Below are 57290 nucleotides of genomic sequence, written 5' to 3'. Positions count from 1 at the left end.
CGATATCTTCCATATCGGCGCCCATCTCGAGCGCCAGAACGGCCTCGCTGATAAGCTCCCCCGCATTAGGCCCGACGATCCCTGCCCCCAGAATCCGCTTAGTCTCTTTATCGCACAAAATCTTGGTTACGCCCTCTTTGCGATCGATGCCTAGAGCCCGCCCGCTCGCCGCCCAGGGAAATGCGGCTTTGTCGTAGGCAATCCCTTGAGCTTTTGCCTGATTTTCCGTAAGTCCCATCCAGGCCACCTCTGGATCGGTGTAAGCTACCGAGGGAATAGTTAACGCCTGAAACGCCGAGCGCTCTCCGGAAATGACTTCCGCCGCCACTTTCGCCTCGTGAGTCGCTTTGTGTGCCAGCATCGGATTGCCCACGATATCGCCGATGGCGTAAATATGAGGCACATTGGTTCGCTGACAGGTGTCTACCGGAATGAAGCCTTTGTCGTCGACTTTGACGCCGGCATTCTCCGCACCGATCAGATTTCCGTTTGGCTTCCGGCCTACGGCGACCAGGATGCGGTCGAACAAGTCTGATTCGGGGGCGCCTTCACCGCCTTCGAAATAAACCTGCAATCCTTCCGACTTCGCTTCGATGCGCGTTACCTTCGTCTTAAGGAAAATATTCTCGTACTGTTTCTTGATGCGCTGATACAACGGCTTAACCAGATCCGCATCGCAGCCCGGAATGATCTGGTCCATCAGTTCGACAACCGTGATCTTCGAACCAAGCGCATGATAAACAGTGGCCATTTCCAAGCCGATGATGCCGCCGCCGATGATCAGAAGACGCTTGGGCACTTCGGCGAGCTCCAAGGCGTCCGTGGAATCCATCATGCGCGGATCGTCGTGAGGGAAACCCGGAATCTGTACCGGCTGCGAGCCGGCTGCGATGATGGCGTGATCGAAACTGACCGTCTTTGTGCCATCTGCCGTTTCAACCTGTAGCGTTCGGTCCGAAGAGAATTTGCCCACGCCGTTGACGATGGAAACTTTGCGCTGCTTGGCCAAGCCTGCAAGCCCCGTCGTAAGTGTCTTCACGACTTTGTTCTTCCAGTCGCGCAGCTTGTCCAAATCAACGTTCGGCGAACCGAAATTCAGTCCAAAACTTGAAGATTCCTGCGCCTCCTGAATGACCTTGGCGGCATGCAGCAATGCTTTCGAAGGAATACATCCGACATTTAGACAAACGCCCCCCAACACCGGATAACGCTCGACCAAAACCACCTGTCTGCCCAAGTCGGCGGCTCGAAAAGCGGCGGTATAACCACCCGGACCGCCGCCCAAAACGACAACTTCGGCATGTAGACTAGATGTATCGGACATCGAACGTATACCTTCTATTAAGAAAAAATTGCAGATTAGCGTTCCATCGCAAGTTGTATCGAACCGGTTTGCCGGCAAGCCTCAAAGCATCCCGGCTTCTATAAAAGGACTCGCCGCAGTTCGGCCAGCAATCCAGCCAAATAAACCGTGAATCGTGCCGCCTCGGCTCCATCGATGACGCGATGATCGTACGACAGGGACAATGGCAACATCAGGCGCGGAACGAACTGTCCGTCCAGGTAAACGGGCTTGGTTTGCGCTCGGGACAAACCAAGTATTGCCACTTGAGGCGGATTGATGATGGGCGTAAAAGCCGTACCGCCGATTCCGCCGAGGCTCGAGATAGTAAACGACGCCCCTTCGAGATCGTTGTTGCGCAGTTTCTTGCCACGGGCTTTCGCGCCGAGTTCTGCCAATTCCCTAGCCAAGTCGAAAATGCCTTTTTGATCGACATCCCGAACTACGGGCACCACTAGGCCTTCCGGAGTATCCACCGCCACGCCCAAGTGATAGTACTTTTTAAGGATCAGCTCTTCGCCGTTGGCTGCGAGGGATGAATTAAACGTCGGAAACTCTTTGAGCGCTGCCGCTACGGCCTTGATGACGAATGGCAGAAAGGTCAGCTTCACATTCTGCTTTTCCGCCTCGCTCTTGAGCGACTGGCGAAAGGCTTCGAGATCGGTGATGTCGGCTTCATCGTGTTGCGTCACATGGGGAATGCTCATCCAACTCCGAAGCAGATTCGGGCCGGAAAGCTTCTTGATGCGGGACAACGGCTGTCTATCGACGGTGCCGAACTGAGCGAAATCAATTTCCGGCTGAGGCGGAATGGCGAAAACACCACCAGCCATCGCTTGCTCGACCCGCTTCAGGCTCGCTTTTACGAATGCCTGAACATCCTCCTTCAAAATACGGCCTTTTGGCCCGGTGCCTTGAATTTTCTGAAGCTCAGCCCCCAATTCACGGGCGAACTTCCGAATCGATGGGCTCGCATGAGGAGGATGCGCATGCTCTTCAACAACTTTTAAAGCTCGTTCGGCGATGGCCGGCGCGGGCTTCGGCTTCGCTTCCGGCTCTGCTACTGAGGAAGGCGCAGGCTGCTCGGCAACGGGCTTGGGCGCCGCTTCGCCGGAGACGATCTTTCCAGCTTCCGCTTCCGCCTCAGGCGGAGCTTTCTCTTCCCGTTCCGGCTGGGCCCGATCAGCAAGCTCCAACTGCAATATCGGCGACCCCATGCTCACCCGATCACCGACATTGACCTGCATTTCTTTCACCACGCCGGAAAACGGCGAAGGCACCTCCATCGCCGCTTTATCGCTTTCCAGCGTAATCAAGGAATCGTCGGCCTTGATTACATCCCCCGGCTTAACCAGCACTTCGATGATCTCGACGTTCTTGAAATCCCCGATATCGGGAACTACGACTTCTTTTAGCACTGCCATAGCGATTCCTTTACACCTTCACTGGATTGGGCTTTTCCGGATCGATGCCGTATTTGGCCATAGCTTCCGTCAGTGTAGAAGTCGCCACGCCGCCCTCATCGACTAAGGCTTTTAGTGTCGTAAATGCGATGTAATGCCGATCCACCTCAAAAAATCTCCGCAATTCGGAACGTTGATCGCTGCGACCAAAGCCGTCGGTACCCAGCACCGTATAGGATCTCGGAACAAAGGGCCGGATTTGATCGGCGAGCATTTTAATATAGTCGGATGCCGCGATGATCGGCCCCTGGGTTCCGGCCAGGCAATCCTCCACGTAGCTGATGCGGGGCGGCTGATCCGGATGCAGGAGATTCCAACGCTGTTTGTCGAGTCCGTCACGGCGCAGTTCGGTAAAGCTGGTGACGCTCCAAACGTTCGCTTTTACGCCGAAGTCCTGCTCCAGCAATTCCGCCGCGACGATGGCCTCGCGGAGTATCGTACCGCTGGCCAAAATTTGGGCTTGAGCCGATTCGCCGGCGTCCTTGAGCTTATACATGCCCTTGACGATCCCTTCGCGCGCGCCGGCCGGCATGTCAGGATGAGTATAATTTTCATTCATGACGGTGACGTAGTAGAAGATGCTCTCGCCCTCCTGATACATCCGCCTGAGGCCGTCTTGAATAATCACGGCCAGTTCGTAGGAAAAGCAAGGATCGTAAGCTACGCAATTTGGGATCGCCGACATGCTGACGTGACTATGCCCGTCCTGATGCTGCAAACCCTCGCCCGCCAGCGTTGTACGTCCGGCAGTTCCTCCCATCAAAAAGCCGCGCGCCTGCATATCGCCCGCGGCCCACATCAGATCCCCCACCCGTTGATATCCGAACATCGAGTAGTAGATGTAGAACGGGATCATCTGGATGTTGTGGTTGGTATAAGCCGTACCGGCCGCGAGCCAGGAGCACATGGAGCCCGCCTCCGAAATGCCCTCTTCCAGGATCTGCCCTGATTTGTCCTCCTTGTAGTACATCACTCCGCCGGCATCCGCAGGAACGTACAATTGCCCGACGGAAGAGTAAATACCGTATTGGCGGAAAAGTCCCTCCATACCGAAAGTTCGGGCCTCGTCCGGTACGATGGGTACGACGTACTTACCCAATTTTTTATCCCGCAACAGCAGCGTCAGGATGCGCACGAACGCCATCGTAGTCGACATTTCCCGATCTTCGGTGCCCTTCAGCAGAGGTTCGAAGACATCCAGCTCCGGCACCTGCAAAAGCGGCGCGTCGCGTCGCCGTTGCGGCACGTATCCGCCCAGGCTCTTTCGACGCTCGTGCATGTAGCGCTGCTCCGCACTGTCTTCCGGCGGCTTGTAGTACGGCAACTCCATCAGCTGGTCATCGGGAATGGGAATATTGAAACGATCCCGGAAGTGGCGGATCGCCTGTTCGTCCATTTTCTTTTGCTGGTGCGTGGTCATGAGCCCTTCGCCCGCGCTGCCCATGCCATAACCCTTGACCGTCTTGGCCAGGATCACCGTCGGCTGTCCGGTATGGTTTACCGCCGCATGATAAGCGGCGTAGACCTTGTGCGGGTCGTGCCCGCCACGATTCAGGCGCCAGATGTCCTCGTCGGACATATTGGCCACCATCTCCTTCAGCTCCGGATACTTGCCGAAGAAGTGCTCGCGGGTGTAGGCACCGCCTTTCGCTTTGTAGGCTTGATACTCGCCATCCACGGCCTCTTCCATGCGCTTCTTCAAGAGGCCGTCTTTGTCTTTGGCCAGCAGAGGATCCCAATAGGAACCCCAGATGACTTTGATGACATTCCAGCCGGCACCGCGGAACTCCGCCTCAAGTTCCTGGATGATCTTGCCGTCGCCCCGCACTGGCCCGTCGAGCCGCTGCAGATTGCAATTGATGACAAAGATGAGATTGTCCAATTTCTCCCTGCCGGCAAGCCCGATGGCTCCCATGGATTCCGGCTCATCCATTTCGCCGTCGCCGCAGAAACACCAGACTTTGCGGCCCGAGGTCGCCAGAATCCCCCGATCCTCCAAATATTTCATGAAGCGCGCTTGATAAATCGCCATCAGCGGACCAAGCCCCATGGATACCGTCGGAAACTGCCAAAAATCTGGCATCAACCAGGGATGTGGATAGGAGGAAAGACCGTTGCCGCCGATTTCGGCGCGAAAACTGTCCAGCTGTTCTTCGTTCAGGCGTCCTTCCAGAAACGCACGGGCGTAGATGCCGGGAGCGGCGTGCCCCTGAAAGTAAATCAGATCCCCGCCGTGGTTCCCATTGGCGGCATGGAAAAAATGGTTGAAACCCACGTCGTAAAGCGTCGCAGCTGAAGCGAAGGTGGCAATATGTCCACCGTATTCGCTGGTTTTACGGTTGGCTCGGACAACCATCGCCATCGCGTTCCAGCGGATATAAGAGCGGATGCGCTGCTCCAAACCGGCATCGCCCGGCAAGCGGGGTTCCATGTGGGGCGGAATGGTATTGATGTACGCCGTATTCGCCTTATAAGGCAGGTTCGCCCCCGCGCGGCGTGCCTGATCGACCAAGCTTTCGATCAGGAAATGCGCACGCTCGATACCTTCAGTCTCGATAACGGCCTCCAGGGCCTCCAACCATTCTCGGGTTTCTTCGGGATCGATATCGTTGACGCTCTTAAGGTTTTGCGATGGGTGAGACGGACTCACGGCGGACATAGGAAAGGTTCCTCCACTGATTAAGGGCTTCCAGCTAATTTTTTCGAATGCAGACAAGCAAGCGACAAGTCATCTATTGAATTCCGACCTTTAGATTGCTTGAAACGAAAGAATTTCTGGCATGTTTGTTGAACCGTTGATCCAGTGATTACAGAACTGTGCAACTCTGACTTTGCCTTCTGAACGAGGTCAACGTTGTATTGTTAGAAAAAAAAGTCCAATCGGAAAATGTTACAGACTACGAGCCGATTACGCCAGAAAAGCTAATCTGAAAAACTGCTCGGCTAGCGATTTTATGAGCTTTGATCACCTGGTATTATCGTCCGGTAGCCAGATCCGAGGCACAAAAACATCGCCCGCTCATCAATTGCCGTGATAGTGCAGCGTTTGTGAGCGACTCTACTTTTAAGACAACCGGTCGCCCCATATGTTAGGAAGCAAAACAAATTCGGAAAAGGAACGTCGGCGTGCCCCGCGGTTGGATTCGCGAATTTCCGCCTATCTAATCATGCCATCGAGCGCCCCATTGCGTGGCGTCGCGAAGAACATAAGCCGTTCAGGCGTCTTCATTGAGACTACCAAACCGCTGAAACGGCTCATCGGTGAACCGGCTCGGCTGGTCTTTACGCTCGAACATGGAAACTTGGTGAGGTTGGCTCGCTATTCGGTGGTTATCGTGCGGGAGTCACAGCACGGAATCGGCCTCGGCTTTTGGCATTCGAGCAAGGCGGTGGATTCGCGTAAAGCCTAGCCGTAGGTTTATAGTCACTCCCGAGCCAAACACGCCTGCCCGCTTGGACCCAACGGCCCGAAACATTGAGAAACTCTCGCAACCTACATCAAGCAGGCAAACGGTAAAACATCGACCATTTCACCGGGCTCCACAGAAGCGCGATCGTGCGCCAGAATAATCATGGCGTTTGCCAGGCTCATGGAGCGAAGAATGCCGGAACCCTGTTTGCCGCTCGTACGCACTTCCCAGTCACCGGTTTCGGTTCTTTCGAGAATGCCCCGCTGGTACTCCGTGCGGCCCGGCTTTTTAGCAAGCCGCTCGAGACACTTGGCTTTCAGTGTGGGAATAACCGGCCGCTCCAGAATTCCCATTTTCTTTTCCAGTAATGGAAGGACAAATTGGTAAAAGTTTACCATCACGGCGACCGGGTTACCCGGCAACCCGATGAATGTCGACGCGCCGATACTACCAAAAGCCACGGGGCGTCCCGGCTTCATGGCAACCTTCCAAAAACCGATATTGCCTATCGAAGACAGAACCTCCTTGACGAAATCGGCTTCACCTACCGATACGCCACCCGAGGAAATGATCACATCCGCAGCGGATGCAGCCCTTATCAAAGCTTCGCTTAGTAGCTCGGGATCATCGGGCACGATGCCCTGGTCCATCACCTTGACACTTAACCGTCTTAGTGCCGAGTGGAGCGTATAGCGATTGCTGTCGTATATGCCGCCGGCCTCTAAGGATCTTCCTAGCTGATGCACTTCGTTTCCGGTCGATAAGAGCGCTACCCGAGGTCGCCGCTTGACCTTGATTTCACTTATGCCTAACGAGGCGATCAGCCCGATATCCGGTGGGGTCAGATAGCGTCCTCCGTTCAGAACCGTTTCGCCCCGCTTGACGTCCTCACCAGCCATGCGGACATTATCCGCCATGCGATGCCGCCCACCGGTTATGCAGATCCGATCCCCGTCGACATCGACATGCTCCTGCATCAGCACGGTATCCGCACCGGCCGGCATGGGCGCACCGGTCATAATGCGTACCGATTGTCCTGGAAGCACGGCGCCGACAAACGGCGTTCCCGCCAGAGCCACGCCTACCACCTCCATTTTCACGATGCTTCCAGCGCCCGGCAAATCCGTTCCTCGTATGGCGTAGCCGTCGACAGCCGCATTGGTATGGGATGGAACATCTAAAGGCGAGACCACAGGGTCATGCAAAACTCTCGTTACGCCCTCGAGGATGCTGACTTGTTCGTAACCCCTGACCGAGGAAACGGCATTCAGTATGCGCTCTAAGGCATCATCGACATGAAGTGCGTCGTGCTCATCATTGTCGCTACAACTGGGTCGGTTAGTCGTAGTCATGGCGAGACCAATCTGGAAATATTCGGTGCCAGTGAGAATGGTACTATTGGAGGCGAGTATGAGCGACAATGAATGCCAAAAAATCCGGGTTCCGAATTCGCCGACAAAAGGCCGAGGGGCCGTAAGCAATCGGGAATCCCGCTATTCCGAGACCGTCCGAGAAAAAATCGACGACGACTGGTGGGCAGAGGATGTGCCCCCGGCAGCAACCACCGTAACACACGATAGCGCTCGGAGCATTATCACCCATAACCGGTCGCCCGACATCCCTTTCGATCAGTCGATCAATGCCTACCGGGGCTGCGAGCATGGTTGCATTTACTGCTATGCGCGGCCTAGTCATGCTTACTTGGGACTGTCGCCGGGACTGGACTTCGAAACCCGGCTGTTCGTCAAATCCGATGCGGCGAGTCTCCTGCGCAAGGAGCTAGCGAAAAAATCCCATCGTCCATCTCCAATCGCTTTAGGCGCCAACACCGATCCTTACCAACCTATCGAGCGGGAATGGCGCATTACTCGGGAAGTTCTCGAGGTACTCTACGAATGCCGCCATCCGGTTAATATCACGACCAAATCGGCACTCATCGAACGCGATCTCGACATTCTCTCGGCAATGGCGCGCGAGCATCTGGCCCAAGTTCAGATTTCGATTACCACGCTTGACAAGGGGTTGGCCCGAATCATGGAACCGCGGGCTACGAGCCCGCAACGCCGACTCCAAACAATTCGCATTCTAGCGGACGCTGGCGTGCCAGTGACCGCACTGGTGGCCCCGGTGGTTCCGATTCTGACGGACGCGGAGCTCGAAGCCATCCTTGCTCAGGCAGCCGCACATGGCGCCATCAGCGCCGATTACATCGTGCTGCGCCTTCCTCTCGAACTGAAAGAATTATTCCGCGAATGGCTGGAAACCCATGTCCCGCTAAAAGCCAAGCACGTTCTGGCGCGACTGCGCGATATCCATGGCGGTAAACCGTATGAATCTAGTTTTGGCCTTCGCCACTCCGGGTCAGGGATTTACGCCGAACTCATCCGGAATCGGTTCCTGGTGGCTCTCAAGAAAAACGGGCTTAACGCCACCGAAATCCATTTAAACCCGGAGTTATTCAAGCGTCCTAGTGATGCGCCTGTGCAAACCAGCTTATTTTGATACTTTTGATACCTGCTCGAATCAAAAATGGCGATCCAAAACTTATGCTAGGCTTTTATGCTGAAAATAAGCGTCATCGCACCGACTAAGGATCCTAAGTTTGGACGAGCTTTACACCGAATTATGCGTCCTACAAAGCCACCTGGGTAACCTCGTCGATCGCATTCGGCAGAACCAGATTAAATTGCATCGCTTCCAAACGCTGGAAATGACCTTGCTCACGCTGAACTCTCTGCGTGAACTGGTCGATCAGGTGTTGGAAGACACTCGCGTTCTATTCGAGCTTGACGCCGTTAGCTTCGTATTGGTCGACGAAAAAGGCGAACTCGAGCGCTTCCTCAGAGAGGATGGTCTAAACGTCGACAAGCAGCCAAATCTTATATTGCTGCCCAGCGGCGAAATCCTGGACCGTACGTTCCGCAAGACCTTAAGACCTTACCTAGGGTGCTACAAACCCGAAAAATGTGCCGCATTCTTCCCACGCCTTCCGGATACTTCGTCCAGCGTTGCACTCTTGCCTCTCTATCGTCGAGGCAAACTCATGGGGAGTTTAAATCTCGCCAGTACCGACACCATGCGCTTTTCCGAGCAGATGGCAACGGATTTTCTGGATCGGCTGGCCTGCGTGCTCAGCGTATGCCTGGAAAATACCTTGAACTTCGAACTGCTGCGACGAACCAGCCTTATCGACACGCTCACCGGCGTCAACAACCGGCGATATTTCGAACAACGCGTCAGTGAAGAAATCGACCGGGCACTACGCAGCGGCGAATGTCTGTCATGTTTATTTCTGGATATCGATCACTTCAAGACGATCAATGATACTTATGGGCATCAAAGCGGTGATCGGGTGCTGGTCGACGTGGCACAGACCATCCGCTCCATGCTGCGCAACAACGACGTGTTAGCGCGCTATGGCGGCGAGGAGTTCGTTGCGCTTCTTTCGACAGGAACGGGCAACCGGGCTGCCACCGATGTAGCAGAACGAATCCGCCAACGCATTGCCGATCGCGAGTTCTACGATAAGGATGGCGAGGCGCTGAAGATAAGTTTGTCTATCGGCGTAGCCACTTTGGACCCAACCAGGGTCAGCGGGATCGATGCCACCGAGGCCCGCCTTATCGAAGCAGCTGATATAGCTTTGTATCGAGCCAAAAACAATGGTCGAAATTGCGTAGTCAGCAACGGCTTTGTCGAACCGAGCTTTCAAGAAACATCGCAACAGTGCGTTGCCGGCTTCTAGCCAGCATTTCCCATACTTCTCCAATCGCAAACGGTATCTTCGGGAACGTCGGAGCCGATCTTTCAATCGCGAACCGACGCTTAATCGCCACCTTCCGCGCGCGGTAGCGTACCGTTTTTGCGCTGCGCCACGCACCGCTGCGACGAAGGGAAGAAATGTGGGTTAGAGCCGGAAAACACCTCCGGCTCTAACGGATAGCGCGAGTTTATTCGGCCGGCTCTTGCGATTCAGCGGGGTCTTCCTGAGGACCACCTTCCGGCTGCTGTTGCGAAGGATCCGCAGCAGGACTTTCCGACGGTTTTTCCGGCGCCGTGCCAGCACCGGGCTGCTGCGGCGAATCGATCGCAGGTTTCTCAGCCGGTTTCGGCTTCTCGAACTGCTCTATCTTCGCCTTGTTTTTCAGCTCTCCAATGTGTTGTTGCAGCCGTTGTGTCTGCATCATGGATCGCAGCTGGTCTTTGACGGCATCAAAGGGCGGTGGCGGCTGGTCGCGCGAATCTTCACGCAGGATCACGTGCCAACCGAACTGAGTTTGAACGGGCGTTTGGGTCAATTCGCCATTCTTTAAAGCAACTACCGCGTTTGCGAAAGGCGGCACCATCTGCTGCGGGTTAAACCAGCCCAAGTCGCCACCACTTCCCTTGGAGCCAGGATCCTTGGAAACTTTCTTCGCGATATCCGCGAACTTTTCCCCTTTTTGTAGTCGCTTAATGACGTCCTTCGCCGCCTGCTCGGTATCCACCAGAATGTGCCTGGCTTTGTACTCCGTCAACTTCATCGAACCAACGCGCTGGTCATATTCTTTCTTCAAATCTTCGTCGGAAATCGCAGCGCTGTTGATGAAATGTTCCGCGGCAATTTGCGACAAAACCATTCGATCGGCATTTTCCACGCGCGCGGCGTATTTCGGATCATTGGTCAGCTGCTGGGCCTCGGCCTCTTGGCGCAATAGTTCTCGTTTAATCAGTTCATCGATGATTTTTTCTTCCGATATCCCGTTGTCCCCGCGGCGCTGAGCCAGTTCCGCCGATAAGATATCGACTGCGGCTCTACTGATCGGTCTGCCGTTGACTACGGCGACTGAGTTTTCAGCCGTCGGGGCCTCAGTCGTGCTTGTCGCACCCTTTTGGCCATCAGTGCCAACGTTATTGCATCCCGCGATAACCAATACGCTGGCGATAGCGGCGACAAGTGAATATGTCTTCATTTACGCATTTCCTTTTTGTTGAAATTCAAGTGGAGTAAAAGCCTTCATACTGAAAGCGTGTATCTCTTTCTGCATCAAGTCGCCCAGCGCACGATAGACCAACTGGTGCCGCTGAACCGAACTCTTTCCTTCAAACATCTCAGACACGATAGTGGCGTAAAAATGCCCACCGCCGGTTTCCATGGCACCTGCATGGCCGGCGTGCGCCATACTATCGTCGGTAACTTCCAAATGTACCGGCGAGAGCACCTCTTCCAGTCGGCTCCTGATTTTTTCGACTCGACTTATCATTATGGAAGCACCTTCTTGAACGGTTTGATCGTCACCCGAGCATACACGCCCGCCAGACGATAAGGGTCCTCATCTGCCCATGCTTGAGCAGCTGCCAGACTGGAGAATTCGGCAACGATCAAGCTGCCGGTGAACCCGGCTTCGCCCGGATCTTCGCAATCGACAGCCGGATGGGGACCTGCCAAAATCAACCGCCCCTCGGCTTGCAGCGCTTTCAACCGATCGAGATGCGCAGGACGCGCTTCGAGACGATTTGGCAGACTTCCCTCAGCATCCTCACAAATAATGGCGTAGAGCAAAAAACTACTCCTCCGGATTGGGTTCGGGCAAAAAACGAGATAGATAGATGGACTGGGCAATGACAAACACGAACGTTAGCCCCAAAAGGCCGAAGAGCTTGAAGTTGACCCAAGTCTCTGTACTGAAATTGTAAATAACAAAAAGATTGACACCACCGAGCGCGACGAAGAACGCGGCCCAACTCAGATTCAATCGGCGCCAAACCAAATCCGGCAGTTCAATTTGATTACCGAGCATGCGCTCGATCAGTGTTCGCTTGCCGAATAGTTGACTACCGAGAAAGGCCATGCCGAACAGCCAATTGAGTACAGTCGGTTTCCACTTGATGAAAAGTTCATCTTTCAAGAATAAGGTTGCACCACCGAAGATAACGATGATTGCCAGCGAGACCAAATGCATAGGCTCGACTTTGCGCGTCTTTAACCACGTGACCGCCACTTGTACCGCAGTCGCTACGATAGCGGCGAGAGTTGCAGCGTAAATATCGGAAATCTTAAAAACGATAAAAAAGAGAAAAATCGGGAAAAAATCGAACAGCAATTTCATAGTTCGGGCATAGGTAAAAAAGAGATTAGGAGTCAGGCGTAGACGTCCACACCCAACATCTGGCTGAGAGCGCTTTTTGCCTCATATTGCGGCAAATCGAATTGTGCGCGATAGGCATTTAGCGCGTGCTTCGTTCTCGCGCTCAGTATCGTTTGGTATTGGGCAGTTCGTTGTTCCTCAGCTTCCTTCCTGAGTTGAGTCGGCTGGTTGAGGCGATCCAGGACGGCTTTCAATTCATCTGAAGACACGACGCCGCCTGCGCTATTGTCCCCCACATTAATACTGGCATTTTCTACGCCAGCCATTATCCTTGGATCAGCCGAAGTGACTCCTCGGACGGCTATAAGTTCCCGCTGCCGTTTGATTTCAGCGAGCGCGTAAGCAGAAATAGAGGCGGCTTTTTGAATATCCATGGTCGGACGGCGCCTGCGGCTTTACCTATTCATTCCCTTATAATAAATACTATTTCACAGAACATTATATCCGACAATACTTTGCAAGCCGGCAAACCGAAGCTTAACACATCGAAAGCGTATGCATGGCCAAGCACCATTCCGGAAGCGAGAAGCGTTCCCCAAGTTACCAGGGGCACTCCGGACGGAAGCTATTCCGAGGTTCCTCGGTCCAATCTTCAAACACATCCAAGCACTCAGAGCTATGAACGAACAAACCCGAATCGAACTGGAAGCGGCAGCTTTCCGACGGCTGCTGCAACATCTGCGCGATCGTTCCGACGTGCAAAACATCGATCTGATGATTTTGGCGGGCTTTTGCCGTAACTGCCTGGCCAAATGGTATAGCGCCGAGGCGAAGGAGCGCGGTATCGACATCGATTATCCGGCGGCGCAAGAAATCATTTACGGCATGCCGTATGCCGAATGGAAGGCCAAGTATCAAAAAGAGGCCACACCGGAGCAACTCAAGGCCATGGAGGAAATCCAACGCCGCAATGAAGCCGCCGGACATTAGCGGCAACGGCCCAAAGGTTTAGAACGTCCCGCCGTTCCAGCCCCATTGACTGCCTTTGATATCGGTAAATTCGATGTAGACCCGCGCTGGAGGAATGTCGAGCCGTTGTTCCAGCAAACTGCAAATTGAACGGGATAGCGATTTGATCTGGCCGGCGGGCAATCCGATGCTCTTGAGTTCCGCATAGGCTGCCGGCTCGCCGGTGCCGGCGAACAGCATAGGAACATCGCTGTTCAAACTCACCATGACGTAGGACTCTGGTTTTCCGAGCTCTTTGGCCAACAGGCGCGAAGCCGCCGTCAGCAGCGGCTCGCGCTGGTCGGGAGAAACTTCCCGATTAGTCTGTATCGTCAGATAAGGCATAGAAGAACTCCACTACTGGATAAGAAAATCGGTAAAAAAGAGATCCTTTAGTCCTTCGCCTGCGCCATATTTTTCCAGGGTTTTGGTGACATCCTGTAACGCCGCTTGACGAAGCTTCTCCCGCTCGTCCACAGCAGAAAGCTGCTCGGGATTGCGATTCGAAAAGAGCATAATCAACGCATGACGAATAGGCGGCATGTGCATTTTGATTTTTTCCGCATGCTCCTTGCTATCGATCAACAGTTGAATGTCGGCTCTAAGATAATGGCGTTTGCCCTCAAGATTTACCAGCACCGATTCTAAAGGCAAATATTCGACTCCACCGTCTCCTTCGCCGCTCATGCCATAACCTAACGGACTAAATAAAAAAAGAAACAAAGCCAGAATTTTCGATCTTCCCACGAGGTTCTCCAGTGGCTTTCGGTTAGCGTCTCGTCGCGTTCGCTCGATTATAGTTTAAAATCGTGGACCTTCAGTATTTCCGGCGGACGCCCATGAAATCATCTAAGCCGCTAGGGCCTGTGATGCTCGATCTACAGGGCCTAACCGTAAGCCCCGATGAAAAGGACAAATTGACCCACCCCGCCGCAGGCGGGCTCATTTTGTTCAGTCGGAACTACGAGTCGCCGAGGCAACTCATGAATCTCGTGGGGGAGATTCGCGCGTTACGCCCCGAAATTCTGATCGCAGTGGATCACGAGGGTGGTCGCGTACAACGCTTCCGCGAAGGATTTACACGATTGCCGCCCGCCGCCCGTTATCACGAGATAGCAAATGGGCAACCGGACCACTCCGAAGCAGCGGCCGAAACGGCCGGTTGGCTTATGGCGGCGGAACTTCGGGCCGTCGATATCGATTTCAGTTTCGCGCCCGTTTTGGATGTCGACTCGGGCGTCAGCGACATCATCGGCAATCGCGCGTTTTCCCGCGATCCTTTCGAAACCGCACAACTCGCCCGGGCTTTTGCGAGAGGTATGAGACGAGCCGGAATGCCATCCGTGGGCAAGCACTTTCCCGGTCATGGTGGCGTGGCGGAAGACTCCCATCTGGCACTGCCGATCGACCACCGCAGCATGGACGAAATCGAAAACCGCGATTTACTGCCATTCCGCGCCCTCATCGAATTCGGATTGGAGGGAATCATGCCGGCCCACGTGATTTACGCGGAAATCGATGAGCGGCCGGCCGGTTTTTCATCTTTTTGGATTCAAGAAGTTCTTCGCCGCCGGCTCGGATTCGACGGAACCGTGTTCAGCGACGACTTATCCATGGCCGGCGCAGCATTTGCCGGAAATCATGTTGACCGCGCCAGGCTAGCGCTCGAAGCGGGCTGCGACATGGTACTGGTCTGCAACATGCCCGACGCCGCCGGCGAAGTCCTCGAATCCTTGACGAATCATTCCAGCACAGAACGCGAGCCCCGCCTCCAGCGCATGCGGGGACGTTTTTCCATGGATCGTAATGCCTTATTGGCGAGCACTGACTGGCAGCGCGCCACAGAACTGATCGCATCTATCAACGAACAACCGGGACTCGCATGAACAAATCGGAAGAAATCGAACGAGTAATAGCCGAAGCCGACTGCCTTTTTTCGGAAAACGAGGTCAACTCGGCCCTCGACCGCATGGCGGCCGAGATCACTACACTCATCGGCGATAAGACCCCTTTGTTGCTCTCGGTTCTCAACGGCGGCATCATTCCCACCGCAGAGATTGCCCTGCGCCTGCGCTTCCCCTTGGAAATCGACTCCATCAAGGCCGGCCGCTACCAGGGAGAAACCCGCGGCAGCGAAATTCGCTGGCTCTTGAAGCCTAGCATCCCCCTCCGTGATCGGACAGTACTGATCATCGACGACATCCTGGATGAGGGCATCACCCTGGCTGAGATTCGGAAATACTGCCTCGAAGAAGGCGCCGAAGCCGTGTACACGGCTGTTGTCGTAGACAAGAAATTGAATAAGGAGAAACCTTGCCGAGCCGATTTCATCGGATTGGAAGCCGAAGATCGCTATTTGTTCGGATTCGGCATGGATTATAAAAGCTATCTTCGCAATTGGCCGGGCATCTTCGCCTGCAAGCACGTTTATCGATAAAGGGAGCTGTCATGACTTTAATGGCCATCATCGGGGGAACCGGTCTCACACGGCTCCCTGATCTCACGATTGTCCGGCGTGAGCGAATCGCCACGCCGTATGGAGATCCTTCTTCAGAACTGGTTTTTGGCCATTTTCATCAGCAAGAACTGGTGTTTCTGGCGCGCCATGGCAACCCGCACATCATTCCGCCACACAAGATCAATTACCGCGCAAACATCTGGGCGCTGAAAGAAGCCGGTGCGGCCAGCATTCTGGCGATAGCCGCGGTAGGAGGAATCCGCGCCGATATGGTGCCGGGAAAAATCGCCGTTCCAAACCAAATCATCGATTACACGTACGGACGGCCACACACGTTTTTCGAGACTGATCTCGAACTGGTAACCCACGTCGATTTCACTCACCCCTACAGTCCATGGTTGCGGGAAAAGATATTGACCGCAGCTCAAGTGGCGGGCGTCAGTATTATCGATGACGGCGTATACGGCTGTACCCAGGGGCCGCGGCTGGAAACCGCGGCGGAAATCAACCGCATGGAACGCGACGGCTGCGATCTCGTCGGAATGACCGGTATGCCGGAGGCCGCCCTGGCACGCGAACTCGGCATCGATTACGCCTGCTGCGCCGTGATTGCCAATTGGGCGGCGGGAAAAACGGCAGCCGAAATTACAATGATGGAAATCGAAGCGAACTTAGTGGCGGGAATGGCCGATTTAACATCCATCCTGAGGCATTTCGTTCAGGCATAAGACATCGGCAGATTAACCGCAGCCGCCAACCATGACCCTTACCGTCTTTTGCGTTCCGAAAAATTTCCCCTCGGACTCGGCGATGACCAATATGGCGCTTGTTTCGTTCATCTTTACGCGCAAGGAAGCAAATCCGTCGGTTCCGGGCTCGAAGCGAATCTGAGCCGCCAGCGGCGTGGGATTTTTCTCTACGAAAATGAGCATGCGCGAGGTGTTCGGCAGCCGGCTATCGACTGAAATCGGCACGATCGCGCCGTTCTCGGCCAGTTCCGGCACTTCGAAGGCAATTCGGTTGGTTTCAGCCCACGACGCTCCCGCCAACATATCCGAAAGCAGTCGGCTGAAACCGTTCTCCATCCGTTGAGGTGCTCTGGATTTCGCCACCCCAAAAACGACTTCCCAAGGTAATGTTAATGCCGCTACTAGCATTCGAACGAAGTTGCGTCTGGATTGCGTCATTTCGTATCCCTGCTTGAATCCAAGCGATCTAATGATTACCTTAACTTTGGCCCCGTTCGACCTGAGTCACTAAAATGTCCAGCATCAAGATACGCACCAAGCAGGAAGAAGGCCTAACCACCGTCCGCATGCTTATCACCCATCCGATGGAAACCGGACGCCGCTGGGATGAGCTGACGGAAAGAACCATTCCGGCTCACTTCATTCGAGAAGTCAGAATAGAGCACAATCAACGCTTGGTCGCAAGCTGTGAGCTAAGCACAGCCGTATCCAGAGATCCCTACATCTCAGTGAGATTCCGTGGCGGAAAAACGGGCGACAAGATTCGTGTCACCTGGGCGGACAATTTGGGAAACACCGACAGCGCCGAAAGCACCATCGGTTAAGGTTACGCAGCACCTTACAGTTCACGGGTTGCGCTGAAGCGAATATCCGGCCAGCGCTCCTGGGTAAGCTGCAGATTGACTCGGCTGCTGGCCAAATAAACCAAATAACCGCTGCCGTCTTCGGCCAGATTGTCGAAAACCTTGCGCTTGAATTCCTCCAGCTTCTTCGGATCATCACACCCGACCCAGCGTGCCGTGGTGACCGGTACGTTGTCGTAAACGCATTCGACGTTGTACTCCGATTTCAACCGGAAGGCCGTCACATCGAACTGTAGGACACCCACGGCGCCCAGAATAAGATCGTTATTCTTAAGCGGCCGAAAGAGCTGGGTCGCGCCCTCCTCGGTCAATTGCTGCAAGCCCTTTTGCAGGGCCTTCGCGCGGAGCGGATCTTTCAGCACCACCCGGCGGAACAACTCCGGCGCGAAATAAGGCACCCCTTCGTATTTGAGCGTCTCCCCCTGGCTGAACGTATCGCCCACCTGGATCGTGCCATGGTTATGCAAGCCGATGATGTCGCCCGGATACGCCTCTTCGACATTGGTTCGGGTATCGGCCTGGAACGTGATGGCATTGGCGATCTGGACCGTTTTGCCGATGCGGACGTGGTGCATTCGCATGCCCTTCACGTACTTGCCCGAGCAGATTCGCATAAAAGCGATGCGGTCGCGGTGCGCCGGGTCCATATTCGCCTGAATCTTGAAGACGAAGCCGGTGAACTTTTCTTCCTCGGGCCCCACGACGCGCTCGCGGGCTTGCCGCGCTTGAGGCGGTGGCGCATAGTCTGCAAACGCGTTCAATAGCTCCAGAACGCCGAAATTATTGATCGCCGAGCCGAAAAATACCGGAGTTTGCTTTCCGGCCAAGTAGGACTGGATGTCAAACTCGTGACTGGCGCCGCGCACCAGCTCGATCTCCATCCGCAACTCGTCTGCCTGATCTCCGAGTATCTCTTCCAACCGAGGGTTATCCAATCCCTGGATGACCTCCCCTTCGACGATGCGATCACCGTGAGACGGGCTGAACAACTGAATTGCGTCGTCATACAACTGATACACGCCTTTAAAGCGCTTGCCCATGCCGATGGGCCAAGTCATGGGCGCGCATTGAATCTTTAAAATGCGTTCGATCTCGTCCAACAATTCGATGGGCTCCCGCCCTTCGCGGTCGAGCTTGTTAATGAAGGTGAGGATCGGAGTATCCCGCAACCGGCAGACCTCCATGAGCTTAATGGTCCTTTCCTCGACACCCTTGGCGCTATCGATCACCATCAGGGCGGAGTCCACCGCCGTGAGCGTCCTATAAGTATCCTCGGAAAAATCCTCGTGTCCGGGAGTATCCAACAGATTGAAAATCTTATCCTTGTGCTCGAACTGCATGACCGAGGTCGTAACCGAGATTCCTCTCTGCTTTTCCATCTCCATCCAATCCGAGGTGGCGTGACGAGCCGCCTTGCGTCCTTTGACCGAGCCGGCCAACTGGATCGCGCCTCCGAACAGGAGGAGCTTTTCGGTCAATGTGGTTTTACCGGCGTCCGGGTGAGAGATGATGGCGAAAGTGCGGCGGCGGCTTAATTCCGAAAGAAATTCAGACATCGAAAATTGCAGCGAAAAATACAAATTATACCGCGCTCGCCACGACTAACGGCAGCAGAACACGACTTTGAAAGGGATTATGTTCTTGTCGGGCCGGCCAGTTTTGGGAGTTTGGACGAGCTATCGGTTACGCCGGTCGGCAGCCTCTTCCATTTTCCTGCCGAGCTTTTGGACGTCCTTGCCGAAGCCCGATACGGTATTGCACCCGACGAGCATTGCGATCATCAGCCACATCAGGACGCGAAAAGCGAATTTCCTCACAAGTATCCCCCGCAAAAAATTGATCCAATCACTATAGGGGCTAGTTGCGGCCCATTTCAATACCTTGTCACTTAGCTCGATACGGTACTTTCGAATCCCAGATTTTTCACCGTAATCAAGCGCGATTCCATGCCATGTTCGACGCAGTAGCGCGACTCTAGAAATTTCTAGTTTGGCACAGCGATATTTTCGCTTTCTTACAACAGTGTCGCGCAATAGCGACTAGCCTCATAGACCTCCCTCGGTGAACCTCCACAGACCATTCTTTACTGACTTCTTGGAAGCGGTTGAACGATTTTGCCCGTTTCTTAAGAGCGACATACGAAGCCCGAAAATATCGGCCAATGTCTCGCATTTGTTTACTTATTAAATGCTTATGAATATGGCCCAAATAATGCCTGAAGCCGAAGCGTGCCGAACAAGGGTTACACAAGAAAATCGTTAGGGACGATAAACACAATCGAGGCACCACGGATAACAAGCCAATGCCGTGCGCTATTGGGGGCTCTGGCGATCGTCAGGCTACGTGACCATAACCACTACCGTAAGCCGTGTAGTCATGAAGAAAAAGAATCGAATCTTCTATTCGCCACTGATTTCAACCGAAACCTCGATGCCCCCGCCGATCATTCCGCCAAAAGCGGTTCGACCTGAGAGCAGCGAAAGGTAGCAACGCGAAGCCAAGGTTCGACGGCAGTCATCCCGCGCAGGCGGGATTGTCAATCGAACCTTAAACGGCAAAACCTAGCGGAATAACTCCCTGCCTCAGGATTCCGGTCGATTTCATTCCACAAAAGACCGCTCTGTAGCAGCAGGCTTCCCGACGCGGCCTGATTCGTGACGCCCTGAAAAGGGACACCGGGACTGACTTCCTGAGAATTAGAGGAGGAGATTTCGAGAAACCGCTCGCATCTGCTTTCCATTACTAAGAGGAGCTAAAAAAATGAAGAAGCACTTGGTCTTGAGTCCGTTATACCTGTCTCTGGCCTTCTCGGGGGTAAGCCATACGGCCGTCGCCGAACGAAAATTGCCTGAAGACTTATTTCAGGACGTTTGGAACGCCATACCGGACACCTATCTGCCTCCTCAAGCCAAAAAAGGCAGACATCGTTCGGTCCGGCCTAATTTCGACAGACTCAAAGCAGATGCCATAAATCTGAATATTTTCAATGACACGCTTCTGGTCGCCGAGAAAGACCGTATCGTCGACAATGTTCAGGGGCATTCCGCCTGGGTTGGTCATCTGCAGGGCGAACCCGACAGCGAAGTCATTCTGGCTGTGATCGGAAAAGCCATGTCCGGAACCATCAAGCGGGGGAATGGTGAAATCTACGAGATCCTTGCCAACGATGATGATACTCATACCGTCCGGCAGGTGGACCCGAGAAAGATTCTGCCTCACAAACACCCGATTCCCGATGTTGAAATGGACCCAGATCTAGCCAACGCGCCGGCCAGTTCGGAAGCCGAGACGGCCGCCAATGAGCCGCCGATAGCCGCAGCCACGATCACCGATACGATCGTGGACCTGATGGTCGTCTATACGCCGAAGGCACGCGCCAATGCCGGCGGCACCTCGGGCATTCAAGCCAAGATCGTGAAAGCCGTCGAGGCCGCCAATCAAGCCTATATCAACAGCAAAGTTCATATGAAGCTCAACCTGGTGCGCATGGCTGAGGTCAACTACACGGAAAGCGGCGATATGGCCCGCACGCTTAATGATCTTCGCGGCACAACGGACGGCAAGATGGACGTCGTACATTCCTGGCGCAATCAATACGGTGCTGATCAAGTGACCCTGGTTTCCGCCGACGCAAATTACTGCGGTATCGCCTATCAAATGACGCGGCTGAGTAGCTCCTTTGCACCTTATGCGTTCGCTGTCGTGCATGACGACTCAAGAGCGTACTGTCTCGCCGCGCAAACTCTGGCGCACGAACTGGGCCATAACCAGGGCAACGCGCATGACCGCGCCAACTCCAGCTATGCCGGCATTTATTCCTACTCTTATGGGCATCGTCTGTGCCAAAGCGGCGGTTTCCGGACGGTTATGTCTTACGCCTGCACCGGGGCAACGCGCATTTCGAATTTCGCCAATCCTAGCGTTTACTACAACGGCAAACCCACAGGAATCGATCCGAACATAAATCCCTCAAAGGCCGCGGCGACCGCCTGGTCGATGGAGAAAGCCCGATCCACGGTTGCCGCGTGGCGTGCCAGTAAAGTGGCCGCTTCCGCTCCGGCGACTCCAAGCAGGCTGGCAGCTTTCTCTCAATCCGACGATGGAATCAATCTTCGCTGGATGGATAACTCGGATAACGAGGAGGGATTCAAAGTGGAGCGCTCCCGCGATGGAGTCAACTGGGAAGAGGTAGCGTTACTCGGCTCCGACATCACCAGTTTCTCAGACACAGGACTCAACCCGAACAGCGAGTACTCGTATCGCGTATCGGCCTATAACGGCATAGCCGAGTCCAGCCCCAGTGAAGTCGTGACAACGGCAACAGCGTCGGTTGTCAATGGCGTTACGGGAAGGACCGACAACGACGCCGATAATGAGCGTCGGCGATATCGCTTTGGTCGCCGCATTTGATCGAATGTCGAATATCGTAGCCTTACGCTTTATCTAATCTTGATCGAGTAGCACCGGCTGGAATCTGCCACTGAGGCAAAAATTCGTTATCTAAGTACATTCAGGGAAGTCTTGCGGCATAGGCAACCTGCAGGACAACCCCACCAATCTGTCGAGATTCCGCAAATATTTACGGAATGTACTTAGGGCATTTTCATACCTACTGTACGGGCACTCGCGAGTAGGTCGGGAATCCCTTCCAATCGCAAACGGTCGCTTTAGTCGCGACCCTTCCAATCGCAAACGGCGTCTTCGGGAAGGGCGTGGCCGGCGCTCCCGGCCAGGCCGTTTGCGATTGGAAGGGTCATCCCAGCGCTCCTGGGATGACCGTTTGCGATTGGAGCGCCGAAGCCCCCCTTCCCGACACCATGTCCCGGCCGAGCGTCTTCGTCGGAAGGGTCGCGGCTAAAGCGACCGTTTGCGATTGGGAAGGGATTGCCGACCTACGAATGCTTGAATCCATTCACCCTAGCCGAAGGCGCCAACGACTTCGGCCAAGCCTGTTTTGTCGGACGAGCGAGATAAAAACGCTCTAAGCCCGAACTATCATACGTATCCATCAAAGGGTGCCCGTATGACAGTTCGGGTGAATCGAGTCAGGACTGCAAACCGCTCCGCTCTTAGCCATTCCAAGACGATCTTCCTAGTGTCGCCAGCCGGAATAATCGGACAAATCGCCGCTGGATAACGCGTTTTTCTCGTTTTTCCTGGAAATGGACAGTGACACATGCCACATGGCTGTTGCCGAATGGAGACATGTTTTGCCCGGCCACTCCATGGAACCGGTCATTTTCTGACTCAAGTCCTGCTCTGCATACAAGAGATTCAAGGATTCGCCAGGCCGATCATCAACGAACATCGGATTGGCATACGGCGTGCTAAACCGCCATGGCACCGGATAACGTTTGACGTGTCAGCCACTCCGGTGTCATAGCAACGCTACAAACTCAAAAGAAGCTGCGATTCGCTTAACCTGTGCCCAAGGGGGGTACGGGCAGCAATGCATCGTTTATCCGAAGGTGAGGAGCCACCCGGCGAACGATTACGGCCACTGATAAAAAACAACAATCAATGCCTACATGAAACAATCTACAACACTTTTTTGCCGACTCAATCACACAAATTCCCTAGATTTAGACCAATCTTATTTCTACAGAAAAATCGAGCCGCTGACCTAATGCCGCTTGATCTGAAAAAGGCAAAACCATCGAAAGGTGGTGGCGCAAAGTTACCGGTCTACGGGAGCCAGGCTCCTATGACAGCGGGATTGCCAGCTCAAGCCAAAGGTTGCTTTGGTTTGTCTCATCCCCGCGGGTTCCCAGAGACCATCGCCGTCAACTCGACTCTTAGGGGACCACAACGTGAGCAACAAGACTCAGCATTCTAAGTTCACCGCTGCGCGCCGCAAAAATATCCTCGGACTGGCTGGCGTATTTGCAGCCTTAACGTCTATTGTGGGTGTCGTCCATGCGGCGCCGCCGCAGCGCTTATTCAGCGACACGAATCTGACCCTGCCCACGCAGGCCAAGGCGCAGATCAAAGCCATCAAGGGCCGCAGCCGGGGCGTAGCCATCGACTTCAACGCGGTGAAGGCCGATACGCTCACCCTCGAACTGCTCAACGACACCACGGTTACCGCCATCCGCGATCGTATCGAAGACATCGACGGCCGTTTGTCCTGGGTCGGTCATATCGAAGGGCAAGAAGGCAGCAGCGAGGTGATCCTCGCCGTTCGGGGGCAGGCGATGTTCGGAACCGTCGTGATGGACGACGGCAGAATGTTCGAGATCGCCTACGCCGGCAATAAAACGCATGCCGTCCGCCAGATCGATCCCAACAAGACCGCTCCGCATTCGGAACCCCTCGCGCCGGATATTAATGCCGCCGGTGAATTGGCCGGTACAACGACATCCTCGACTAGCCCGTCCACCGCAGCCGCCAGCACCGGCCAAGTCATCGATCTGCTGGTGGTCTACACGCCTCAGGCCCGCGTGAATGCTGGCGGCGTCTCGGGCATAGAAGCCAAGATTATTAACGCCGTTACCAAGGCCAATCAGGCCTACCTGAACAGTCAGGTGGACATGCAGTTGAACTTGGTAAAAATGGCCGAAGTCAGCTATACCGAGACGGGCAACATGTCGACCAGCTTGTCGGATGTCACCGGCACCAGCGATGGCAAAATGGATGAGGTACACTCCTTACGCAACCAGTACGGCGCCGATCAGGTGGCGCTTATAACCGCTGAAAGCAACTACTGCGGCATCGCCTACGTGATGAATAGCCTGGGTTCCTGGTTCGCTCCGTATGCGTTCGCCGTCGTGCATGACGATTCCAAATACAACTGCCTCGGCAACGATACCCTGGCGCATGAATTGGGCCACAATCAGGGCAACATGCACGACCCGGACAATTCCGCCTACGCCGGCGTGTACCCCTACTCTTATGGTTACCGGATCTGCGGCGTGTTCCACGATGTCATGTCCTACAGTTGCAGTTCGCCACGAATCTCGCACTTTTCTAATCCTAACGTTTATTACAATGGCCAGCCGACCGGGGTGGCGAACTACCAGGACACCGCCCGTTCCATGAATGGCACCAGCGCCACCGTCGCCAGTTTCCGGTCCTCGACCACGACCACCACGACGCCCACGGTTCCGACTGCCCCCACAAGTTTGGCGGCGACTACTCAATCATCCAGCAGTATCGCCTTGACGTGGACGGATAAGTCTAGCGACGAAACCGGATTCAAGGTGCAGCGCTCGCTGGATGGCGTCAATTGGAGCGAAGTCGCTTCGCTCGGCAGCAACGTCACGAGTTTCACCAATACTGGCCTCAGCGCCAGCACCACTTATTCTTACCGTGTCTACGCCTACAACAGCGTCGGCAACTCCGCCTTCTCCAATACCGCCTCGGCGACCACCTCGGCTAACAGCGTCGACACAACTCCGCCCACGGTTAAAATCACCAGCCCCTCCAATGGCGTGAAGGTCGGTAACTCGACAAAAATTACCGGCACTGGCAGCGATAACGTCAAATTGCAGGGGCTGAAGCTGGCCATCGACGGCGCCGTGCGAGCTTCAACCAGCGGCGGCTCGATCTCCTATAACTGGAACACCCGCAGCATCGCGAAGGGCACGCACACGATCACGCTGACTGGCACCGATGCGGCGGGTAACACCAATCAAACGTCGATTCAGATTTACAAATGAAAAGGAATTGCAGGATTGCCTAGGGGTTGACAGAAAAGGTTTCTGCCAAAAAAACGGATATTCTTCAGCAAACCTCAAAGAAAAAGCCGTCCCAATGGGACGGCTTTTTAGTTTGCCTGATCAGAAGTCTTTGTGATCTTTTCAGAGCTATGCCTTTTTTCTTCTCCAATTCCTAAAGCCTAGACCAAGCAGACCGGCTCCCAAGAGTGATAAGATGCTCGGCTCTGGAACGGTTATATCGGGCGGTGGAGGAGGAGGCGTAGTTGGAACCGATATGTCACCGAGCACTTTGTCAGAACCTTGTCCATTTGAACCAACCTCCTGAAAACGTGCGTAGCAGCTTGTGCTCGCATAGCAGTCATCCAAAGTGTTGATAAATGCGCTAGTGATGCCAGCTCCATCCAAAATAGGATCTGTGATGAAATCAAGCGAGACTTGCGCAGTTAAGCCTTCGGTAAGCCCGCCATTCGGATTTCCACCCGAGAAATTACTGTTCAACGCGATAGCGATATCGACTTGGTTATACGGATTTAAGGTCACATTGAATAACAGATTAGGGAAATAGCCCGATAGATCTTCATAAGTTCCCGCTACAACACTCACACCCGTTGGCAGGTCGAAGCCGAATCCCATAAGTGTCGAACCTATGTTTGTGGGGGTAAGATTCGCTATATCCAATAACAAATTGAACTCACCAGGAGGCGGAGCAATGTCGGTGAACGTAAAGCCCACGCTCGCTTTCGATCCGGTATTTTCAGTGCTGCCGTATTGACTGTCGTAATTCAAGGTAAACGCCGGCGTAGCACTAGCATCAACTCCCCCTATAAGAAGGAGCCCGCCAAATAAAATTTTTAGAATTTTCATAGTCATTTCTCGTTGTAGTATCTCTCCACAAAACGTCGACTGCATCAAGTGTGCCACCCCAAAGAGACCAACGAGTATATATGCGGGGATCTGATGTCAGAGCTGGGGTCAGGCTTTTATTATTTGGTTTGCATGCTATTGTTACCGTAGTTTTCGATAAGGCTTAGCTTCATGGCCAGAAAACCCCGCATCCACATCCCCGGCGCTGTCTATCACGTCATGCTCCGCGGCAATGCCGGACAGCCTATCTTTTTTCACGATGAGGACAGAGACGTTTTCGAGGAATTGGTTGGCGAGGGCGTCTCCCGTTTCGGTCACCGTATTCACGCCTACTGCTGGATGCCGAACCATGTCCACTTGGCGGTTCAAATTGGCGATGTGTCGCTTTCAAAAACCATGCAACACCTGGCTTTTCGTTATACGCGGTGGATCAACAAGCGCGAAAACCGGATCGGCCATCTGTTCCAGGGCCGATTCAAGGCGATCCTGATCGATGCCGATGCTTATCTGCTCGAACTTGTTCGCTATATCCATCTCAATCCAGTCCGGGCAAATTTAGTCCACGATCCTGCCGAGTATCATTGGAGCGGACATCGAGCTTACCTCGACCTAGATCGCGTTAGCTGGCTTACGACAGAGTGGATCTATTCCCAGTTGGCTCAAGATGTGGCGACAGCACGGGAGCGTTACGCACGTTTCATCGCGGGAGGATTGGACGAGGGTCATCGGGAAGATTTCCATAGAGGCACGGTGGAGGGGCGCATACTCGGGGATGAATATTTCGCCGAGAATGCGCTAAGGCAGTCCGATAAGGCATCACGAGCACAAATTAAACTTGAATCGATCATTAGCGTAGTCTGTGCGGCTCGCAAGATGGATTTGGATCAAATCAGCGGTGCAGACCGTGGCCGAGCGGGCGCCGCGGCTCGTGCGCTGATCGCGTACTTAGCATTGGAACTCGGCGCTGCCACCTTGACTGAGGTCGGCAACTTCCTCAACCGCGATATATCGACCTTGAGCACGGCGGTCAGTCGCTTACGGGAGCGCATAAAGCAAGAATCCGAATTGGCAGCGGAAGCCAAACGATTGATGAATCTTTTGGCCATTAACAAAATTAACAAAGCCTGACCCTTCATATTTTGCCGGTTCGCAGGCCATGTAAATTTTCATCCCACGCTTCTGGCGTTACGCACTGCTCTTAATATGTAAAAATTCTTGACACACTCAGAATGAAAACCGAAGCCAACAGGCTCTTAGCGTCAAATGAATCAGTGGTTTTTGACAAAATTGTGAATTAAAACAAAGCCATAAGGCCGTAAATTTTGTTGACAATTACACTCAGAAAAACGCGCACACAGGCAAGGTATCCGCAACATGGACCGGATGCGTGATATAAATCAATAGCTGCGACGGCTTTTTTTTGCGATCTCTTTAAGCCAAGAAACGAATGACTGAAAGCGACATCGATAAAAACTTGCGTACTATCGCTCAAGTCCTAGCGATCTCCGCAACCAAGCGACACATCTTTCTCTGCTGTGATCAGACCAAGCCAAAGTGTTGCCGCAAAGAAGAGGGGCTTGAATCCTGGGAATATTTAAAGCGCCGACTGGATGAGTTAAAGCTGACCGGCTCGGCCGGAATCCAGCGTACCAAGGCCAATTGTCTGCGGGTGTGCCGTCATGGGCCGATTGCAGTTGTCTATCCGGAGGGCGTTTGGTACCACTCCTGTACGCCAGAAGTTCTCGAGCGAATCATTCAAGAACATCTCATCGGCGGAAAGCCGGTAACCGAGTATGCGTTTGCCATGCGGCAAGCTGAAGACTAAATTCTATTAGGCTGGCGGCGCCGATGAGTGTCAATGCCTACGATGTCAGACCGGCTACGCAGTAATCAGCCTATGCCGGTAGCCATGCGATATCGAGAACTTCTATAGCATATAGAGACGTGGACTTGAAAATTAGAACTATAACAATGAGACAAATTGGAATGACGGCATCAAAGATCGGATGGTTTTTGCTGGGAGCCATGCTTTTGCCGGGGTGCGCCACACAATCGGATTATCGGCCTTTCAAATCCGAGAAAAATATTGCGACCACCGAGCGACACCCCCGAAAACAGAGCTATAACCAACCGTATCGGGTAAAAGGAAAAACGTATTACCCGTTGAAAAGCGCCAGAGGCTATAAAGCCAAAGGAGTGGCATCCTGGTATGGATGGGAATCTGGGCATCGGACAGCTATGGGATCACGCTTCAACCCCAACGCACTAACCGCCGCGCATCGCACACTTCCCTTGCCTTCACGGGTGCGAGTGACCAATCTAACAAACAAACGATCAGTGGAGGTGATCGTCAATGATCGTGGACCATTCATCACGAGTAGACTAATCGATCTGTCCCATGCCGCCGCCAAAGCACTTGGCATAAAAGGAACGGCTCGGGTAGAGGTGATGGCGCTTGATTAGATCCTCTTTCTCAACGCTTCGAAAGCTTGCGATCGACATCTTCGAAAAAACGTCGTCCTAGTGATCTCAAACGGTCACTGTCCCCTTTCGCCGCACAATGCACAAACGGCAATGCACCCGAACCGTATCAAAACGGGTCTGAAAATCGAGCCCAGAACGAGGTAAACCGGTAATCCCACTGATTTCCCCCTCGTCATCTGCTTACTTCATGACATCTCTCAACAGGCGAAACGACCACATCGAAGTCGTTCAATGCGCCGCACTGGCCACTGCATAAAGCGGCGAATAATCAGCCTGCCAGAATTTCTCGAGCTGATAAAACTCTCGCGTTTGAGGCTTCATCACATGGACGATCACATCCCCCAGGTCCACCAAGACCCACTCGCCACCACCCTGCCCTTCGACGCCGAGCGGCTGGACCTCGTTATTTTTCGCCTCGTCAATCACGTGCTCAGCCAGTGATTTCACGTGCCGTTCCGAAGTACCGCTAGCGATTACCATAAAATCTGCAATGCCGGTTTTTTTCCGAACGTCTATTACTTTAATGTCCTTACCCTTGCCATCATCTAAAGCCAGCAATACAACCTGCAACAATTGATCTGTAGTCATGTGTCTATGCAAAAGGATTTTCTCCCAATTGAATTATCGTCATTTGTCATTCTCTAGGACCGGAAAATGCCGCGAAAATCTCCCTTGAACGCGCCCCACGACCTTAGAGTCTCTACCGTTTTATGCCATTCTCGTTCAATAAGCTCACGGCGTAGCGAATCGGGATTGCATAGCTAATTCCACTCGGCCGCTCAAGAAGATTCTCTTTCGTCTCCTGGACAAAGACCTTGTTAATTATCCCAACAACGCTGCCGCTTTTGACATCGTACAGCGGACTCCCGCTGTTTCCCGGGTAAGCCGTCGCATCGAGCTGAAAAACATCGTAGGGCTCGGAAAGTCGACGGATGATTTTGGGGTTCAGCCGCTGCGACGTATGTGCCGGGATCGCGATGGGACTTATGGCAGAAACGATTCCTCGATGTGTAGCCGGATTAAGTCCCAGAACCATGCCGATCGGGTATCCCGTAAAGGCGTATGACTCTCCCTCCCGAACCTTACTCGAGTCTCCTAATCGCATAAATGGCAAAGGCGACCCGCCGATTCTTAGCACAGCAATGTCATGAGACTCATCCGTTGCAATTTCAATAGCCTGTCGCACGCTTTGCTTTTCGCCGTCGCGAGTGAAAACAGCCAACATTTCGAATTTTGATCTGTCAGTCGCTTCCGGAAGAACATGTGCGTTCGTCAAGATGTGCAAGCCGTCGCTAATCGCGAAACCAGTCCCCCGGAAGATCGCCGGCGGGGTTCGCGTTCTTTGATAAGTTCCGATCCCGACGATGGCCGGTTTAATCTTTTCTATTATATCGGGCAGTTCGTCGGCATGAATTTTGGCGCTAAAGCCTAAGCTTGTACTGAAAATTCCGATACCGGCTAGACACAAATTCTTGAGTCGCATTCAAATCTGTAAGGAAAGAATTCGCCACTAACAATTATCCGATGAATCGATCGGCTCAGGTTCTGTTTCTATTATGATTAGGCACTATTCGTCAATGCGCTTAGTGAGAAAAGAAGAGCTTGCCATTCACTCTGGCCTGGTTTACAAGAATCGCTCCTACGCGGAATAACCTCTCGTGGCAATCCGGTGGGCCACGAGACTTTTAGGCCAAACGTGTTTATACACTTAGGGCATTTGGACGCGATTCGCAAGCAATCGGCAGTCCACACTAATAATTACTCCTATACAGCACTCTTCTACGATGCATCCAAACCTCGTCAAATGGTTGGTCTACCCTGTTCATGAACGGATGGTAAGCCGCCCCACGTTTACCTATCTAGCCGAATTGGAAAAAACACAGTGGCTTTCGCGTGAAGCGGTCGAAAGGATGCAGATGGAGAAATTGCTGGCCTTGTTGCACATAGCCGATGATCATAGCCCTTGGCATGCGGAACGAATCCGTGCGTCGGGCCTCGACTTAACCGCCAGTCGCGACCTAACCTTCGACGATCTTCGCCGCTTGCCGACAATGAACAAGGCGGACGCGTCCGTTAACAGAGATCGCATAGTTTGGAAAAACGTTCCGGGAGGCGCGCATCGCTACAATACAGGAGGGTCAAGTGGCCAACCGTTGATCTTTTATTTCGGCAGAAAGCGGCAAGCTGCTGATGCCGCCTCGCGCATGCGCGCACGCCGATGGTGGAAGATAGAAGTTGGTGAACCCGAAGTGTTTTTATGGGGGGCGCCTGTAGAACTCAATAAAACAGATCTTGTTAAAAAAATAAGGGATCGACTCTTTAATCAATTGCTTCTGAATGCCTTTGAGATGTCGGAGAGCAGGATGAGCGATTATCTCAAAATAATTCAATCATTTAATCCCGCCTGCATCTATGGCTACGCGAGTAGTTTGAGTCTCTTGGCATCCTACGCAAAGAGCCGGAACAGGGTCCCGAAGTTGTCACGCCTCAAAGTTGTGTGCACCACCGGAGAGCCCCTATTTCCTGAACAGAGAGCGTTAATCGAGGAAGTCTTCGATAAACCTGTATCGAATGAATATGGATGCCGCGACGGTGGGTTGATTGCGCTCGAATCGCCGCAAGGCCAAATGCTGGTTAACAGCGAAAGCCTCATTGTCGAGATTTTGGACGATAACGGGATGCCCGTCGCCCCCGGTGAAATTGGAGAAGTTGTTGTCACAAACCTATGTTCGGAGGCTCAACCGTTTATCCGTTACCGCACCGGCGATATGGCACGACAAACCGACGAATTGTGCAACGTAGGTCGTGGCTTACATGTGATCTCGGAGATCATGGGCAGAACCACCGATTTCGTAGTTCGCCCCGATGGAACGATCATGCACGCCCTGGCGGTCATCTATGTGCTACGTGCAATCGAAGGGGTTCACGAATTCAAGATTATTCAACCATCAACAACTCAACTTGATGTTATGGTCGTTCCAAGCCCCATCTGGCACGAGAGCGCAAAGGATGAAATCGTGAAACAGCTGCAGAGCAGGATGGGACGAGACGTACGGGTAGAGGTCAATACGGTGGATAACCTACCGCCGGAGGCTTCAGGAAAATACCGTTATGTTACCAGCCATGTGCCGTTGCCGGAAAAGCTGGAGATCCGATCCTGATCTCCACTTTGAGGGCACTCTTACAAAACCAAGATATTTTTGCTAGTCCCTCTCGACCTGGACCATGATACTTGTGCCCGGTTGAATGTGTTTTTCGATCTTAGAACCATTCCACTTGCGCAAGTCAGCCACACTGACTTTAAATCGTTTCGAGATGGAAAACAGCGTATCGCCTTGCCGAATGGTATAACTAATCGACTGCGAAGACTTAATCCCAGAACTAGCGATTGCCAGCTTCTTGGCGGCGTCCTTGTTCCAAAGCACTAAATTTTGGCCAGCCTTGACGCCAGTCTTTGCCGATACACCATTCCACTTAGCTAACTGCTCAACATCAACGGAATGTTTCCTTGCGATAGACCAAAGCGTGTCACCCGACTGAACGGTATAAGTCGACCGTTTATTTAGAGACTCAGCAGATTTTCCCTTTGCGGAAACTGCCGCAACACTGTCCCCGCCTCTGATTTTCCCGATTACTTTGCCAGAAGGCTTGGACGCAAAAGATACGACGCCCCGACCACGGCGTGCTTTTTCTTCTAATTTGCCTTTTCGCACCTTCTGGAACTTACCGTTCTTTTCGGAGTAACTGCCATGTGCCCTGCCGGATTCCCAAGCAACGTCAGCATTTGCCAATTTCGAGTCCCGCGCAGCGATCAGCTCGTCAGCGATCGATGGGCGCCCCCCATCTAGAGGTTGGCTTTGTTGCGCCAGCCGTTCCAACTCTTGCTTAAATTCGCTGATTTTCTTGTCGGCAGGGATAAACAACCTATAACTGCCTTCGATGTCGGCGTATTGGCGCTTAAAACCGGGGTTCAACTCGTAAAGCTTGTCCAAGGAGATATCGGCCGCATCAGCCGCGAGCGCCAGGTCCAGTTGCGTGCTTATCTTTACCGGCTTAAACAAGGCTTCGTTGGGAATGTGATGTAAGTCAATGCCGTACTGTTCAGCCTCCGCGAATAACTTCGCAACAGCCAAGAGACGCGGGACATAGGTGCGTGTTTCTCCCGGCAAATCCAACGACCAGAAATCGGTAGGCTTATTTCTGGCCTCGTTCTTCTGAATGGCTCTGGCAACTGCACCCTCACCACAATTGTAAGCCGCTATTGCAAGCAACCAATCGCCATTAAAATCGGAATGAAGTTTCTTCAAATATTTGATCGCCGCTCGAGTTGATGCGTACACATCACGTCGACCATCATATGAACGGCTCTGTTTTAAGCCGTAAAGCCGCCCGGTAGAAGGAATGAATTGCCATAGGCCCGCGGCTTTAGCCGGAGACACTGCATCAGGCTGGAATGCACTCTCGATGACAGGCAAAAGCGCCAACTCGCCTGGAATATCATTCTTTTCGAACTGCTTCACGATAGAATAGAGAAAAGGTTCGGCCCTTTTCTGTACACGATCCACGTAGGTCGGATGATTGACGAACCATTCGAGTTCACGATCTATTTCCTCGTGCTCAACAGGCGGCAAATTGTACGAATCGAACAATCGATCCCACAAACTGTCATATTCGGCCAGGCTCTTGCCATTATGACGACCGGTAGAGGCTTTGTCCTTTTTCCTAAACCAGCGGCTGGTATTCTTAGAGATATGAAAGACGCGGGAATTTTTGCTGTTCGGCGTTGACGCCGATTGAGAATTGTCGGTAAAACTGTTGTCCGTCTTCGTCTTCCCGGCGTGATGCGTACAGGCACTTAGAGACAAGGCAAAAGCTGATGCATAACAGAGCAACTTTACATCGCGTTTTGGCCGTCTCATCGTGTCTACCTCAGAGTTCTATTCGGGTGATTTATAGCGGCATACCAGCAGTTTAGTCAATGAAAACCAAACGCACACCGTCGCCTCACCCTCGCCAGGTATTTCTGGAGTGGTATCACGCCACAACCCTAGGGCAAATACTACAAACCATCGAGGCATCCTACCTCCAAAGTTCGCTGAATCCTACTTACAATCAAAAAATTTTACAAGTCGGCTTACTAGGATGCGAGAATTTATATATTGATGAAATATTTATTCATAACTTCGTCCTTGTTAGCGCTGAGCATCGGGGCGAGCCTTATACCAAACAGGTAATCACGGGGTATCCAAACGCACTACCCGTCGCGACCGCAAGCATAGATATCTTAATTTTGCCTCATGTCATCGACTTCGAAATCAACAAGCACGAAGTCTTACACGAAGTTGAACGCGTGCTAAAACCTAATGGCAGACTCTTCGTCCTTGGCTTTAATCCCTGGAGCGTGCACGGCATCCTTCAATATCTTCCGCGACGCTCATCATTTTGGCAGCTCAACTTTATCAGCTGCTACCGCTTATTAGACTGGTTGAGCCTTCTAAAATTCGATGCTGAATACAGTGCGGCATTCAGCATTGCGTCGTCCAAAGTGATACAAAGACCCAACTCATTTTTCAGCAAATCTCGCGCTAATCTGTCATTCGCATTCGGCATAAAGGCGGTTAAAAGAACTTACACGTTGATACCAATCACGCCAAAATGGGTCAGCGCACCGGGTTTAGTGCCCAGCCACATGCTCGAAACTTTACAGTAAGAGGCACCGTGACTAACACAGTTAACATCTACACGGATGGCGCTTGCCGCGGCAATCCGGGACCCGGAGGGTGGGGCGTAGTGTTGAAGTACAAAAGCAAAGAGATGGAGCTCTACGGAGCAGAGCCCAACACTACGAATAACCGCATGGAGCTCATGGCGGCAATCAAAGGATTGGAAGCCTTGAAAAGACCCAGCAAGGTCTGCATAACGACGGATTCTCTTTATGTTCTCAAGGGCATTTCCGAGTGGTTACCGGACTGGATCCGACGAGGGTGGAAAACATCAGCAAAGAAGTCGGTCAAGAACGTCGATCTTTGGCAGCGTCTCGTAGCCGCTCAACAAGACCATAGCGTCGAGTGGAAATGGATAAAGGGACACACTGGGCATATCGAGAATGAGCGCGCCGACGCACTTGCCAACCGAGGGATAGACGAACTGTTAGAACCTACAGCGCCAGAACAGGCGAAAACAATTCATGCGACAAGTCGTACTTGATACTGAAACAACTGGGCTCGACCCTGCAGAAGGGCACCGCATCATTGAAATCGGCTGCGTGGAACTCATCAGTCGCAGGCTGACAGGAAATCGCTTTCACGTCTATCTGAATCCAGAGCGGAACATTGATCCAGGAGCCGTTGAGGTACATGGACTGAGCGCCGAATTTCTAGCCGATAAACCTCGCTTTGCCGATATCGCCGAGGACCTTTTGGCTTATATCAAAGGCGCTGAACTGGTTATCCACAATGCTCCGTTCGATGTGGGCTTTCTCAACCATGAACTGCAATTGCTATCCAGCGGCTTTGCCAGCGTGGCGGAATATTGCACCGTTCTGGATACGTTGGTGCTCGCCAAAAAGAAACATCCCGGACAGCGCAACAATCTGGACGCATTGTGCAAACGATATGGTGTAGACAATCGACACAGAGAACTGCACGGCGCTCTACTCGATGCCGAGATCCTAGCCGAAGTCTATCTCGCCATGACCGGTGGCCAGACTTTACTGGTATTGGAGCCGGAATCGACAGATGAGGGTACGGACAAATTACAGCAAACGCCAAAATTGACCCTCTCAATAAATCGCCCTCAGCTTAAAATAATCCGTTGCAGCGAAACGGAACTCCAAGCGCATGCCGCCAGACTTGATGCTATCGATAAGGCAAGCAACGGGAAATGTCTCTGGAAAGCGTAAAGATAGAACCGAAGAGGCTTATACGTTATCCTTATAGGAGAATGTTTGATGAATCGAGGAGAGGTGGCTGAGCGGTTTAAAGCGGCGGTCTTGAAAACCGTTGACGGTTGATCCCGTCCGGGGGTTCGAATCCCTCCCTCTCCGCCATATTCTAAGGTAAGCGCTCTAGTCCAGTTTTAGCCATTGACGTTATGATCGGCATTCTCCTGGTAGATGATCATGAACTGGTTCGAGCGGGCATCGAGCACTTACTGAACGAAGCCGAGGACATGAAGGTAATCGGTATAGCGTGCTCGGGCGAAGAGGCCATCGAGCAAGCTGACCGGCTGAGTCCCGACTTGATCGTTATGGATATCAATATGCCGGGTATAGGCGGGATTGAAGCATGCCGAAAGATCAGTCAAAAACATCCACTGGTGAAAATTGTGGCTTTGAGTGTGTATGCTGATGGACCATTCCCGCACCAACTCCTAAATTTGGGCGCTCACGGCTATGTTTCGAAGAGCTGTCCTATCAGCGAGTTGATCAATGCTATTCGGACGGTATCCGAGGGCAAACGATATCTTAGTCAGGACGTTGCCAGTAAAATGGCCTTGGCCAAACTGGCCGATCAATCCTCGTCGCCGTTTAACGATCTATCGTACCGCGAACTGCAAGTCGTCATCATGACACTTCAAGGCCGGTCGATTCAGGACATGGCGGACATGCTGACGATAAGCCCCAAAACGGTCAATACATACCGGTATCGGGCGTATGACAAACTGTCTGTCAAGAACGACGTAGAGCTGACTCGGTTAGCGACAAGATACGACCTTATCAGCGACACTCCCCTCCGATGAGGATTCAAGTCTATTTGCCTCGGTGGTGGAATAGGTAGACACACGGGACTTAAAATCCCGCGCCCTAACCCGGCGTGCCGGTTCGATTCCGGCCCGAGGCACCAAACCCGCTTTCCGTGAACGGCTGACTCATGCTGTATCTATCGACTCAATCCATCATCAACGGCTCTACGATACTCCACACAATCGCCAGCCATGGCTGACTCCCTTCAGTCAGCTTTACACCAAAACTCCCGCCTTTCAACGAAACAGCCAATCGAGGTATGTTTCAGGGTCAATCTAGCGATATCTAAGGTGGAATCGATTGCAGACAAGCGCAATTCCTCGCTCTTTCGACCGCGGGTCGAGAGTTTCTTTTAGTGACCCTTTGGTTTGATGTTATAGGGTTCTTGTCAGATGAATCGATTCTTATCCCTCGCTAGAGTTTTCGGCCTAATGCTGATGGTTTTCAGCGTGACTTACGCGTTACCTATCCTGACCTCGTTAAGTTACCGTGACGGGACGGTTTCGTTGTTTATCGAAGACATGCTGCTCACTCTAGCCGCCGGCGGACTTTTATGGCTCACGACGAGAAAATTCCAGCGCGAATTGAAAGCCAAGGATGGGTTCTTGCTCGTGGTGCTCGCCTGGACGGGAATGGCGGCGTTCGCGACCTTTCCTCTGATGTCCTACCTCAAGGATTTGTCATTCACCGACGCCTATTTCGAAGCCATGTCCGGGCTCACAACGAGCGGCGCAACAATCCTGACTGGTTTGGATGAATTGCCTCCGGCCATCAACTTATGGCGACACGAACTTCAATGGCTGGGAGGCATGGGAATCATCGTTTTAGTTGTCGCAATTCTGCCGGTACTCGGTGTCGGCGGACGGCAGTTGTTTATGGCCGAGACCCCAGGCCCCATGAAGGAGAGCAAACTCACTCCTCGCATTACCGAGACAGCCAAAAACCTCTGGCTGGTTTATGCCGGCATTACCGTCATCTGTATCGGATCGCTCAAACTAGCTGGGATGAACTGGCTGGACGCAATCTGTCATGCCTTTTCCGCCATGGGGCTAGGCGGGTTTTCAACACACGATGCCAGCATAGGCTATTTCGATTCGCCGCAAATCGAGGGCGTCCTCACCATTTTCATGCTGCTCGCGGGAATCAATTTTGCCACGCACTTCCTGGCGATCCATAGCAGGACCTTTGCCCCTTACAAGCATGATATCGAGGTGGCGCCTTTTCTGATCCTGATTATCGCCAGCTGCGTGGGTGTCGCTTTCTATCTTTGGCAGCAGGGTACTTATGCTGACTATTGGACAGCCTTTCGACACACGAGCTTCAATCTGGTCTCCGCAGCTACCGATTGTGGCTACGCCAGCGTCGACTTCAACCAATGGCCATTATTTGCGCCGCTATGGATGCTCTTCTTGAGCTCCGTCTCAGCCTGCACCGGCTCCACCGGTGGCGGCATCAAAATGATGAGAACCCTAATTCTGGTCAAGCAAAGTCAGCTGCAGATGCTCATACTGACGCATCCCACGACCGTGAACCCCCTCAAGCTTGGCAACATGGTCATTCCATCGAATATTATTCTCGCGGTACTCGGATTCATCTTCGTCTATTTCATGAGCGTCGTGATTCTGACCTTGTTGCTGGTCATCAGTGGCCTAGATTTCGTCTCGTCCTTTTCCGCCATCATTGCCTGCATCAACAACATGGGTCCCGGACTAAACCAGGTAGGGCCAGCCGGCAATTTCGCGGGGCTAACGGATTTCCAGACATGGACCTGTACCCTGGCCATGTTTCTCGGCCGCATTGAGGTTTTTACGGCGCTGATTTTGTTTACGCCGGCATACTGGAAAAAATAAGAAGATTCGTCGGCCAGTATCATTTAATACGCTGATAAACGCCGATCAACTCGGCCTGCGCCAAAACATGTCCTTGCATGGCTTTTTCGAGCTGGGCTTTCGTGGGCTTATGCAGTCCAGACAAAACAGTATCGAGTGCGTAAAGCTTATGGAAATACCGATGCCGCCCTACTGGCGGGCATGGCCCGCCATAGCCCGTCCGCTTCCAATCGTTGACTCCTTCGGCAGTGTCGGCGGGCAAAGACTGCGACGAAATTCCCTCCGATAAACCGCTCGAGCTTGTCGGAATGTTGTAGAGCACCCAGTGGACCCATGTCATCTTCGGCGCCTTCGGATCCGGTGCATCGGGATCGTCCACAATCAACACCAAGCTTTTCGCGCCCTCGGGAATCCCGGACCAGGACAACGGCGGCGACACGTCTTGACCGTCACAAGTGAAGCGCTGTGGCATATCGCCGTTATGCATAAATGCTGACGATTCGATCTTCATGGACATGCCCTGCCCTCCTTTAAACTCCTCTGAAATGACTGCATCACTGGCGATTAGCAGCGCACCACCCAGCAGCAACCACATCCAGCGATTAAACAAATTCATAATCCTTGACCTCCTTGTCAATCAATGAGAAATCAAAATCTAACCCCGGAGACGAACAGCCAGAACGTCGCACTCAGCATGGTGAATCACGCTGGCGGCCGTAGAACCGAGCAACAGACTGATGCCGTGCCTGCCATGCGATCCGATGACAATTAGATCTGCCTGCAGCTCCTTGGCAATGCGGATAATCTCCACCTTGGGACTTCCGATTTCAACCCAGCGATTGTCTTGAGGGATAGCCAAACGATCGGCGATCTCTGCCAAACGCTTCCGCGCCGCATCCATCATCTGATCTGTCAGATCGATGTCGAACGGCACAATCGGCCCATAAGACGAATCCATGACCGGCATATTTTCCACGACATGGATAATGCTAAGTCTGGCGTCGTACTTTTTCGCCAAATCCTGAGCCTGCTGGATCACCTGTTCCCCGTGCTCGGAAAAATCGGCTGCCAATAAAATCTGCCGGTACGTCATCACCAGTCTCCTATTCTCTGCTTGCGCTCACATGGTTCGACCAAACAGGATCATCATAACTTGATAGCTTACGACTACGTACCCGAAAGCCAACCCCAAGCCGAAAAAGAATGAAATGGCCAAAGCATGTCGCAAAATATGCCCAATTACCGCCAAGTGCCAAAGCATCAGAAGCGTCAGAAAAATGTAAACCCCTTTGGCTTCCGGTGTCACCAGCAGCCAGGCAAGGAGCGGAACAGCGGCTGTGCTGATCAAAGCATCACATGCGTATAAAGCGGTCGCCGTTTGTTGCAGGCGGGGAATCCCCTGGCTCAGATAGAGTGCCATATAAAGAAAGCCGAACAGCATTAAAGCTTCAACCACGGCCTCGACGACCGCTCCGCTCCAATCGCGTTCCAATCCGAGCAGCACGACACCTACGATCAAGTAGGCGAGAACCGCGAGCCCTAACAGCAAGCTCGACGCAGGAACATCCCGAGGTCCTTTCTTAAAAAAACAGATATCGAGAAACAGCTTTATCAGCGGCATGTTTACACTTCGGCAGCAAATTCGAACTCGCTCAAGTTTCACCCGAGACCGATTCCAACACCTCACTTGCCTCCAACCAGGCGGACTCGGTTTCCACCAGTAGGCGGTCAATTTCAGCTTTTTCAAGGAGCAAAGACTGTAAGTCCGCCTTCGAGTCACCCTCGTACAGCGCAGGATCTGCCAGCCGCTCTTCGAGACGCCGCTTTTCGAACGTCAATTTCTCCAAAGAGGCTTCAGCCCGTTCCAGCGCCTGCTGAAAGGGTCTCAACGCACGCCGCCGCTCCGCATCCAGGCGCCGTTGATCTTTGCGGGACGGTGCCGCCTTGCTTTCGGCCGAAGCTTGCGATATGGCACGTCGATTGCTCAGCCACTGCCTGTAATCATCCAAGTCACCAGCGAATTTCTCAGCCTTTCCGTCGGCGACTAACCAGAAATCGTCGGCAGCCGTTCGGAGCAAATGGCGATCGTGAGAAACGAGCACCATCGCTCCCTGATAATCCTGCAAGGCCAGCGTAAGCGCGTCACGTGCGTTCAGATCGAGATGGTTGGTGGGCTCGTCCAGCAACAAAAGATTCGGCTTCTGATAAATCAAAAGAGCCAATGCAAGCCGGGCACGCTCGCCACCGGAAAACGGCGCGACTGCGGCCAACGCCTGGTCGCCGCAAAAACCAAAACCGGCAAGAAAATTGCGCAAATCCTTTTCTGCCGCATTTGGATCAAGTCGCTGCAAATGCTTAAGGGGACTTTCATCGACCCGCAACTGTTCGAGCTGGTGTTGTGCAAAATAACCGACCCTCAGGTCTTGCGCTTCCAAACGCTCTCCGCAGCTTGGGCTCAAAACACCGGCCAATAATTTGATCAGGGTGGATTTGCCTGCGCCATTTGTGCCTAAAAGGCCTATCCGCTCGCCCGGATTCAACGTCAGATTAACGCCGCTTAAGATAGGCGTCGAACCGTACCCCACGCCAGCCTCATCCAGCTTCAACAAAGGCGAAGGCAGCTTATCCGGCGGCAGAAAAGAAAATTTGAAAGGCGAGTCGACATGCGCCGCGGCAATCAATTCCAGCTTGCTCAACGCCTTGAGGCGGCTTTGCACCTGGCGCGCCTTGGTAGCTTGCGCACGAAATCGATCTACGAACGACTGAATACGCGCGACTTCGCGCTGCTGTCTTTCATAGGCCGCTTGTTGTTGCCCCAAGAGTTCCGCTCGTCTCGCCTCGAATGCCGAATAGTTTCCGGAATACAGCGTAACCTTTTGGTTCTCGATATGAAGCACATGATCGACGATATCATCAAGAAAATCCCGATCATGAGAAATCAAAAGCAGAGTACCGGCATATCGGGACAGCCACTCTTGAAGCCAAATCACGGCATCCAAGTCAAGGTGATTGGTCGGTTCGTCGAGAAGCAGCATATCCGACCGACACATCAGCGCTTGCGCGAGGTTGAGGCGCATTCGCCATCCGCCAGAAAACCGATTTACCGGCTTGGCCTCATCGCCCGGCGAAAACCCGAGACCGGACATCAGTTTGGCGGCGCGCGCCTTGGCTTCATAACCTCCGATCGCGTCTAGGCGAGAATGGAGCAGTGCCAGCTTCTCACCATCGCCGCTTTTCTCCGCGTCGTGAAGACCGGCCTGGATGAGACGCAATTCGCGATCACCGTCCATGACATAGTCCAAGGCGTTCTGATCGCTAGCCGGGGTTTCTTGGGCCACATGGGCGATATCCAAATTCGGCGGCATCGAAATTTCGCCGGCATCGACATGAATCTCGCCCAGAACCAGACGAAACAAACTGGATTTACCGGCTCCGTTCGCGCCAGTGATACCGACCTTCTCACCGCTATGGATGGTGAAGGAAGCCTCGTCAAACAGAAGACGCTGGCCTCGCCTTAACGCGACCGATTTGAAATTAAGCATGCCAATGGGGTGCCAAGCCGGCACCGGTCATTAGCCGGAAAGGCAGCGCGGAATTAAGCAGCCTGCTCGATTCGCCGGTCGGCTTCTTTGACAAACTCATGGAGGTCCCCTTTTTTGACGGTAGCACGGGGGATGATCAGAGCCGTGTCAATGCCTACGAAAAGAAAGGCGTATTTTTTGGTCATCTCGACGCGAAGAATATCGGCCCATTTCATCCGAGACTCGCCGTTCCGGTTGACCTCTACCAAAACATGCGGCTCGGCCCGCAAGGTATATGTACCGAGGATGCAAGCTCTTTCTTCATCCGAGTACAGTTTCCGGATCTGTCTGCGCAGGCTTCCCTTGAAATAGAGGGGGGTCAAAATGCCCCATAATGCAGCGATCACACCTACGTAGATCGCGGAAAGCGTATCCTGATAGTAAAACCACAAGAACAGCGCGATGAGCGCCATGATACCGGGGAAGATCGCCTGGTGACGACGCAAGGTTTTCTGCCAACTCGCGGAGTTCTGCAATTGATGTTCGTTGAAGGCAACCAGATCCTGTTCGCGGACTTCGTATTCTATTTGGGTCATGCGTCTATCACAGAAATTGTCTAACACCCTGCGCCGCCGACGAACCGGCAGCACATCCCCGGAGCGCTAAAGGGTGACTAGTATACGTAATTCTGTTTCAATTTACTCACTTCGGTGGGCTTGTCTAATCCGAAGCGGGATTTGGTGCTGCACAACGGAGAACAAAATGAAAGGCAATGCCGATGTTATCGCGCGCTTAAACCATTTGCTGATCGGCGAGCTGACTTCCATCGATCAGTATTTAATTCACTCCCGGATGTATAAGGATTGGGGATTTAACCGACTGTATGAACGCATTCATCACGAATTGCAGGAAGAACAGTCCCATGCCGACCGATTGATCAACCGAATTCTATTCCTCGAAGGTGTGCCGGATCTCAGCAAGCGCAACGCACTGCAGATCGGTCAGGATGTTCCAGGCATGCTCAAGAATGACCTGACTTTAGAATACAAAGTAATCGACGAACTCAAAGAAGCGATGGCGTTTTGTGAAAGCGTCGGCGATTACGTTACGCGGGATATCCTTCTGACGCTTCTCAAGGACACAGAAGAGGACCACGCCTATTGGCTGGAGATTCAGCTCGGCCTCATCGAAAAAATCGGACTACAGAACTACCTGCAAACACAGATGTAATCTACACATCCAGCCTGCCCTATCACTCGCCCACCTATGGGCAAGACAGTTCAAATCAAATCTTATTTGATAATAATTATCAGTTGTACTAGTATTTAGATCAGGTTTTTTCATCTGGTCTTGTTATGTACATCTGTATCTGCAAGAAAGTCACCGACGGACAAATCCGAAAGGCCGTTCAGGAACAGGACGTGACAAGCATGCGCAGTCTGCGCTCCAAATTAGGTGCGTGCGATCAGTGCGGCAAGTGTGCGGTTCAGGCCAAACAGCTTATCCGCCAATGCTTGCAGCACGAAAAAACGGTATCAGACCATAACCCGCGCAAGGCCGCATAAGCTTTATCCGCTCCGATAGCAGCGGGCCGCTTGAGCTTTAGAAGGCTAACGGTCGACCCCGTTAGAACGGAGTGTTCTTCGGAGTGAAAGGCAGAAGTACGGAAGGAGGACGTCCCTGTCCTTCACGACGAAATTCCCAAGATATATTAGAACGTTATGACCACGTCGGCGGAAAAGAGGAATTGATCGCTCTTCTTACCGGCAAAGCTTGCCGCTCCACCAGCATTGTCGTACGCGTCTGCCTTATCAGCCCAATCGTACCGAACGTTCGGACGCACCATCAGCCAATTCACCGGCTTCCAGTTCAAACCGGCCGTGAATGCATAATAACTTGATGCTGGAAGCGCCCCCAATGTCCGCGCAGGCGAAACCACGCGGAAGCCGTCGTCATCGCGGAACCATTCAGCGCGCAGCCCGACAGCAAGATCGTCTGAAATATCGTAGGTGAGGTATTGATTGATCCCATACCATTCTGCATCGGTCCCATTACTGCCAGACCGATCGGTCGCCCCGACGACGCTATTTGCCCATCCATGATCATGCTGGAAGGTGTAGTGTAGGCCTTCCATGATGTCGTGCTTTATCACTAAGCTGTACATGCTCCAATTGTTTGCGTCTTGCTCGGAAATCTCACCGCTGGTGGCGCTAAATGCTACAGAACTGCCCTTGTCATCGCTGGCCCAAGTCACGCCACCGAGAAATGCCCAATTACCAAGACCTTTGTCCCAGGCACCATCCCAACCGGCGGTTTCGCTGCCGGTCACGCCCCCCGCCGTTATCGTCCAGTTCTGATCAATCGGATAGCTTAATAACACGCCTGTGTGGGTAAAGGGTTCTCCGAACTGCATCGTATAAGCATGCGAGTAGAAGAAATTATCCGGTGCCGTCACCACTTCGTTGCCGATGATGGTGTAAAAATGCCCAATCTTCGCAGTGATGCCGTTACCGAAAGGCGCGAATATTTCAAAGTAGGCCTGTGGCAGCGCGATGTCATAGAAGCGCTCCTCGTTCATCAGACGGAGATCCCAATGTCCGCGGGGCGAACCGTAAGCCTGTGTAAATTGGGCGTCGGTGCCGAACATAAAGTCGAAGCGTCCGCCGAAATCCCAGGAATCGCCCTCTGTATTGACGGCACGCTGCAGATAAAAGTAAAGCTGATTCAGTTGAAATTCGGAGGCACGGTCATTGAACGTCACCGGCCCGTTAAATCTTCCGGCGGGCTCATTCGCGTTGTAAGTGATACCGGCGTTAATCCATCCACCAAATTGCAGCCCCAAGTTTTTCATGAATTGGGTATCGTTGACATCGGCGCCCATATAGCCGAGCAACCCGGTGGGCTCGCTCGCTTCCTCAGCCCCAACGGAGGCAGCGAAAACCGCTGCAAGAACGCCTAAAGCCACACGCCCCATTCGGATCTTGGATGAATTCTTATACATATCGCTTTTTCTCTTATGTTTTCTAGAACGATAGTCTTAAGGCAAAGTCCATACCAAGGCGAAAATAATGTGCCCTCAGTTACTTAAGTAACGCATCAGTAAGATTTTGCACCTGTTTGGTGCGCTCTTACGGCTAATTGCACCAAAACAACACTTTGTTGCAATTGACACAATCGGCCATCAAGATGACTTGAAGGCATCCGCAAAGCTAGCACCGGTGTATCAAGAAAGTCGATCAGAATTTTTCTGAAACGAGCTGCTCGGCACTAAACAACGGTTCAACTGGCAGGGAGTGCTTTTTGACCGTTCAGCGAATACACGAAATCATTCGCTCGGTTTATGGAACGCTCCATGGCTGTGATCAACCCGGCAACCCCAACGGTCATCGCTGCCAATTCATGTTCCAGCGACGCAACCGCTTTTGCATTGAGGTTATGCTTCAAAAACAACACCTGATCTTGGAATACGCTCAGTACTGGCTCGATTTTGCCCTCGGCTCGACGCATCGCGGAAATCAGTTGTCCGTAATGCTGCTGAGTGAGCTTAAGCTTTTGCCGACTGCTGCTTCGAAGGCTGCGGTTGGTGTACAGCTCCAACTCATCCTCCCATTCTGCAAAAAGAGCCTCGGCCACGTCCTGCACCGCCGCAATCCGGTCTTTGACTGCTAGAGCCTTGGCTTTACTGTAATCGAACTCGACTTTAATCTGTCGATATAAGTCTTCGAGCTCGCCACCCTGAAAGTCCGTAAGTGCGCTGAACTTATCCAGCGCACTTTGAAATTGCTCCTTGGCTTCTTCCAAACTGTCCCGCGCATTCTCCACACGACTGACGAGGATGTCTCGCTTATGATGCCCCGTCGACTCCACGGCGCGAAAATAGACCTTTTGACATTTTGATATCAAATACCGGGTCAAAGGACCCAAGAGCTGACGACATACCACGGCAAAACTAATTGGATTCGTATTGGAGGACTTATTCATAACGCACACTGCTTGTTTTTCGAGAAAAGCCAACGACAGCCATTTTAAAATCCGTATAAAACCGTTTGTAAGCTCATGGTGACAGCGTTATCATTTTTCACTTACAGAGGTCTTGAACAACTTTGCGTAAGATCCACGTCACGTTGCCGTAACGCAAACTCAATAAGCTTCGCAACGGAGTTTCATCATACAAAGGGAGATATTAAGTGAAAGCACTTAGCGAAAAGCATATGGTTGTTGTAACAGCCCTGGCGCTAGGTCTAATCATCTTCTGGCTAATCGCCTCTGATCCGCAAGCTACCACCGCCTCCACCTCATCACCTACGATAAATAACTCTCCTGATGTTGTCGCTACGGTCACGGCCGCACAGTCTTCCGACTGATTTTGTGAACCGCTTCGCCAAACGCTCGGTTCGGCGGTACCGACTTCGATAAGATTTTCTTCAAGAATGCCCCGGTATAGGAAGCCCTGTTTTCGGCAACCTGTTCAGGGGTGCCTTCCGCCACGATTAAACCACCGCCTTCACCGCCTTCCGGTCCCAAGTCGACCAGCCAGTCGGCGGTTTTGATCACGTCCAGATTGTGTTCAATCACGATCACCGTGTTGCCGTGATCGCGCAATTGATGCAGAACGCCCAGAAGTTGCCGAATGTCGTGAAAATGCAGTCCGGTCGTCGGCTCATCCAGAATATAGAGCGTTTTGCCGGTGTCCCGCTTCGATAACTCGCGGGCCAGTTTGACCCGCTGAGCTTCGCCGCCGGAAAGCGTCACCGCGTTCTGGCCCAAGCTGATGTAGCTCAACCCCACCTCCATCAGAGTATCGAGCTTTCGGGCAACGGCCGGAATCGCGGAAAAGAACTGACTGGCTTCTTCCACCGTCATTTCCAAGACTTCGTTTATCGTCTTGCCCTTGTAGCGGATTTCCAGCGTTTCTCGGTTATAGCGTTTTCCCTTGCAAACATCGCAATGGACGAAAATATCGGGCAGGAAGTGCATCTCCACCTTGATCACGCCGTCGCCGGCGCAAGCCTCGCATCGCCCGCCCTTGACGTTGAAACTGAACCGCCCCGGCGAATAGCCGCGTGACCGCGCCTCCGGGGTCGCCGCGAAGAGTTCCCGGATCGGCGTGAACAACCCGGTGTAGGTCGCGGGGTTGGACCTCGGCGTGCGACCGATCGGGCTTTGATCGATATCCACCACCTTGTCGAAATGCTCCAGTCCGTCGATGCCGTCGCTCGATGCCGGCATCGCGGCGGCACCGTTGAGCTCGCGAGCCGCGAAGCGGAACAGCGTATCGTTGATCAGAGTGGATTTGCCGGACCCCGAAACGCCGGTCACACAGGTAAAAAGCCCCACGGGAAACGAAACGTCGATACCCTTCAGATTGTTGCCGCGGGCATTCCGAATCCGGAGCACGCGCTCCGGATCGGGCGGAATACGCCGCTCCGGCACGGCGATCTCGAGACGGTTGGAGAGATATTGGCCGGTGAGGGAATCGTCGTTTGCCATGATCGCTTCTGGCGTCCCCTCGGCCACGATTCGACCACCGTGAACCCCCGCCCCCGGCCCGATATCCACGACATGATCGGCAATCCGGATGGCGTCCTCGTCGTGCTCCACGACTATGACGGTATTGCCCAGGTCGCGCAAACGCAGCAAGGTATCGAGCAGCCGCTGATTGTCGCGCTGATGCAGGCCGATCGACGGTTCGTCCAGGACGTACATCACGCCCACCAAGCCAGCTCCGACCTGGCTCGCCAAGCGAATCCGCTGGGCCTCGCCGCCCGACAGGGTATCGGCGCTGCGCGCCAGGGTCAGGTAATCGAGCCCGACATTGACCAGAAACTGGAGACGCGCGGTGATTTCCTTGACGATCTTGGCCGCCACTTCACCCCGCCGCCCGGTGAGCGTCAGTTCGCCGAAAAATTCGAGTACGCGCCTGATTGGTAAGGCGGTCAGCTCCGGCAGAGAGGAATCGACTACGAACACATGTCTCGCCGCACGGTTCAGGCGGGTCCCCTCGCATTCAGGGCAAGGCTTGCTGGAAAGATACTTGGACAGTTCTTCTCGTACCATCATCGAATCGGTTTCGCGATAGCGCCGCTCCATGTTCGGAATGATCCCCTCGAAAGCATGCCGATGGACCAGCGTATCGCCGCGCGCGGTCAGAACCTTGAATGGAATCGTTTCGGTTCCGCTGCCGTACAGAACGATATCCTGAACCGATTTCGACAGGTGACCGAATGGCTGTTCCGGATCGAAACCGTAGTGCTCGGCCAGCGACTGGACCAAATGGTAGTAATAGGCGTTTCGACGGTCCCAGCCCCGCACGGCGCCGCCCGCCAGACTCAACTGCGGATTCTGGACGACCAGGTGAGGATCGAAGAACTGTTTGACGCCCAGCCCGTCGCAGCTCGGGCATGCTCCCTTCGGATTGTTGAACGAAAAGATCCGCGGCTCCAGTTCGCTCAGGGAGTAGCCGCAATGCGGGCAGGCATATTTGTCCGAATAGACCAATTCGGTTTCCGAATCGTCCATGGACACTACCAATGCGATACCTTCGGCCAACCGTAGCGCCGTCTCGAACGATTCCGCGAGGCGCACGGCCAGGTCCGGCCTCACCTTGAACCGGTCGACCACCACTTCGATGCTGTGCTTTCGGCGAAGGTCGAGCTTGGGCGGCTCGTCCAGCTCGTAAATCTCGCCGTCAATGCGGGCGCGGATGAAGCCTTGGCTGCGCAAGTCCTCCAGCACCTGAGCGTGCTCTCCCTTGCGCTCGCTGACCACCGGGGCGAGCAGCATCCAGCGGCTGTCCTCCGGCTGGCTGAGAACGTGGTCCACCATTTGGCTGACGGTCTGCGCCTCCAGCGAGATGCCGTGCTCCGGACACCGGGGCATGCCGGCGCGGGCGTAGAGGAGCCGGAGATAATCGTAAATTTCGGTGATGGTGCCGACGGTCGAACGGGGATTGTGCGAAGTCGACTTCTGCTCGATGGAAATGGCCGGCGACAAGCCCTCGATATGGTCGACGTCGGGCTTTTCCATCACCGACAGAAACTGCCGCGCGTAAGCGGAAAGAGACTCCACATAACGTCGCTGCCCTTCGGCGTAAATGGTGTCGAACGCTAGCGACGACTTGCCGGAACCGGACAATCCCGTGATGACGATCAGCTTGTCACGGGGCAGGTCTAGGTCGATGTTTTTGAGGTTGTGGGTGCGGGCTCCACGGATCTGAATCGTGTCCATGCAAAATTCAAGCGCAAAACAGAACCTGTTACTATAGGCCGATTCCCGCCACTCGCAAAGGAGCATATTGCTTGAATCCGACCTTGCAACTCGACACTCCGATGACCCGAGCCGAGGTGCGCGCCAGCTTGTCTCTGGCCGCTATTTACATGTTGAGAATGCTGGGCATGTTCCTGATCCTGCCGGTTCTCTCGGTATTCGCCCGCGAGCTTCCGGACGCTTCGCCGCAATTGGTCGGATTCGCCATCAGCGCTTACGGCTTGACCCAAGCGATCTTTCAGATTCCCTTCGGCCTCTGGTCCGACCGCTATGGGCGGAAACGCCTGATCGTGCTCGGCTTGCTGCTCTTTGCCGCCGGCAGCGCGCTCGCCGCCCTGTCCGATTCGATCTACGGCATCATTGCCGGCCGGGCTCTACAGGGGGCCGGCGCTGTCGCCGGGGTCATCATGGCCTTGGCCGCCGATCTTACCCGCGAAGAACACCGCACCAAAGCGATGGCCTTGATCGGCATCAGCATCGGGATGTCCTTCGCGCTATCTATGGTGATCGGCCCGGTCCTCTCCGGCTGGGTAGGGCTTCACGGTCTTTTCTGGATTATCACGGCATTGGCTCTGCTCGGTATCGTGGTGCTGTACAGCGTTGTGCCGACGCCGGCCGTGAGCCGTTTTCACCGGGATACGGAAGTGCGTCCGGCATCTTTGAAGACAGTCCTGGCAAATCGCGAACTTCTGCGGTTAGACCTAGGCATCTTCTGTCTGCATCTCGTCTTGACCGCTACTTTCGTAGTTCTTCCGCTGATTTTGCGCGATTCGCTACAGATGGAAACGGCCAACCACTGGCACATCTATTTGCCCGTCTTTGGACTTGCCCTTGCCAGCATGGTTCCTTTCGTGATTCTCGCGGAGAAGAAACGCAAGATGAAAGCGGTATTCGTCTCTTTCATCGCGTTAATCGTCCTTTCGGACGTAGGGTTTACTTGGCTTCAACACGATTTCTGGATCATATCCGGGCTTCTTTACCTGTTCTTCACCGGCTTTAATCTTTTGGAAGCCACCCTCCCTTCGTTGGTGTCGAAGACCGCTCCTCTCGACCTCAAGGGTACTGCCATGGGCGTTTATTCCACGGCTCAATTTTTGGGCGCCTTCGTGGGCGGAGCTGGTGGCGGCTGGATTTACGGCCGCTACGGAATACCTTATGTCTTCCTGTTCTGCGCCGCCGTCGCTCTGCTATGGTTTATATTTGCCATCGGTATGAAAGCTCCCCGAGGTTTGAGCAGCCTCCTGGTTAACGTGAACGGATTGAGTCATGACCAAGCTTCCAGTTTGTCCAGACGATTGCTTCAAGTGCCGGGAGTTGCCGAAGCCGTAGTCCTGGCCGAAGACGGCGTGGCTTACCTGAAAATCGACAAAGAGAAGCTGGATCGCATGGCGCTGAGCGGATTGTTGCAGGAAGTCGCTGCATGAGCATGCCAAGGCTTCCGACAGTCTTTCGAAATCTGACGAAACCTGTAATTTTTACTTAAAAATTAAGAACTTCAGCTATAGCGGCAAGTCTAATATCTGTTTAAATTCTCAACCGTATCATCGATCGGAGATACCTTAATATGGCCACTCGCGGCGTCAACAAAGTCATACTCATCGGCAACCTAGGTTCCGATCCGGAAGTGCGTTACATGCCCAACGGAGGCGCGGTTACCAGTCTACGGATCGCCACGAGCGAAACATGGAAAGACCAGCAGACCGGCCAACAGCAGGAACGCACCGAATGGCACCAGGTCGTGTGCTACCGAAAGCTGGCCGAGATCGCCGGAGAATATTTGAAGAAAGGCAGCAAGGTATACATCGAGGGCAGTCTGCGCACGCGCAAATGGCAGGACAAGAACGGCCAAGACCGCTATACCACCGAAATCATCGCCGATCAGATGCAGATGCTGGACCGCGCCGGTGGTCCTTCGGCCGGCTCGGGCGGGCGCGGAGAATCCGATCGTTATGCGCCGCCATCTTCGGGATCTTCGAAGCAAGCCCCGCAGCCGGAGCCCGGATTCGGCGGCATGGACGACTTCGACGACGATATTCCGTTCTAAAGAAACTTCGCCCATCCCGAAGAAGCCCTCAAGCTTTTGTTTTCTAAATAAAGTTAGACAGAAAACCACAACGCGCGCGCCATCTTATTGATCAGGCCCGTAAATACCCTCCTGGTATTTCGGGCCGCCGCCCAGGCCCGGTACACGCCCGGCCTGGGCTCACGCGGCTTGTCGCCGCGCCGGGGCATCCCTGCCCCGGATTAACCCAACCTATATTTATAGGCCGGGTTAATAAAGCAACTTTCGGCTTCATTTCCGGGTCCAACGCAGGTACCCGGTCGGTTATGAGACGATCTATATCCGCAAGTCGACCGGCTTATCTCTTGCCGTTTTTCCGAAGCCGGTAAAACGCCAACAAACCACTCAGCGCTGCGGCGGAAGAATCGAGCCTGTAGTTGATTTTTCTAAATGCCGGCGGTGTTTGAAGGGATTAAGTTGCAGCAAAACCACCCTTCGGTCGGCAACCAAACAACCCTGATACAGCTGGAGGTCAGCGATGGCAACAACGGAAGACATCACCAAAGATCTGAAGCAAGACTTGGCCACCCTCAAAGCCGACATGGGCAACTTGATGGCTGCGATGAAGGATTTGGGCGTCGAGCAAGGACGAACCGCTTACGCAAGAGCTCGGGAGGTCGGTGAACGCGCTCGCGGCCACGCGATGGCGGCCCAGGAAAGCGTAGAGCAATATGTAGAGTCACGCCCCTTGGCCAGTCTCTTAGTGGCCTTCGGCACAGGCTTCGCAATCGGCACGTTGCTTGGTACCCGTCGCTAACGGCGGGCCGCTGCCGTGATGCGATCATTCACAGACATCGTCGCTGCGGAAAAAGCAAAGCTTTGGCAGGGGCTGAGCCGATCGGCGGTACTGCTCTCCCTGGCAATTTTCGCCACATTGGCCGCATTCGGCGGCTTGGTTTTCGCGTTGCTTGGCGTCTATTTATCGCTGGAGGCGATGCTGGAGCCTTGGGTCGCCGGAGTAATCGTCGGCGTCGCCATGATTGTGATCGCTTTCATCGCGTTATGGGTTATTGCGCGATCTTTTACCAAACAGGGCAGAGCGGCGCCGTTGCCGCCGTCGTCGTCGAGAGCCTCCCTTGCGGCCGCGCCCCAGCCTCCCTCCGCCATTCCCGACACACTGCGCGCTACCGTAACTGATGCGCTCGGTGCAGCCAATATTCGAACCAGCGATATCGCGATCGCGGCCTTGGTTGCGGGGCTGGTTCTTGGCGCCAGCCCGCATCTAAGGCAACGCTTATTTCGTAGTATTACGAGAGACTGAACCAATCCGCCCGCCGACACTGTCTGCGGCAGGCGGATTATTCAGACTGCCAAGCACTCAGATTTGCGCTACATGCTTGAGAGCGGGGATGTTAGTTTCGTATCTCTTCGCCGGCTTGCATTTTATGGCGCGAAGCATGCGTGAGCGCTTGAATTCCGCCAGAACTCGGCTGACGCTTTCAACCGTAACGCCGAGAATCGCAGCCATTTCCTCGCAGGTCAGCAGAGTTACCGCAGTCGATGTCGAAGTATCGTTTTGAATGGCCGCCAGGAAGTTCACCAACCGGGCGACGCGCGCCTTTATCGATCCGGTGGAAAAGTCGGTAATCCAGATGTCGGCACTCTTCAGATGCTGGTACCAGCACTCGATGAGCCGACAATACAAATAAGGATTATCTTTCTTGAGCTGGGCAATCGTTCGCAACGGCGCACAAATCACTTCCACCTGATCGACCGCCACCGCCGTATGCTGATACGTCGGTTCGATCAATCCCCCGAGACCGAGAAATGCACATTTGGCATGAAGCCGAACGATACGGGCCCTCCCGTCGGGCGAATAGCTGATAAGCTTCACTAAGCCCTGCACAATCGCCAGCACGGTATCGGCCGGATCGCCTTCTCTGAAGATGATTTGTTTGGCGGCGAACGATTTTCGCTTGCCTCCTCGAAAAACCGTTTCCAAACCCGCCATGTCAAGGCCTGCCAATGCATCGCCGGTGTCCTCCTCAAACACCCGAGCCGCGGGATGCCGCGCGATAGGAGAAATGCTGCCCTTTCCTAAATTAGCCATGTGCCACCTCGTCGTCCTGATTGAAATCACACCTCGCAAGCCAACTCCTTGGAAGCTCGCCTATTGGAGAGATCCCCGGTTTGCGAGGTAGCCGACCATTCCTGGTCTATGCGCGGAACGGAACCGAGTTGATCCGCGCTGAGCTAGCAAATCTCAGATTAACAAATTTGCGGATCAAACTCATCCGGTAGACCACAGACTGAAAGCCGATGTTCTGTATACCCCCAGCGTTCAGGCACCATTTCCCTCCGAACCGGGAGGCAAATTGGCTGGATGATGAACTTAATGCGTTGGGGCTGTGTCTGCGAAGTAGAGGCCCGTGGATCGTGGATTCCGCATATATGGCGATAGAGGACTTGAGAGACTCGTCCGAACAACTCGAAAATCTTGCCGGCGGCATTCGCCTGTGTGTCGCATGTCGGCTTCACGAGAGCCGCCGACACGCAGTCCCTGGCGAAGGACCGGTAAATGCCGAAATCATGGTGTTGGGCGAAGGCCCGGGCGGCAAAGAGGATGCGGCTGGCCGGCCGTTTGTCGGCCCCGCAGGCCGGTATCTCGACACGCTCCTTCGAGGTCAGGGCATCGCCCGCGACAGGCTGTTCATTACCAACTGCGTCAAATGCCGTCCGCCGAACAACCGCACGCCCCGGCGCGACGAGCTGAAAACCTGCACGAATTTGTGGCTGGAGCGTCAACTCGAGCTGATCTCGCCCAAGGTCATCGTGCTGCTTGGCCAAGTCGCCGCACGTCAGATGCTGGGCGATACCGCGACCGTTTCCGACTTGCATGGAACCACGCAGCCGCGCAACGGACGAAGCTATTTCGTAACTTATCATCCTGCCGCCGCCTTGCGTTTCGATTGGATCGCCGCCACCCTCCAGGAGGATTTCGAGATCCTGGGCAAGTTGCTCGCGCGCTCCACCGATTCATCTCAGTAGCTTTTCAGGCCTGGGTTTCACGGTCGTCGGAGCGGCCCGTCCACGGGACTTCAACGACGCGGAAAAAGGTGGCCTCCTTCCCTGCCCCACAAAGGACGCGGCGCTTGCGATACCTTCGTCACGACCCTGCCGGGCTGAATCCGGGATTCGGCGTCCGCGCACATTCCTGTTGCCGCTCTGTCCAAAAATCATTATCAATGCCCTTTGCAGCAAACAGCCTCCTGGATCAAACGTCATGAAAAGCTGGCCTTGGGTATCGATTGACCAGTCTTCGCTACGGAACCGGTTCGCCTACGTAAAAGCTTTGATCAAGAGGCTGATCAGAGACATACAGGAAGGCGGCCTGGACTACCGCGCCATGAGTCTGGTCTATACGACCCTGCTGTCGTTGACCCCGCTCCTGGCGGTCAGCTTTTCGGTACTCGCCGCGTTCGGCGTACACAACCAAATGGAGCCGCTCCTGCTGGAACTGGTGGCGCCGTTGGGCCAGCAAGGGAGGGAAATCGTCAACCGCATCATTGGATTCGTCAGCAACATTAGGGTCGGCGTATTGGGTTTCGTCGGTTTCGCCATGCTGTTCTACACGGTTCTCTCTCTACTGCAAAAAATCGAGGAGGCTTTCAACTATGTGTGGAGGGCCAAGAAATCGCGCAGCTTTCACAGACGGTTCAGCGATTATCTCAGCGTTCTTCTCGTGGGGCCGGTGCTGGTTTTCTCCGCTCTCGGACTCATAGCATCCATGGCCAGCACCGAAATCGCGCAGATAATCATCAGTCAGGAACCTTTCGGAACCTTGTATTACCTGTTGGGACTGATTCTTCCGTACCTCCTCATCATCGGTGCCTTTACCTTTGCTTATCGATTTCTTCCGAACACCCACGTGAACTTTCGTTCGGCTCTGGTCGGAGGCATCGTGGCCGGCATCGGCTGGCGCGGAGCGGGCTGGCTGTTTGCCGAATTCGTCGCCAGTTCAGCCCGGTACGCCGCCATTTACTCCGGCTTCGCGATCCTCATCGTATTCATGATCTGGATCTACGTAAGCTGGCTCATTCTATTGATCGGCGCTCAGATTTCGGTTTATCACCAGCATCCGCGCTACATCCATCTGGCCGAGCGCGACGTCAAACTCAGCTATCAGCTCTTCGAACGCCTCGGTTTCTTGATCATGTACCTGATCGCGGAACACTTTCATCAGGGAAAAAAGCCGTGGACGACCGACGCCCTAAGCCAGCACCTCGGTCTCCCTGATCTCATGATCGAGAAAATCTTGGACGCGCTGAAAACACGGAATTTGATTCTGGTCGCGGTCGAAGGCGATCAAGGATTTGTTCCCGCCCGTGATTTGTCGGCCATCACGGTATCCGAAATTCTGGAAGCGATACGAACGTCGCCGGCTGAAACGTCGTCCATCGACAAGAACACTCTCTCGGTCCCCGCCGTGGATCATCTATTGGAAAGACTGCACACGTGCGGCGCACAAGCCACCGAGGGGCTTTCTTTGAAGGATTTGGTAGATGCTTGAACTCACGGCAGCCTAATACCGGAATCCAGTTGGGCTACAAGACGCCCCCCTTGCCGCCTGCTTGCTGCCGTTCTGGCATACTAAAACCCGAGCCCGTCGATCACTATCGCGTAGGTATCCACCATGTGCCAGCTCTTGGGAATGAACTGCAATGTTCCGACCGACATCTGTTTCTCGTTCGAGGGATTTCACGTACGCGGCGGATTGACCGATCACCACCGCGACGGCTGGGGCATCGCCTTTTTCGAAGGCCGCGGTTGCCACTTATTCGTCGACTCCAAAGCGACAGTCGAATCGCCGATAGCCGATCTGGTGCGCCATTACCCGATCCATTCGACCAACGTCATCGCCCATATTCGGAAGGCCACCAAAGGCCGAATTGCCCTTGAGAACAGCCATCCTTTCCGAAGAGAACTGTGGGGCCGTTACTGGATCTTCGCCCATAACGGCACCTTGGAACATTTCGATCCGCCGCGCCCCGATGACGTCTTTCAGCCGGTCGGCGATACCGACAGCGAAAGAGCCTTCTGCTATCTGTTGAATGCGTTGCGTCGGGCGTTCCCACATGGTTCCCCGAGCCGAGAACAGGTCTATGGCGTGGTCGAGCGTATCACTGCCGAGATCGCGGAACACGGCGATTTCAATTATCTTCTTTCCGACGGCGATTCCCTCTTCGCGCACTGTTCCACGAATCTGCACTTCATCACGCGCAAAGCGCCGTTCGGCTGCGCCCACCTGGTCGATCAGGACATCACGGTAGACTTCAGCGAACTCACGACACCGTACGACAAAGTGACTGTCATCGCCACTCTCCCGCTTACCGACAACGAAATCTGGACCAAACTGCGCCGCGGCCAGCTGGTTCTATTTCACGACGGGGAGCCGTTAAATGTCGCCTAAAGGCAAAACGATCACAAGAGCGCTTTAACGACCCGCGCCACACCGAATAACAAGGCCGAGGGCAGCCAAATCCAGCGCATCTCGCTTTTAAGCACAAGCCATCCCCGGGCCGAAAAGAAGGCGTAGATTCCTATGGGCGGCACGGCGAGCGGTCGCCAGGCGAAGAAGTAACGTTTGTTCGAGAACGGCGCGAAAAGCGCAACGCCCAGACCGCCGTCGGTGAGGGCGTCGATGACGGGATGGGATAAGCTCGAAAGAAACAGGAATACGAAAACCGGCCAAGATTTGTGTTCACCGGGCAGAACGGCCATCGATAACGCTCCGAGGCATAGTGCGAAGGAGATGGAGTGAGTCATGCCGCGGTGTCCCCACGGATCACCGTAGCGCACCCCGAACGCAAAACCGACTGCATCCAGATCCGGAATCATCGAGCAGGCGACACCCAATAGCACAACCTCAGGCGATAGAATGCCATCCGGAAAACAGGCGCTCAGCGCGATCGGAACCGCCGCGTGAGAGACGATGGTAGACATAGCCCGGCTCCGAAAACCAAAACCTCATCAATACGTCGATAAGACAGCTGAACCGCCGGATAGCGTTCCCGGCGGGATCATACTGAATTTCAAGTCAAGCCATTCGTGGTAGGCTTCGCTACAGGAACATTCTTCGGAGAGCCTGGATGAAATGGATCGGCGCCGAACAAATAAACGACCGGCTCGATTATCCGTCTCTAGTGGCCTGGCTTGAAGCGGCCCACGGCAGCGAGATCGATGCGATGGACGATCTGCTGCTGAGCCGATCGCATACGGACGGGCAAACGCAGCACTTTCTCGTACGGGCCGCCTGGCAAAGCAAACTCGGCGTCGGAGCGAAGCTGGTGACGGTCTTCCCGGACAATCAAACCCGTGGACTCCCCTCGGTACAGGGCCTTTACGTTCTGTTCGGCGCCGAGGACGGTCGACCCTTGGCGTGCCTCGATGGCACCGCTCTCACCTTGTGGAAAACGGCCGCCGATTCCGCACTGGGCGCGAAGCACCTGGCCCGCGAAGATGCCAAGAGGCTGCTCATGGTCGGCGCCGGCGCCATGGCGC

Annotated in this window: 56 protein-coding genes, 2 tRNA genes and 1 riboswitch (2 of these 59 cut by a window edge); of the genes, 30 read left to right on the top strand and 28 right to left on the bottom strand. The window is 53.8% G+C overall.

Annotated features, from left to right (window positions below):
* The 4 genes from lpdA to glp form a co-directional block, all read right to left on the bottom strand.
* Positions 1-1324, bottom strand: the 5' portion of a protein-coding gene (gene lpdA / locus B2A78_RS00825; protein ID WP_077727996.1) for a dihydrolipoyl dehydrogenase. 98 nt of this gene lie to the left of the window's left edge; the window shows 1324 of its 1422 coding nt (coding positions 1-1324); the start codon lies at positions 1322-1324; its stop codon lies beyond the left edge, outside the window.
* A gap of 98 nt (positions 1325-1422) precedes the next feature.
* Positions 1423-2766: a dihydrolipoyllysine-residue acetyltransferase gene (gene aceF, locus B2A78_RS00820; RefSeq protein WP_077727995.1), complete on the bottom strand. Its 1344-nt coding sequence runs from the start codon at positions 2764-2766 to the stop codon at positions 1423-1425.
* Between the two features lie 10 nt (positions 2767-2776).
* Complete coding sequence (gene aceE, locus B2A78_RS00815; protein WP_077727994.1) at positions 2777-5464, bottom strand: pyruvate dehydrogenase (acetyl-transferring), homodimeric type; 2688 nt, start codon at positions 5462-5464, stop codon at positions 2777-2779.
* An 834-nt stretch (positions 5465-6298) separates the two neighbouring features.
* A complete protein-coding gene (glp, locus tag B2A78_RS00805; RefSeq protein ID WP_077727992.1) occupies positions 6299-7567 on the bottom strand; it encodes a gephyrin-like molybdotransferase Glp in 1269 nt (422 codons plus the stop codon).
* Between the two features lie 58 nt (positions 7568-7625).
* On the opposite strand from glp, the gene B2A78_RS00800 reads away from it, so the two are divergent.
* Positions 7626-8717 carry a PA0069 family radical SAM protein gene (locus B2A78_RS00800; RefSeq protein ID WP_077727991.1) on the top strand — a complete coding sequence of 364 codons (1092 nt, stop codon included), beginning with the start codon at positions 7626-7628 and terminating at the stop codon, positions 8715-8717.
* 100 nt (positions 8718-8817) lie between these two features.
* The gene (locus B2A78_RS00795; protein WP_077727990.1) at positions 8818-9960 is read left to right on the top strand and encodes a sensor domain-containing diguanylate cyclase; all 1143 of its coding nucleotides are present in this window, start codon (positions 8818-8820) and stop codon (positions 9958-9960) included.
* Positions 9961-10165: 205 nt separating this feature from the next.
* Here the strand turns inward: B2A78_RS00795 and B2A78_RS00790 are convergent, their stop codons facing one another.
* Genes B2A78_RS00790 through B2A78_RS00770 form a run of 5 tightly spaced genes read right to left on the bottom strand, consistent with a single transcriptional unit; the run spans position 10166 to position 12717 of the window.
* The gene (locus B2A78_RS00790; RefSeq protein ID WP_077727989.1) at positions 10166-11167 is read right to left on the bottom strand and encodes a peptidylprolyl isomerase; all 1002 of its coding nucleotides are present in this window, start codon (positions 11165-11167) and stop codon (positions 10166-10168) included.
* A complete protein-coding gene (locus tag B2A78_RS00785; RefSeq protein WP_077727988.1) occupies positions 11168-11458 on the bottom strand; it encodes a BolA family protein in 291 nt (96 codons plus the stop codon).
* Positions 11458-11757 (bottom strand): YciI family protein, encoded by a 300-nt coding sequence (locus tag B2A78_RS00780; RefSeq protein WP_077727987.1) that lies wholly within the window; start codon positions 11755-11757, stop codon positions 11458-11460. Before B2A78_RS00780 ends, B2A78_RS00785 begins: the two co-directional genes overlap by 1 nt.
* A gap of 4 nt (positions 11758-11761) precedes the next feature.
* Positions 11762-12304: a septation protein A gene (locus B2A78_RS00775; RefSeq protein ID WP_077727986.1), complete on the bottom strand. Its 543-nt coding sequence runs from the start codon at positions 12302-12304 to the stop codon at positions 11762-11764.
* Positions 12305-12336: 32 nt separating this feature from the next.
* Entirely contained in the window at positions 12337-12717 is a 381-nt protein-coding gene (locus B2A78_RS00770) for a hypothetical protein (RefSeq protein WP_077727985.1), read from the bottom strand.
* 244 nt (positions 12718-12961) lie between these two features.
* Here B2A78_RS00770 and B2A78_RS00765 point away from each other — a divergent pair, with 244 nt between their 5' ends.
* Complete coding sequence (locus B2A78_RS00765) at positions 12962-13273, top strand: DUF1244 domain-containing protein (protein ID WP_077727984.1); 312 nt, start codon at positions 12962-12964, stop codon at positions 13271-13273.
* 18 nt (positions 13274-13291) lie between these two features.
* Here B2A78_RS00765 and B2A78_RS00760 read toward each other — a convergent pair whose 3' ends face one another.
* Together B2A78_RS00760 and B2A78_RS00755 are read right to left on the bottom strand one after the other, a co-directional pair.
* Positions 13292-13636 (bottom strand): phenylpyruvate tautomerase MIF-related protein, encoded by a 345-nt coding sequence (locus tag B2A78_RS00760; protein WP_077727983.1) that lies wholly within the window; start codon positions 13634-13636, stop codon positions 13292-13294.
* A gap of 12 nt (positions 13637-13648) precedes the next feature.
* A complete protein-coding gene (locus B2A78_RS00755; protein WP_077727982.1) occupies positions 13649-14038 on the bottom strand; it encodes a flagellar basal body-associated FliL family protein in 390 nt (129 codons plus the stop codon).
* A 92-nt stretch (positions 14039-14130) separates the two neighbouring features.
* Between B2A78_RS00755 and nagZ the strand changes: the two genes are divergently transcribed.
* The 3 genes from nagZ to B2A78_RS00740 are packed head-to-tail and all read left to right on the top strand — an operon-like array spanning position 14131 to position 16477.
* Entirely contained in the window at positions 14131-15177 is a 1047-nt protein-coding gene (gene nagZ / locus B2A78_RS00750) for a beta-N-acetylhexosaminidase (protein WP_240502356.1), read from the top strand.
* Entirely contained in the window at positions 15174-15728 is a 555-nt protein-coding gene (locus B2A78_RS00745; protein WP_077727980.1) for a hypoxanthine-guanine phosphoribosyltransferase, read from the top strand. Before nagZ ends, B2A78_RS00745 begins: the two co-directional genes overlap by 4 nt.
* Before the next feature lie 11 nt (positions 15729-15739).
* Positions 15740-16477 (top strand): S-methyl-5'-thioinosine phosphorylase, encoded by a 738-nt coding sequence (locus B2A78_RS00740; RefSeq protein WP_077727979.1) that lies wholly within the window; start codon positions 15740-15742, stop codon positions 16475-16477.
* Between the two features lie 12 nt (positions 16478-16489).
* Here B2A78_RS00740 and B2A78_RS00735 read toward each other — a convergent pair whose 3' ends face one another.
* Positions 16490-16936 carry a thiosulfate oxidation carrier protein SoxY gene (locus B2A78_RS00735; RefSeq protein WP_077727978.1) on the bottom strand — a complete coding sequence of 149 codons (447 nt, stop codon included), beginning with the start codon at positions 16934-16936 and terminating at the stop codon, positions 16490-16492.
* 74 nt (positions 16937-17010) lie between these two features.
* On the opposite strand from B2A78_RS00735, the gene soxZ reads away from it, so the two are divergent.
* Positions 17011-17322 carry a thiosulfate oxidation carrier complex protein SoxZ gene (gene soxZ, locus B2A78_RS00730; RefSeq protein ID WP_205780632.1) on the top strand — a complete coding sequence of 104 codons (312 nt, stop codon included), beginning with the start codon at positions 17011-17013 and terminating at the stop codon, positions 17320-17322.
* 14 nt (positions 17323-17336) lie between these two features.
* Here the strand turns inward: soxZ and B2A78_RS00725 are convergent, their stop codons facing one another.
* On the bottom strand, positions 17337-18917 hold the full coding sequence (locus B2A78_RS00725) for a peptide chain release factor 3 (RefSeq protein ID WP_077728120.1): 1581 nt from the start codon (positions 18915-18917) through the stop codon (positions 17337-17339).
* 120 nt (positions 18918-19037) lie between these two features.
* A complete protein-coding gene (locus tag B2A78_RS00720; protein WP_240502365.1) occupies positions 19038-19133 on the bottom strand; it encodes an entericidin A/B family lipoprotein in 96 nt (31 codons plus the stop codon).
* A gap of 988 nt (positions 19134-20121) precedes the next feature.
* On the opposite strand from B2A78_RS00720, the gene B2A78_RS00715 reads away from it, so the two are divergent.
* A complete protein-coding gene (locus tag B2A78_RS00715; RefSeq protein WP_077727976.1) occupies positions 20122-21771 on the top strand; it encodes a M12 family metallo-peptidase in 1650 nt (549 codons plus the stop codon).
* Positions 21772-22997: 1226 nt separating this feature from the next.
* A riboswitch (cyclic di-GMP riboswitch) is annotated at positions 22998-23085 on the top strand.
* 86 nt (positions 23086-23171) lie between these two features.
* Positions 23172-25019, top strand: a complete 1848-nt coding sequence (locus tag B2A78_RS00705; RefSeq protein WP_139841027.1) for a reprolysin-like metallopeptidase — start codon at positions 23172-23174, stop codon at positions 25017-25019.
* A gap of 147 nt (positions 25020-25166) precedes the next feature.
* Here B2A78_RS00705 and B2A78_RS00700 read toward each other — a convergent pair whose 3' ends face one another.
* Positions 25167-25883 (bottom strand): cistern family PEP-CTERM protein, encoded by a 717-nt coding sequence (locus tag B2A78_RS00700; protein WP_168175311.1) that lies wholly within the window; start codon positions 25881-25883, stop codon positions 25167-25169.
* A 171-nt stretch (positions 25884-26054) separates the two neighbouring features.
* Between B2A78_RS00700 and B2A78_RS00695 the strand changes: the two genes are divergently transcribed.
* The 3 genes from B2A78_RS00695 to B2A78_RS00685 all read left to right on the top strand — a co-directional run bounded on the left by B2A78_RS00695 (position 26055) and on the right by B2A78_RS00685 (position 28346).
* A complete protein-coding gene (locus B2A78_RS00695; RefSeq protein WP_077727972.1) occupies positions 26055-27011 on the top strand; it encodes a transposase in 957 nt (318 codons plus the stop codon).
* Between the two features lie 319 nt (positions 27012-27330).
* On the top strand, positions 27331-27708 hold the full coding sequence (locus B2A78_RS00690) for a ferredoxin (protein WP_077727971.1): 378 nt from the start codon (positions 27331-27333) through the stop codon (positions 27706-27708).
* A 161-nt stretch (positions 27709-27869) separates the two neighbouring features.
* Positions 27870-28346, top strand: coding sequence for a septal ring lytic transglycosylase RlpA family protein (locus tag B2A78_RS00685; protein ID WP_077727970.1), 477 nt, complete (start codon positions 27870-27872; stop codon positions 28344-28346).
* A gap of 249 nt (positions 28347-28595) precedes the next feature.
* On the opposite strand, the gene rsfS is transcribed toward B2A78_RS00685, so the two are convergent.
* Complete coding sequence (rsfS, locus tag B2A78_RS00680; RefSeq protein WP_077727969.1) at positions 28596-28955, bottom strand: ribosome silencing factor; 360 nt, start codon at positions 28953-28955, stop codon at positions 28596-28598.
* A 112-nt stretch (positions 28956-29067) separates the two neighbouring features.
* On the bottom strand, positions 29068-29850 hold the full coding sequence (locus B2A78_RS00675) for a serine protease (protein WP_077727968.1): 783 nt from the start codon (positions 29848-29850) through the stop codon (positions 29068-29070).
* 301 nt (positions 29851-30151) lie between these two features.
* Here B2A78_RS00675 and B2A78_RS00670 point away from each other — a divergent pair, with 301 nt between their 5' ends.
* Positions 30152-31528, top strand: a complete 1377-nt coding sequence (locus B2A78_RS00670) for an AMP-binding protein (protein ID WP_077727967.1) — start codon at positions 30152-30154, stop codon at positions 31526-31528.
* Positions 31529-31570: 42 nt separating this feature from the next.
* On the opposite strand, the gene B2A78_RS00665 is transcribed toward B2A78_RS00670, so the two are convergent.
* Complete coding sequence (locus B2A78_RS00665) at positions 31571-33286, bottom strand: LysM peptidoglycan-binding domain-containing protein (RefSeq protein ID WP_077727966.1); 1716 nt, start codon at positions 33284-33286, stop codon at positions 31571-31573.
* Positions 33287-33345: 59 nt separating this feature from the next.
* Here B2A78_RS00665 and B2A78_RS00660 point away from each other — a divergent pair, with 59 nt between their 5' ends.
* The 7 genes from B2A78_RS00660 to B2A78_RS00630 all read left to right on the top strand — a co-directional run bounded on the left by B2A78_RS00660 (position 33346) and on the right by B2A78_RS00630 (position 37961).
* Positions 33346-34077 carry a methyltransferase domain-containing protein gene (locus B2A78_RS00660; RefSeq protein WP_077727965.1) on the top strand — a complete coding sequence of 244 codons (732 nt, stop codon included), beginning with the start codon at positions 33346-33348 and terminating at the stop codon, positions 34075-34077.
* 8 nt (positions 34078-34085) lie between these two features.
* Positions 34086-34574, top strand: a complete 489-nt coding sequence (rnhA, locus tag B2A78_RS00655; RefSeq protein WP_240502355.1) for a ribonuclease HI — start codon at positions 34086-34088, stop codon at positions 34572-34574.
* Positions 34555-35268 carry a DNA polymerase III subunit epsilon gene (gene dnaQ / locus B2A78_RS00650; RefSeq protein WP_077727963.1) on the top strand — a complete coding sequence of 238 codons (714 nt, stop codon included), beginning with the start codon at positions 34555-34557 and terminating at the stop codon, positions 35266-35268. The genes rnhA and dnaQ overlap by 20 nt, the downstream gene beginning before the upstream one ends.
* Before the next feature lie 57 nt (positions 35269-35325).
* Positions 35326-35415: transfer RNA gene (locus B2A78_RS00645), tRNA-Ser, on the top strand.
* A 44-nt stretch (positions 35416-35459) separates the two neighbouring features.
* Positions 35460-36107, top strand: coding sequence for a response regulator (locus tag B2A78_RS00640; RefSeq protein WP_077727962.1), 648 nt, complete (start codon positions 35460-35462; stop codon positions 36105-36107).
* A gap of 16 nt (positions 36108-36123) precedes the next feature.
* A tRNA-Leu gene (locus B2A78_RS00635) sits at positions 36124-36211 on the top strand.
* 292 nt (positions 36212-36503) lie between these two features.
* On the top strand, positions 36504-37961 hold the full coding sequence (locus tag B2A78_RS00630) for a potassium transporter TrkG (RefSeq protein ID WP_077727961.1): 1458 nt from the start codon (positions 36504-36506) through the stop codon (positions 37959-37961).
* 19 nt (positions 37962-37980) lie between these two features.
* On the opposite strand, the gene B2A78_RS00625 is transcribed toward B2A78_RS00630, so the two are convergent.
* Genes B2A78_RS00625 through B2A78_RS00605 form a run of 5 tightly spaced genes read right to left on the bottom strand, consistent with a single transcriptional unit; the run spans position 37981 to position 42057 of the window.
* The gene (locus tag B2A78_RS00625; protein WP_205780631.1) at positions 37981-38556 is read right to left on the bottom strand and encodes a YbhB/YbcL family Raf kinase inhibitor-like protein; all 576 of its coding nucleotides are present in this window, start codon (positions 38554-38556) and stop codon (positions 37981-37983) included.
* A 39-nt stretch (positions 38557-38595) separates the two neighbouring features.
* Complete coding sequence (locus B2A78_RS00620) at positions 38596-39033, bottom strand: universal stress protein (RefSeq protein WP_077727960.1); 438 nt, start codon at positions 39031-39033, stop codon at positions 38596-38598.
* 27 nt (positions 39034-39060) lie between these two features.
* Positions 39061-39561, bottom strand: a complete 501-nt coding sequence (locus tag B2A78_RS00615; RefSeq protein ID WP_077727959.1) for a hypothetical protein — start codon at positions 39559-39561, stop codon at positions 39061-39063.
* Between the two features lie 31 nt (positions 39562-39592).
* Positions 39593-41482: an ATP-binding cassette domain-containing protein gene (locus B2A78_RS00610; RefSeq protein ID WP_077727958.1), complete on the bottom strand. Its 1890-nt coding sequence runs from the start codon at positions 41480-41482 to the stop codon at positions 39593-39595.
* Positions 41483-41535: 53 nt separating this feature from the next.
* A complete protein-coding gene (locus B2A78_RS00605; RefSeq protein ID WP_077727957.1) occupies positions 41536-42057 on the bottom strand; it encodes a YcxB family protein in 522 nt (173 codons plus the stop codon).
* Between the two features lie 166 nt (positions 42058-42223).
* Here B2A78_RS00605 and bfr point away from each other — a divergent pair, with 166 nt between their 5' ends.
* Positions 42224-42691 carry a bacterioferritin gene (bfr, locus tag B2A78_RS00600; protein ID WP_077727956.1) on the top strand — a complete coding sequence of 156 codons (468 nt, stop codon included), beginning with the start codon at positions 42224-42226 and terminating at the stop codon, positions 42689-42691.
* 125 nt (positions 42692-42816) lie between these two features.
* Positions 42817-43026 (top strand): (2Fe-2S)-binding protein, encoded by a 210-nt coding sequence (locus tag B2A78_RS00595; RefSeq protein WP_077727955.1) that lies wholly within the window; start codon positions 42817-42819, stop codon positions 43024-43026.
* Between the two features lie 146 nt (positions 43027-43172).
* Here B2A78_RS00595 and B2A78_RS00590 read toward each other — a convergent pair whose 3' ends face one another.
* The 3 genes from B2A78_RS00590 to uvrA form a co-directional block, all read right to left on the bottom strand.
* Positions 43173-44462 carry a porin gene (locus B2A78_RS00590; protein ID WP_077727954.1) on the bottom strand — a complete coding sequence of 430 codons (1290 nt, stop codon included), beginning with the start codon at positions 44460-44462 and terminating at the stop codon, positions 43173-43175.
* Between the two features lie 278 nt (positions 44463-44740).
* Complete coding sequence (locus B2A78_RS00585; RefSeq protein ID WP_077727953.1) at positions 44741-45442, bottom strand: DUF2959 domain-containing protein; 702 nt, start codon at positions 45440-45442, stop codon at positions 44741-44743.
* 357 nt (positions 45443-45799) lie between these two features.
* Positions 45800-48688, bottom strand: coding sequence for an excinuclease ABC subunit UvrA (gene uvrA / locus B2A78_RS00580; protein WP_077727952.1), 2889 nt, complete (start codon positions 48686-48688; stop codon positions 45800-45802).
* A 71-nt stretch (positions 48689-48759) separates the two neighbouring features.
* Between uvrA and B2A78_RS00575 the strand changes: the two genes are divergently transcribed.
* From B2A78_RS00575 to B2A78_RS00560, 4 genes are all read left to right on the top strand, one after another.
* The gene (locus tag B2A78_RS00575) at positions 48760-50151 is read left to right on the top strand and encodes an MFS transporter (protein WP_346425828.1); all 1392 of its coding nucleotides are present in this window, start codon (positions 48760-48762) and stop codon (positions 50149-50151) included.
* 140 nt (positions 50152-50291) lie between these two features.
* Positions 50292-50771: a single-stranded DNA-binding protein gene (gene ssb, locus B2A78_RS00570; protein ID WP_077727951.1), complete on the top strand. Its 480-nt coding sequence runs from the start codon at positions 50292-50294 to the stop codon at positions 50769-50771.
* A 496-nt stretch (positions 50772-51267) separates the two neighbouring features.
* The gene (locus B2A78_RS00565; RefSeq protein WP_077727950.1) at positions 51268-51546 is read left to right on the top strand and encodes a hypothetical protein; all 279 of its coding nucleotides are present in this window, start codon (positions 51268-51270) and stop codon (positions 51544-51546) included.
* Positions 51547-51564: 18 nt separating this feature from the next.
* Entirely contained in the window at positions 51565-52050 is a 486-nt protein-coding gene (locus B2A78_RS00560) for a phage holin family protein (protein WP_077727949.1), read from the top strand.
* Positions 52051-52107: 57 nt separating this feature from the next.
* On the opposite strand, the gene B2A78_RS00555 is transcribed toward B2A78_RS00560, so the two are convergent.
* Positions 52108-52839, bottom strand: a complete 732-nt coding sequence (locus B2A78_RS00555; RefSeq protein WP_077727948.1) for a Crp/Fnr family transcriptional regulator — start codon at positions 52837-52839, stop codon at positions 52108-52110.
* A gap of 326 nt (positions 52840-53165) precedes the next feature.
* On the opposite strand from B2A78_RS00555, the gene B2A78_RS00550 reads away from it, so the two are divergent.
* The 3 genes from B2A78_RS00550 (at position 53166) to B2A78_RS00540 (ending at position 56199) form a co-directional block, all read left to right on the top strand.
* Positions 53166-53777, top strand: coding sequence for a uracil-DNA glycosylase (locus B2A78_RS00550; RefSeq protein WP_156879499.1), 612 nt, complete (start codon positions 53166-53168; stop codon positions 53775-53777).
* Positions 53778-54012: 235 nt separating this feature from the next.
* A complete protein-coding gene (locus B2A78_RS00545; RefSeq protein ID WP_077727946.1) occupies positions 54013-55299 on the top strand; it encodes a YhjD/YihY/BrkB family envelope integrity protein in 1287 nt (428 codons plus the stop codon).
* A 123-nt stretch (positions 55300-55422) separates the two neighbouring features.
* Positions 55423-56199: a class II glutamine amidotransferase gene (locus tag B2A78_RS00540; RefSeq protein ID WP_077727945.1), complete on the top strand. Its 777-nt coding sequence runs from the start codon at positions 55423-55425 to the stop codon at positions 56197-56199.
* An 11-nt stretch (positions 56200-56210) separates the two neighbouring features.
* Here the strand turns inward: B2A78_RS00540 and B2A78_RS00535 are convergent, their stop codons facing one another.
* Positions 56211-56732: a metal-dependent hydrolase gene (locus B2A78_RS00535; protein ID WP_077727944.1), complete on the bottom strand. Its 522-nt coding sequence runs from the start codon at positions 56730-56732 to the stop codon at positions 56211-56213.
* Between the two features lie 146 nt (positions 56733-56878).
* On the opposite strand from B2A78_RS00535, the gene B2A78_RS00530 reads away from it, so the two are divergent.
* Positions 56879-57290, top strand: the beginning of a protein-coding gene (locus B2A78_RS00530; RefSeq protein WP_077727943.1) for an ornithine cyclodeaminase family protein. It continues 542 nt past the right edge of the window; 412 of the gene's 954 nt are visible here — the first part of the coding sequence; it begins with the start codon at positions 56879-56881; its stop codon lies off the right edge, out of view.

The sequence above is a fragment of the Methylocaldum sp. 14B genome (assembly GCF_002005105.1).
Lineage (GTDB): Bacteria > Pseudomonadota > Gammaproteobacteria > Methylococcales > Methylococcaceae > Methylocaldum.
This window is presented reverse-complemented; position numbering and strand designations above follow the sequence as displayed.

Coding starts and splice junctions, on each gene's coding strand:
- aceF (WP_077727995.1), bottom strand. CDS start 2,766: ATGGCAGTGCTAAAAGAAGTCGTAGTTCCCGATATCGGGGATTTCAAG.
- aceE (WP_077727994.1), bottom strand. CDS start 5,464: ATGTCCGCCGTGAGTCCGTCTCACCCATCGCAAAACCTTAAGAGCGTC.
- glp (WP_077727992.1), bottom strand. CDS start 7,567: ATGACTACGACTAACCGACCCAGTTGTAGCGACAATGATGAGCACGAC.
- B2A78_RS00800 (WP_077727991.1), top strand. CDS start 7,626: ATGAGCGACAATGAATGCCAAAAAATCCGGGTTCCGAATTCGCCGACA.
- B2A78_RS00790 (WP_077727989.1), bottom strand. CDS start 11,167: ATGAAGACATATTCACTTGTCGCCGCTATCGCCAGCGTATTGGTTATC.
- B2A78_RS00785 (WP_077727988.1), bottom strand. CDS start 11,458: ATGATAAGTCGAGTCGAAAAAATCAGGAGCCGACTGGAAGAGGTGCTC.
- B2A78_RS00775 (WP_077727986.1), bottom strand. CDS start 12,304: ATGAAATTGCTGTTCGATTTTTTCCCGATTTTTCTCTTTTTTATCGTT.
- B2A78_RS00770 (WP_077727985.1), bottom strand. CDS start 12,717: ATGGATATTCAAAAAGCCGCCTCTATTTCTGCTTACGCGCTCGCTGAA.
- B2A78_RS00765 (WP_077727984.1), top strand. CDS start 12,962: ATGAACGAACAAACCCGAATCGAACTGGAAGCGGCAGCTTTCCGACGG.
- B2A78_RS00760 (WP_077727983.1), bottom strand. CDS start 13,636: ATGCCTTATCTGACGATACAGACTAATCGGGAAGTTTCTCCCGACCAG.
- nagZ (WP_240502356.1), top strand. CDS start 14,131: ATGAAATCATCTAAGCCGCTAGGGCCTGTGATGCTCGATCTACAGGGC.
- B2A78_RS00745 (WP_077727980.1), top strand. CDS start 15,174: ATGAACAAATCGGAAGAAATCGAACGAGTAATAGCCGAAGCCGACTGC.
- B2A78_RS00740 (WP_077727979.1), top strand. CDS start 15,740: ATGACTTTAATGGCCATCATCGGGGGAACCGGTCTCACACGGCTCCCT.
- B2A78_RS00735 (WP_077727978.1), bottom strand. CDS start 16,936: ATGACGCAATCCAGACGCAACTTCGTTCGAATGCTAGTAGCGGCATTA.
- soxZ (WP_205780632.1), top strand. CDS start 17,011: ATGTCCAGCATCAAGATACGCACCAAGCAGGAAGAAGGCCTAACCACC.
- B2A78_RS00725 (WP_077728120.1), bottom strand. CDS start 18,917: ATGTCTGAATTTCTTTCGGAATTAAGCCGCCGCCGCACTTTCGCCATC.
- B2A78_RS00720 (WP_240502365.1), bottom strand. CDS start 19,133: ATGCTCGTCGGGTGCAATACCGTATCGGGCTTCGGCAAGGACGTCCAA.
- B2A78_RS00715 (WP_077727976.1), top strand. CDS start 20,122: ATGAAGAAGCACTTGGTCTTGAGTCCGTTATACCTGTCTCTGGCCTTC.
- B2A78_RS00700 (WP_168175311.1), bottom strand. CDS start 25,883: ATGAAAATTCTAAAAATTTTATTTGGCGGGCTCCTTCTTATAGGGGGA.
- B2A78_RS00695 (WP_077727972.1), top strand. CDS start 26,055: ATGGCCAGAAAACCCCGCATCCACATCCCCGGCGCTGTCTATCACGTC.
- B2A78_RS00690 (WP_077727971.1), top strand. CDS start 27,331: ATGACTGAAAGCGACATCGATAAAAACTTGCGTACTATCGCTCAAGTC.
- B2A78_RS00685 (WP_077727970.1), top strand. CDS start 27,870: ATGACGGCATCAAAGATCGGATGGTTTTTGCTGGGAGCCATGCTTTTG.
- rsfS (WP_077727969.1), bottom strand. CDS start 28,955: ATGACTACAGATCAATTGTTGCAGGTTGTATTGCTGGCTTTAGATGAT.
- B2A78_RS00675 (WP_077727968.1), bottom strand. CDS start 29,850: ATGCGACTCAAGAATTTGTGTCTAGCCGGTATCGGAATTTTCAGTACA.
- B2A78_RS00670 (WP_077727967.1), top strand. CDS start 30,152: ATGCATCCAAACCTCGTCAAATGGTTGGTCTACCCTGTTCATGAACGG.
- B2A78_RS00665 (WP_077727966.1), bottom strand. CDS start 33,286: ATGAGACGGCCAAAACGCGATGTAAAGTTGCTCTGTTATGCATCAGCT.
- B2A78_RS00660 (WP_077727965.1), top strand. CDS start 33,346: ATGAAAACCAAACGCACACCGTCGCCTCACCCTCGCCAGGTATTTCTG.
- dnaQ (WP_077727963.1), top strand. CDS start 34,555: ATGCGACAAGTCGTACTTGATACTGAAACAACTGGGCTCGACCCTGCA.
- B2A78_RS00640 (WP_077727962.1), top strand. CDS start 35,460: ATGATCGGCATTCTCCTGGTAGATGATCATGAACTGGTTCGAGCGGGC.
- B2A78_RS00630 (WP_077727961.1), top strand. CDS start 36,504: ATGAATCGATTCTTATCCCTCGCTAGAGTTTTCGGCCTAATGCTGATG.
- B2A78_RS00625 (WP_205780631.1), bottom strand. CDS start 38,556: ATGAATTTGTTTAATCGCTGGATGTGGTTGCTGCTGGGTGGTGCGCTG.
- B2A78_RS00620 (WP_077727960.1), bottom strand. CDS start 39,033: ATGACGTACCGGCAGATTTTATTGGCAGCCGATTTTTCCGAGCACGGG.
- B2A78_RS00615 (WP_077727959.1), bottom strand. CDS start 39,561: ATGCCGCTGATAAAGCTGTTTCTCGATATCTGTTTTTTTAAGAAAGGA.
- B2A78_RS00610 (WP_077727958.1), bottom strand. CDS start 41,482: ATGCTTAATTTCAAATCGGTCGCGTTAAGGCGAGGCCAGCGTCTTCTG.
- B2A78_RS00605 (WP_077727957.1), bottom strand. CDS start 42,057: ATGACCCAAATAGAATACGAAGTCCGCGAACAGGATCTGGTTGCCTTC.
- bfr (WP_077727956.1), top strand. CDS start 42,224: ATGAAAGGCAATGCCGATGTTATCGCGCGCTTAAACCATTTGCTGATC.
- B2A78_RS00595 (WP_077727955.1), top strand. CDS start 42,817: ATGTACATCTGTATCTGCAAGAAAGTCACCGACGGACAAATCCGAAAG.
- B2A78_RS00590 (WP_077727954.1), bottom strand. CDS start 44,462: ATGTATAAGAATTCATCCAAGATCCGAATGGGGCGTGTGGCTTTAGGC.
- B2A78_RS00585 (WP_077727953.1), bottom strand. CDS start 45,442: ATGAATAAGTCCTCCAATACGAATCCAATTAGTTTTGCCGTGGTATGT.
- uvrA (WP_077727952.1), bottom strand. CDS start 48,688: ATGGACACGATTCAGATCCGTGGAGCCCGCACCCACAACCTCAAAAAC.
- ssb (WP_077727951.1), top strand. CDS start 50,292: ATGGCCACTCGCGGCGTCAACAAAGTCATACTCATCGGCAACCTAGGT.
- B2A78_RS00565 (WP_077727950.1), top strand. CDS start 51,268: ATGGCAACAACGGAAGACATCACCAAAGATCTGAAGCAAGACTTGGCC.
- B2A78_RS00560 (WP_077727949.1), top strand. CDS start 51,565: ATGCGATCATTCACAGACATCGTCGCTGCGGAAAAAGCAAAGCTTTGG.
- B2A78_RS00555 (WP_077727948.1), bottom strand. CDS start 52,839: ATGGCTAATTTAGGAAAGGGCAGCATTTCTCCTATCGCGCGGCATCCC.
- B2A78_RS00545 (WP_077727946.1), top strand. CDS start 54,013: ATGAAAAGCTGGCCTTGGGTATCGATTGACCAGTCTTCGCTACGGAAC.
- B2A78_RS00540 (WP_077727945.1), top strand. CDS start 55,423: ATGTGCCAGCTCTTGGGAATGAACTGCAATGTTCCGACCGACATCTGT.
- B2A78_RS00535 (WP_077727944.1), bottom strand. CDS start 56,732: ATGTCTACCATCGTCTCTCACGCGGCGGTTCCGATCGCGCTGAGCGCC.